Below are 57,671 nucleotides of genomic sequence, written 5' to 3'. Positions count from 1 at the left end.
AGGTCTGAATGACCGCGGCAGCACGGCGACCAACCCCCGCCGACCCGATGCCGGAAGCACCGGGGCCGCTGGCGGTCTCCAGCGGCGCCGGCCGGGACCTGCCGCCGGAGCTCGGGCCGGACGCCATCGGCGTGCTGGAGGGGCGCACCTTCATGTTCTCCGACGCCCGCGGAGACGTGCCGAGAGGCTCCATCGGTGGCCTGGTGCACGACGACACTCGGTTCCTCAGCCAGTGGGAGCTGTCGATCGACGACGCACCGCTGCTGGTGCTGTCGTCGGGAACCGTCGATGCCTATTCGGCGGCGTTCTTCCTGGCCAACTCCGATCTGGCCCACCTGCCCGCCAACCGGGTGGGCGTGCGACGGCAGCGCTTCGTCGGCGACGGCCTCTACGAACGCGTCGAGCTGCGATACTTCGGCGTCGAGCCGGTGTCCATCCGGCTGCGCCTGGCTGTCACGACGGATTTCGCGGACCTGTTCGAGATCAAGGAGTCAGGCCGGGACCGCACCGCGGACATCACCCGCCGGCACGAACCGGACGGCGCGGCGCTCGAGTTCCGATACTGCAACGGCAGCTACGCGGCCTCGGTACGCGTCGAGGCCGACCCGCCGGCCGACGTGATCGATGGCGACGCCCTCGTGTGGGATGTGCGCCTCGAGCGGGGACAGCAGTGGGGCTGTGAGCTGCGCGTTCCGCTGCGCTGCGGCGACCAACGCTTCCGGCCCACGGTGCGCGGGTTCGACGAGGCGTTCGATCACGGACCGGAGGACCCGTCGACCCGTTGGGCGGCGGAGAAGCCGCACCTGCACGCGGACGTGGACCTGCTCCGCGACGTCTACCACCAGTCCGCGATCGATCTCGTGTCCATGCGCCTGGAAAAGACCATCGCAGGCGAACCGGTGATTCTCATCGCCGCGGGCCTGCCGTGGTTCCTCACCGCCTTCGGTCGCGACACGGTGATCACCGGCTACCAGTGCATGCCCTGCGGTCCCGATGTCGCCCGCGGGGCCCTGGCCGTGCTGGCCGCCCACCAGGCGACAACCTTCGACGACTTCACCGATCGGGAACCGGGCAAGATCTTCCACGAGTACCGCACGGGTGAGCTCACCCAGCTCGGCCTCAAACCCTACCGCCCGTACTACGGCGGGGCGGACACCACGGCGCTGTGGCTGATCCTGCTGTCCGAGCACTGGCGGTGGACCGGCGACGACGAGTTCACGTGCCGGTTGCGGGGCAACGCCGAAGCCGCGCTGCGATGGATCGACGAGTACGGCGATCGGGACGGCGACGGATACGTCGAATATGCCACCCGCTCCGCCCAGGGTCTCGGCAACCAGTGCTGGCGAGACTCGCCCGACGGCGTGCAGTTCGCTGACGGCGCCATTCCGGTGCTTCCCATCGCCACCTGCGAGACGCAGGGCTACACCTACGACGCGAAGCTGCGCCTGGCCGAACTCGCCGACGGCCCGTGGCGGGATCCGGACCTGGCCCAGCGGCTGCGCGGTGAGGCGGCCCGGCTGCGTGAGCAGTTCAACCAGGACTACTGGATCCCTGAGCGGGGCGGCTACTACGCCGTCGGCCTCGACGGCGACAAGCGCCCCATCGACTCTCTGACCTCCAACATGGGCCACCTGCTCTGGAGCGGGATCGTGCCCGACGATCGCGCGGCACTCGTCGCGCGACACCTGATGTCCGAGGAGATGTTCTCGGGATGGGGGGTACGAACGCTCTCCACAGCCGATGTTGGATACAACCCCATCGGCTACCACGTCGGCACCGTCTGGCCACACGACAACTCGATCATCGCCGCCGGGCTGGCCCGGTACGGCTATCGCGGCGAGGCCAACCGGATCGCCATGGCGATGCTGGAGGCGTCCCGCCAATCCGGACACCGGCTTCCCGAGGCGTTCTCCGGCTACGACCGGTCATTCGGCCGGCAGCCCGTGCCGTACCCGACCGCCTGCAACCCCCAGGCCTGGGCCAGCGGGGCTCCCCTACAGTTCCTGCGCACGATGCTCGGCCTCGAACCGCGGGAGGGCAGACTCGTCGCCGACGCTCACGTCCCTGAGGAACTCGGACGGATCCGCCTGCACCACGTACCGGCGCTCGGGCGACGGTGGAACGTCGAAGCCGCGGGCTCCGAGTGCACGGTCTCGCCCGCCGACTAGTACTCCAGCCGCACTTCCGTCGGCGGTGTTTGCGCAGCTAGGACCGCAGATGCGGATTAGGCACCAGAGTACATGACCGTCCATCGTAGACTTCCGCACTTGTGGCGGTAGGTGATCTTTCGGGGTGGGCGGCGGGTCTGGATGACCTGATGGCGCGGATCGCTGGCCGGTTTCGGCGGGTGGAGCCACGCCGGCGGGCCCGGGCGTATGTGCTGGGCCTGTTGTCGCCGCTGGCTGGCAAGAATGGCTGGACCTTGGCCGAGGCGGCCGGGGAGAACACCCCTGACGGCATGCAGCGGTTGCTCAACAGGTCGGCGTGGGACGCCGACGCGGTCCGCGACGACCTACGCGGCTACGTCGCAGAGCATCTCGGCGACGCCGACGCCGTTTTGATCATCGATGAGACGGGGTTCCTGAAGAAGGGAACGAAGTCCGCCGGGGTCCAACGTCAGTACTACTCTGGGACCGCCGGCCGGACCGAGAACTGCCAGCTCGGGGTGTTCCTGGCGTATTCGTCCGGGCACGGGCGCACCTTGGTCGACCGGGAGCTGTATCTGCCGCAGGGCTGGTGCGCCGATGACGCTCGGCGGACCGAAGCCGCGGTACCCGCCAGGGTGCGGTTCGCGACCAAGCCGGCACTGGGGTTGCAGATGCTGCGCCGCGCACTGGACGCGGGACTGCCGGCCCGGTGGGTGACCGCCGACGAGGCCTACGGCAAGGACAGCAAGTTTCGGCTGTGGCTGCAGGGCCGGCGTATGGGCTATGTCCCGGCCGTGGCCTGCAACCAGAAGATCCCGACCGGCGGCGGCAGCGCCCGCGCCGACGAACTGGCCGCCGCCGCCCCTGCCCCGGCCTGGAAGCGGCGCAGCTGCGGCGCCGGCGCCAAGGGACCCCGTCTGTTCGACTGGGCCGTCGCCACCCTGCCCGACACCGGCACCGCCGACCACGGGTTCACCCGCTGGCTGCTCATCCGCCGGTCGATCACCGACCCAACCGAGCACGCCTACTACCTGTGCTACGGACCGGCCGACACCGACGACGAGGAACTCATCCGCGTGGCCGGCACGCGGTGGGCCGTCGAGGAGTGCTTGTGCGCCACGAGGCGCCTTGTCGTATCCCCAACGCAGTTGGGAGAAACTCGAAGGGAGGTTTCTGGGTCTGAATGGCTTACCCGAAGCCGAAAGGTGATCGGGGACAAGACAGGGCCCCGGCAAAGTCGTGGCGGTGTCCGACTTGAGTGGACTGGGCGTGTTGCGTGGCCGGAGTGGAGCAGCAGCGGAGTGCAGGCCGCGCGCCCTGGCGGCGGCGCGTGCGGCCCGTTTCGGGCCGCCTTGAACCCGTACAGAAAGTTTGCACAACTTGCCGGCGGACAGCCGGCGGCCGGCCGGGATTCTGTGTGGATCGGACCGGGGGGTAGCTGCCCGCGACCTGTCACGATGGTGCGCCTGGTGGCGACGGTGGTTCGGCTGGATGTGCTCGAGCGCGAGTGGCGTCGGAGATGGCGACCCCGGCGAGGACTGCGGTGGCGGCGAGGGCGACCAGCAGCGGCGGCAGGAGGAGCATCGCCGGTGTCAGGGCGGCCAGCACGACCAGGCCGATCGGCCGATCCCGGGATACGCGGGCGAAGACCGCGTACTCGAAGCCGGCACGCCCGGCGAGGAAGAGCGCGGGTCCGCCGAGGATGACGGCGATCCAGGCCGGTTGCGTATGTCCGAACGGGTGGGTGATGACGAGTTCGTCGCCGACGGCGGTGACGACGATGCCGGCCACCATGACGATGTGGGCGTATGACGTCGATCCGGCAAGGCGGGCCGGGTCGGGGGCCGCTTTGATGGCTGCGGCCGCCAGTTCCCCGGCGCGGTAGATGTAGATCCGCCACAGCAGCACGGTGGTGGCGATCGCCACGAGGAACGCAGCGGTCCGGTCGGGCGTGAAGGCGGTGCCGCGAAGCGCCAGTCCGGTGACCAGGATCAACTCGCCGAGCGCGATGATGTAGAACTGCCGGTAGCGCTCGGACAGGTGTTCGGCCACGGTCGGCAAATCCGACGGGGGCGTGCGGCCGATCCCCGGCGTGGGGTAGTAAAGCGCGTATGCGGCGTAGTCCAGGGCCACCGCGAGTGTCCACAGCGCCACACGCGCCGTCCCATGCGAGAGCGCCCCGGCGATCCACGGCACCGCGACCACGCCGTACCAGAACAGTATCCGCCCGGAGGTGCGCCGCGGTGCGTGGCCCCGCAGGGCGATCACAAGGAAGATGTTGGTGCCGATGAAGAGGGCGACGAATACCCCTGCGAAGACCAGGCCTTGCCTGCCGAACGCGTCGGGCAGCGCGATCGCGATCACCAGGCTGCCCACCAAAGTCGCGATGACCAGCAGCTGTATCGCCGGTTGTTGCGGGTCGAACCTGTCGGTTATCCACGCCGTGTTGAACCAGACCCGCCACACTGTCAGCAGCAGCAACAGCGTCTGGAAGGCGCCGCTCCAGGTGAGATCCTGGATCAGCGCGTGCGAGAGTTGGGCGAGCGCGAAGACAAACGCCAGGTCGAAGAACAGTTCCAGGTACGTTGCCATCTGCGGATCCCCAGGCATGCGCAGCAGCTCGCCCGCCCTGCTCGTCGTCATCGGCTCGCCCGTTCTGTCGGCTTCGTGGCAGCGTTGAAGCAGTCGTACCACGCTGCCGCGCCTCCCGGTGCCGACAAGACGATGCCCAGGGTTCTCGCAACGAGTGACGAGCTGACGCGGCGTGGCGGGTGGGCCAAGCAGTTTGGGTGAGTCTGAATCGAGAGTCATGCCCGCTCAGGGCCCCGGTAAAGTCGTCAGGTGATGCCGAGTAGGGCCAGGGGCCGGGTGCTGTCGCGGGCGTGATGTCGGTTGGCGGCGGCGATGTTGGCGATTCCGGCGGTGCGGAGGGCGCCGATGGCGGCGTTGCGTAGGGCGGCCATGACCTCGGGCCCGGTTCCGGTGCGAATCTGGCAGCGGTCTTCGTCGTAGGTGACGTCCCGCACCCAGTGGATCTTGTTTTCGATGGACCAGTGGCCGCGAATCCACGTGGCCAGTTGCGCCGGTTTCGCTTGGTGCACGCGCAGGTCGGTGATGGCGTAGACGGTCTCGGTGGTGAAGCGTTTCGGCTGGTCCAGGCGACGTCTGCGGCGGCGGATCTGCAGTGCTTGGGCGGCGTGTGGGAAGTCGATGCCGGTGGAGAGGGTCAGGACCTTCAAGGTGCGGATCTCGCGGCGGCCGTGCCCGCGGTCGGTGTCGCGGGTGGCGTCCGGGACGGCCCGCCAGGGCAGGCCAGCGAGCTGGCTGTGCAGGCTCGGCTGGTTGCCCTTGACGGTCAGGATCCAGTGCGCGCCGCGTTCGGCGAGGTAGTCGACGTGCTCACGCTGGCAGTGCAGCGCGTCGGCGGTGATCACGGTGTCGCGCAGGTCGCCGATCTGGTCGAGCAGCGGCTGGAACCGGGTGATCTCATTGGTCTTGCCGTCGACGTCGGTACTGGCCAGGATCACGCCGACCGCCTGATCGCAGGCGGCCATCACATGCCGGGCCGCGGCGTCGGTGGTGCGCGAGCCGCGTAGGGTTTTGCCGTCGACCGCGATCGCTCGCCGGGACGTCGACGTGCCGGCAGCAGCCCGGCCGGTAAGCCAGACGCTGACCGCCGCGGTCAGTAGCTGCGGGTCTATGGCCTGCAACAGCCGACGGATCATCGCCTCGGACGGGCGTCGGTCCGAGGCCATGCCCAGCGCGAGCGCGGTCGCCGCCGGCACGTCGGCGATCCACTCAGCGATCGCGGTGTACGACCGGTTGCCTGCCACCACCGCACACACCGCAGCGCTCACCACGACCGTCAGCCGGTGCCGGACGCCTCGCCGGGCCCGCGGGTCAGGCAGATCGGCCAGCGCTGCGAGCAGTCCGCCAGCGGCTTCGGACACGGCCAGTGCCGGTGCACGCGACACCGACGAGATCAGCGATGATAGCAGGGCGGGCATGACTCACTTCGGCGATCAACACGGCGTAGGAACCTTGATGATCTTCTGAATGGGTCATGCCCGTCTTGCTGCCATCAACAACGGCGCTTCTGCTCCAGTCCACTCAAGTCGGACACCGCCACGACTTTGCCGGGGCCCTGGGGGACAAGAGCATGCCAGGAAACCAGTGGCCGGGCCCAGGCGTTAGGGGCGGTGCGCTGGGAGACCCGCGTGATATGGCGAAAGCTGGATTGCCTGAAGCCCAATCTCCAGTCGATGTAACTTCCCATCCACCGGAAAGGCGTCTGAAACCGGTGCCGCGTTCTGCAGCGGTGATGAAGCATAGCCGCGGCAACCTTCGGAACGCGAAGCGATGCCCAGCGAGGGCATTCAAGGAGATGAGTGGGCCGCCTACGTCACGCTCGGACGTACGACAAGGACGAACGTGGGATCGCCTACGGGGCGCGAGTCCTATGGCGACGCAGGTCCCGTAGTAGTCGCAGGAGTCACGCCCTGCCAGGGAGGACGGGAAAGCCGTCCGCATGGGCGAAGGGGACCAGGTGATCGGATGCCAAAGATCGGGAGGTATGCGAAATGCAGAATGCCGAAACGGTACTGGGTGTCCTCCGTGAGCGCGGCAGGAAGGGTCTGCCGCTGACAGAACTGTATCGACAGTTGTTCAACCCGCAGTTGTATCTGCTGGCCTACGGACGCATCTACGCCAACCACGGCGCGATGACTCCGGGAGTCACGCAGGAAACCGTGGACGGCATGTCGCTGGACAAGATCGGACGCATCATCGATGCGATGCGCCACGAGCGTTACCGGTTCAGCCCAGCCAAGCGGGTATACATCCCGAAGAAGAACGGCAAAATGCGCCCGCTCGGCTTGCCGACCTGGTCGGACAAGCTGGTAGGCGAGGTGGTGCGGCTGCTGTTGGAGTCGTACTACGAACCGTCGTTCTCCGACCGTTCCCACGGATTCCGTCCCGGCCGGGGCTGTCACACCGCGTTGCGGGAGGTGGCGAACACCTGGTCCGGGACGGCATGGTTCATCGAGGGTGACATCTCCGACTGCTTCGGGTCCCTTGACCACCAGGTCATGCTCGACGCGCTGGCGGAGAATATCCACGACAACCGCTTCCTGCGGCTGCTGCGCAACATGCTGCAAGCCGGATACCTGGAGGACTGGACTTGGAACGCCACGCTCAGCGGCGCGCCGCAGGGCGGGGTCGCTTCCCCGATCTTGTCCAACATCTACCTGCACCGGCTGGACCGCTTCGTCGAGACGGTGCTGATTCCGCACTACACCCGAGGGAGACGACGGGCCCGGAACCCGGCCTACCTCCAGGTGGCCAACGAGCTGGCCAAGGCCCGCAGACGCGGCGACCGCGCCCAAGCCAGGACGCTGCGCAAAGTGATGCTGGCTCTGCCCAGCTCGGACCCGAACGACCCGGGCTACCGCCGGCTGCGATACATCCGCTATGCCGACGACCACCTGCTCGGGTTCGCCGGACCCAAGGCCGAAGCCGAGGAGATCAAACAGCGGCTGACCCAGTTCCTGCGTGACGACCTCAAGCTGGAACTGAACCACGCCAAGACGCTGATCACCCACGCCCGCACCGGCGCGGCGAGATTCCTCGGCTACGACGTCACCGTCCAGCACAATGACCGCAAGCTGACCCGTGGCCGACGCAACGTCAACGGTCAGGTGGCTCTGCGGGTGCCCCGGTCGGTGATCCAGGCCAAGTACGCCCGATACCTCCAGCGCGGCCAACCCGCGCGCCGCACCCCGATCATGAACCGTGACGACTACACCATCGTCGCGACCTACGGGGCTGAGTATCGGGGCATCGTCCAGTACTACCTGCTCGCCGGAGACGTCCAACGACTTCACCGGCTGCGGTGGGTCATGCTGTCCTCTCTGCTACGGACCCTGGCCTCCAAGCACCACTCGACGCCGACGAGGATGGCCCGCAAACACCAGGCCAAAATCATCACGCCGAGCGGGCCACGGGTCTGCTTCGAGGCGACCCTGCACCGCGAAGGCAGGAAACCACTGGTCGCCAGGTTCGGCGGCATCCCTCTACAGCGGCAGAAAACAGCGGTCATCGACGACCGCCAACCGGACGGGCTGCATCACCCTCGAAAAGAGCTGATCACCCGCCAGATGTTCGGCCGCGCCGGCCTCGACCTACTTCGCAAACGCGTCCTGCTTGCACACTGAGACCTCCTCACACAACCGGCGACAGAGCCAAGATCCGCGATGGGAAGGTCGCCAACCGACCTATCTACCTGGCCCTGGCCGTCACGGTCGAGGGCACCCGGGACATCCTCGGCCTGTGGGCCGGCGACGGCGGCGAGGGCGCCAAGTTCTGGCTGCAGGTCTTGACCGAGCTGAAGAACCGCGGCGTCGCCGACGCGTGCATGGTGGTCTGCGACGGGCTCAAAGGCCTACCCGACGCCATCGGCGAGGTGTGGCCCGAAGCGGTCGTGCAGACGTGCGTCATCCACCTGCTCCGAGCCAGCTTCCGCTACGCGGGCCGGCAGCACTGGGACGCCATCGCCAAGGCCCTCAAGCCCGTCTACACCGCGCCGACCGAGTCGGCGGCCCGAGCCCGGTTCGCCGAGTTCGTCGAGGCCTGGGGCGACAGGTATCCGGGCTCTACGAACTTAGCGGGGGTCCGCCGGTCCGGTATCTGTCGTGTGTGGACCCCCGACATGAGGGTGCCCGTGTCCCTCGATGATCATGCGTGTTGTCTAGGCAAGCCGATCACAACAGAAGAGCCACGGGCATGGTTGACGATACTTCCCGGCTGCTGGGCCTAGACGGCCTGGCTGTCGTAGGAGTAGAAGACGGGCCGGACGGGCCCATTGTTCAGGTAGTCACCGCTGACCAGAACGCCCGCAACTGCCCGGAGTGCGGAACCAGGTCACGGCGGTCGAAGGGGCGGCGGGTGACCCGCCCACGGGACCTGCCGGTGGGCGGCAGACGCCCGCAGCTGGTATGGACCAAGCGGCGGTGGCGATGTGACCAGCCCGAGTGCCGACGCCGGTCGTTCACCGAGGCGATACGGCAGGTGCCGGCGCGGCACCGGTTGACGACCCGGCTGCGGGCCGCCGCAGGCGCGGCGGTGGCCGACGGCGGCCGAACGATCATGCAATCAGCGCGCGATCACGACGTGTCGTGGCCGGTGGCCGCGTCAGCGTTCACCACTCACGCCAAGGCGGTGCTGCCGTCCGAGCCTGGGCCGGTGTGGGCGTTGGGTATCGACGAGATCCGCCGAGGCCGTCCCCAGTTCGAGTGGGACGAGACCACCAACACGTGGCGCACCAGGGTCGACCGGTGGCACGTCGGGTTCGTGGACCTCACGGGCGGCCAGGGTCTACTCGGGCAGGTCGAAGGCCGCACTGCCCAGGCGGTCATCGACTGGCTGGCCGACCGTGATCCGGCTTGGCGAGCGCAGATCCGCTACGTCGCGATCGACATGTCCACGATTTTCAAGTCCGCGGTGAGGCGGGCGCTGCCGCACGCCATCCTGGTCGTAGACCACTTCCACCTCGTTCAACTGGCCAACCAGACCGTCACCGAGGTCCGCCGTCGCGTCACCGTGCAGCAACGTGGCCGACGCGGCCGCAAAGGCAACCGGGAATGGGAACTGCGCAACCGGCTCACCCGCTCCGCCGCACGGATGCGCGGCGAGCACGTCGACGCCCTGGTCGATGACCTGTCCGCCTTACCGACGCCGATCAGCGCCCCGATCCTGGCCGCGTGGAACGCCAAGGAAGACCTCCTCGACCTGCTCGCCACCGCCCGCACCCACCCCGACCGCGAACAGATCTGCCGACTGTTGTATCGGTTCTACCGCCGTTGCGCCGAAGCCGACGTGCCCGAGCTCGAGCGCCTCGCCACCACTGCCGAAGTGTGGTGGCCGCAGATTCTCGCGTTCCTGCACGCCGGCATTACCAACGCCGGCTCCGAAGGCACCAACCGAGTGATCAAAACCGTCGCCCGCGACGCCTACGGCTTCCGCAACCCCAACAACCAGCGCTTACGCACCCGCTGCACCACGACTCGGAAAGCACGCGGACACCTCAACGCCCGCTAAGTTCAAGCCAGAGCCCCAATCGGGCGGGCGCGAACCTCACTGAGGTCATCACCGTCGAGGCGCCGCTTGACGTACCTGTGGAACTATTCGGATGGGATCGTCCGGGTGGCTTGGATGGCGCGGCGCAGTCGACCGTCGGCAGCCAACTCCCCGAACATGTAGATCTCCGTGGTGATGGTGCCGCCGTTACGAAGCTCCGCGATGAGCCGGTACCGGGCGGCGACCTGGTCGCCGTCCACCAGCGCCTGCTCCACCTCGACACGGAGACCAGCGGCCCGTTTGCGGGCCGGACGGATGTGATCCAGCAGCCGCTTCCGGTCCAGCAGCACGCCGTCGTTGACCAGCTCATAGTCCGGCGTGTGGTAGCGGTCCAGCACGGTCGCCGGCTCCTCGTCGCCCAGCCCTGCCTCCTGCGGATAGCGGATTAGATAGCTGGTCAGATCGGTACGGGGCGTCATTTGATCTCCCTGAAACGACTTATCTTTGACAGGGTGTCTACGATAATGCTAGGCGGTAGATTAGACAACATGTCAGAGATAACAGGTGGTCGGCGCCGACGGCGGCGTTCGGACGCCGAGCGCAGCGCCACCGCTGTACTCGACGCCGCCGTCCAGGTGCTCGGTCGGCATCCGGACGCGAAGGTGGAACAGGTCGCCGCCGAAGCTGGCGTCACCCGCCAAACCGTGTACGCCCACTACCCGTCCCGGCCGCTGCTGGTGGCCGCGGTCATCGACCGCATCACCGCCGAAGCCGTCGCCGCCCTCGACGCCGCTGACGTTGACAGCGGCACCGTCACCGAGGCGCTGCTGCGCTGGCTGGACGTCACCTGGCGGCTGTTCGACCGGTACCCGCTGCTCCGGCACCCCTCGGTGACCGCGATTGAGCAGGCGGACTCCGACCTCCAGCATGCCGCAGTCATCGAGCGCCTGGAACGGCTGATCAGGCGTGGCCAGGCCACCGGCGAGTTCGACGACACCCTCAGCCCGGCCTGGTTGGTCTCCGCGACCATCGCGCTCGGACATGCAGCCGGCGGCGAGGTCGCCGCCGGCCGCATGACCACCGAGCAGACGGCGGCAGCGCTGCGCCACAGCATCCCGCGCCTCTACGGCGCCCGCGAGCCCTGATCAGCGACGGTTTCCCCCCACTCCCGAATCCACTCGATGTTGATCCATGCACCCAGCCCGCCAGCACACGAATCCCAGTGCCGTGGTCGACGGGCCACGCATCGGGGTGGCCGCGGGCTCACCCTAAGGTCTGCCACGACGGTTACCGAGGCCCGCAACAGATAGCCGTAGAACTTCGCTGACCCCCGCTAACTTCGCAGAGCCGGTATCCGGCGATCGTCCGGTTGTGGGAGCAAGCCTGGGCGGAGTTCGTGCCGTTCCTCGCGTTCGATGCCGAGATCCGCACCGTCGTCTGCTCCACCAACGCCATCGAGAGCGTCAACGCCCGCATCCGCCGCGCCGTCCGAGCCCGCGGCCACTTCCCGAACGAGACCGCCGCGCTCAAGTGCGTCTACCTCGCGATCATGAGCCTCGACCCGACCGGACAGGGCCGCCGGCGCTGGACCATGCGCTGGAAACCCGCCCTCAACGCCTTCGACATCGCCTTCGAAGGACGCCTTTCCGCAGGCCGGAGGTAATCGTCAGCAACCCGAGTTACACCGTTCGTTTGACAGACCCGCAACAATCGGAAAGTGCCGGCTGCCGGCGATGTGGGCACTAGCGGATGTTGGCGGTGTGGCCGAGGGAGTAGCGACCGGGCTGGGGCCAGATGGTCAATCCGTGTGGACCGGCGCCGACGGGGATGCGAGCGAGGAGTTTCCCGTCGCGGGTACGGATGACGTACACCTCGTCGTGGTAGCGGCCGGACAGCCACAGGGTGGTGCCGTCCGCGGAGAGGCCGCCCATGTCCGGGCTCCCTCCGCCCGGGATCCGCCAGGTGGTGGTCGGCTTCAGGGTGGCCAGGTCGAGCACCATGATGCTGCCGGCGTCGCGGTTGGTGATGTAGGCGAGCTTGCTGTCGCGGCTGAAGTAGATGCCGTGCGCGCCCCTGCCGGTGGGGATGAAGCCGGTCTGGCGGGTGGCGTGAGCGTCGAAGACGTACACCCCGTGGGCGTGCATGTCGGCGACCAGGAAGTGTTGTCCGTTCGGGGTGAGTCGGGTGTCCTGCGGCATCCCGTCGGGCGTCTCGGTCAGGGTGAACTCGCGCAGCTTGTCGAGGCTGAGGGTGTCCAGCACGAGCATCCGGTTGGCGAACTCGCAGCTGAACAGCATGATCTTGCCGTCGGCGGAGTAGTCCATGTGGTTGATGCCCTCGCACTCGGGAAACCGCACCGACCGCACGCGCTGCCACGTGCCCAGGTCGTAGAAGTCCAGCCGCTGGTACGCCTCGGCCACCACGATGGCCTGCTTGCCGTCTGGGGTGAAGTAGAGGTTGTAGACGTCCTCCAGCAGCCGGAACTTGCCGGGCTTGCCGGTGCGGGGGTCGATCGGGACGAGGCCTCCGTCCGGGATCTGGCTGGAGGCCACGTACAGCGTCCGCAGGTCGTACGACGGCACGACGTGCTGCGGCTCGGGTCCACCCGGGAAGGTGTCGATCACCTTGTACGTCTTCGGGTCGATCACCGATACGTCATTGCTCTTCGTGTTTGGCACGTACACGAGGGCACGGTCGTCGCGGACCTGCTCGGCCAGCATGTTCGGGCCCGCCGCCGCGTACACGTCTCCCGGTCGTGGATAGGTCGGCATTCCGGCGACCAGCGGGCCGAACGGCGACTCGCCTGGCGGCGGCGGCGACGTCGGCGGCTGCTGCCGATCCCCTTCGGCGGCAGTGCACGCGGAAGCGGAAAGGAACAGCACGGCGAGAGCAATGATCCGCTGCGACATCATCACCCCGGCAGGTTACGGGCAAATCGCCCTAATAGGCACTCTTTGCGCGAATTGGTTGCGGCTGACGATGTTGGTACATCGATGTGCCCCATTAGGATGGAGAGAGTGACGCTGACGCATAGACAGATCTTCGAGCGGTACGTGTACGCCGGCCCCATCAGCCGCAACCCGGACGCGGTCGCTGAGCTGTTCACCGAGGATGGGGTCTTCGAGGCGCCACTGGTACCTGAAGGGCATCCACTGCCGCGCCGCCTGGACGGCCGTGAGGCCATCCGGGCCGGTATCGGCGCCTACCACAGAGATCCGGCCTACGAGGGCACGGTGAACGTCGAGCGGTCCAGGTACGTGCTGCACGATACGACGGATCCCGAGGTGTTCATCGCCGAGATCGATACGGTTTTCGATGCACCGGAAGGAGGCAGCGCGGCAATGTTACTGGTGCAAGTGTTCCGCCTCCGTGAGGGAAAGATCGCTATGCTGCGCGACTATTTCGCGGTTCCATCCACGTAGGCCGACACAGCCGGCAGGCCATGGCGGCGGAACCACCGTCCTCATTCATGGAAGGGTTGTCTCGGGGACATCGCGCAGTCCGGCAACGGGTGGTTTGGCTGATCATGACGTGGGCTGAGCATCCGACGGGATCCGCCGTAACGCATCGTTGCTCGGCTTGGTCAGCAGCTTGTTGTTGGAGTAGCGGCGAATGTTGAAGCCCAGGATTGCAGCAGGTCGGCCGCCCATCGTGATCATGCAGTTGGGGTTCAACTCGGGCCGGGGAGCGGGCCCTGCTTGCGTAGTTGTGCGAAATGGGCTTCGGGTGGGGGTTCGGGGTCATGGTCGGAGGGGCGTGGTCCTTCGGGGCCGTCGGGTGAGAACCGCAGCAGGGTTTCGATGCGGGTGACCCGCATTCGCCGGCGGAGCACGGTTGTTTCGTTCGCGCGGCTGTCGTCGAGTTCGTCGGCGGCCTGCTGGTAGGCCGTGATCTGGTCGTCGGTGAGCTGATTGAGGCGGGGCTCAAGGTAGCGGAAGTCGAAGGCGATCGTGTCGCGGGCCTCCTGCGGGGTGGCGACCGCGCGGCTGAACGGCTGCCACGCCCCGCCCACGCGCTCGGCGGCGGCGTACCGGGTCGGCAGGACAACACCGTTGGGATGGGTGCGGACGGCGGCGACGCTGTCGCGGTAGACGTCGGCCGGGACCTGGGCGCGGGGGTAGTGCGCGGTCAGTAGGTCCACCTTCAACACGACCTCGCCGACACCGGTGGGCGCGGCCGGGTCGGCGATCACATCGCCGTCGAGCAGGCTGTCCCGCTCGTCAGGTCGCTGCGGGTCGCGGTCGCTGGGTCGGGGTGGTTCCGGTCCGTCGGGGCCGAACCGAGCGAAGGTATCCGCCCGGACGATCCGGTGCCGGCAGCCGGCCACCGTGATCTCGTCGACCTTCTCCCAGCCCAGCAGCCGCACCAGATCGGTCAGCTCCGCGGCCAGTGCCGGGTCGGTGGTCTCGGCGAGCCGTTCCCGCAGCCGGTGGGCGAGGGTGTCCCGAGCCGCCTGCGGGGTGTCGTCGACCAGGGCCCGCACCGCCCACCTGCCGCCACCGAGGTCGACGGCGTGCCCGAACACCGGCGCCCCCACCCGAATGTTCGGGTACGCGGCGGCGCGCCGTATGGCGTCGTCTTCGGTGACCGCGCCGACCGGATCGTCGCGCAGCTCCACCCGCAACACCGCCGCCAGGGACTCCTCATCGTCACTCACGGGGAGCATTCTGTGACGAGGATGGGTCTGCTGTCAGCCCGGCACGCCATCGAATCGATGGCCGTTCACCCTGCTGCCGCGCTGACACGGGCAGACGACGGGTGTCTTGGCCGTCCCACATCTCCACCACGAGTTCTTCCCGCTCCTCGGCGTGCCCGGGGCGCGTTCTCATCTATGTCGTCGCGAGCGCACCGGATTGATGAGGTGTCGGCGGAAACCGGGGGATGCGGTCCGCCAGGAGATTGATACGGCGCATGGCGCTTCCGTCAAATTGTCAGCTGGCCGGGCCGTCTATGAGTCGGCGTAGCGCGTGCCCCGTGGTGGGGAATGCGAGGCGGAGTGTGTGTGCGGTGAGCCGCACTGCCCACCAGGTGACGGCGATGAGGTAGCCGACGATGAGTGCGCTGCTGGTGTCGTTGGTGAAGACGATGGCGTAGCCGATCGCGAGGCCGGGTGCGGTGATGACGCGGATGGTGCGGCTTCGGCTGGCGGTCAGCGCGGTGGCGATGCCGAGGAGGGCCGCTCCGGCGCTGCCGATGAGGCCCGGCATGCCGGTCCAGTCGACCGGTGGGGTGATCGTGAGTGCGGCCCGCATGAGGTAGATGCCGATGGTGGAGATGACGGCGTGCAGGACTGCGGGCCGGGTGTGGCTGAGCCAGGTGGGCAGGTTGGCGGCGGGGATGCGGGGTGCGATGGCGGCGATGACGGCGGCGCAGGCGGCCAGTGGTAGTGCGGAGCCGAGGGTCCATTTCAGGTAGGGGCTGTAATCGAACCCGACGGAGGTGCCGGTGGCGAGTCCGTAGAGGGCCGCGGCGACGGTGCCGCCGACGGCGGCGGCGAGGTATCCGCGTCGGATGAGGCTGCCGGTCGCGGGTTCGGGTGCTGATGTGGTGGGTGTTCCGGCGAGCCAGGTGGTGGGGGCGAGGTGCGCTACGGCTAGCGCGGTGAGCATGGCGAGCGCACCCGCGGCGCCCAGCTGAGGTAGGGAGGTGCGAACACCGATGATCCGAAACTCGACGGTCGTGATGTCGGCGGTGAAGACTGCTTGCAACAGCAGGGCGAGCGAGCAGGCGCTGAGCACGGTGGCGCTGGTCAGGTCCCGGACGCGGAGTCGCACGCGCGGCAGGTGGGTGTGTGCGACGGTACGTGTTTGATGCTGCGGTGCGGTGAGGGCGAGGGCGCCGTCAGCCAGGGCGTGGGACTGGCCGGTGAGGGTGGCCGGGGTGAGGCCGGTCGCGGTGTCCAACCGATCCGCCAGTCCGGGCACCGGTTCGATTTGGTGAAGGATGACGCCGGCGAGGTGCTGGTGGTCGATGTCGGCGGCGTCGAGGATGTCACGGACCGCCTCGTGAACCGCGTCGAGAAGGGGCTGCGCGGCGACCGCGACATCGTCGCGGGTGATCACGGCGGGTTTGCGGGGCGCAGGGAGCAGAACTGGCGCGCGGTCCTGCGCGACGAGGAGTTGTCTGGCCTGGCGGACGGATTCCAGCAGGACTCGGCCGTCCCGCGTGGATTGGGTTATCCCGGCGCGGAGCGGGTCGTCGTCGGTGGTGGCCGCGTCAACGAGATGCTGGGCGAGAGCCTGGTTCAGGTCGCCCGGTGGGTCGATCGATCGTGTCGCCAGCTCGCGGTACCCGTCGCCGCTGGACTGAAGGACGGTCAGGGTGACCGGGTGACGGTCGGCCTGGCAGATCAGCAGGCAGGAGCCGTCCAGGGCGGTGAGCCCATGAGCTTGGGCGTGGGCGGCGAGGGCTGCTGGTGCGGTGACCATGGCGGGGGCGGGTAGACCGGCGCGGGACGCCGCTTCGGTGAGCTGGTCGCGTCGGCGTGGTCCCCAGCTGGACGGGATGGTCATGGTGAGCGCGACGATCGGCTCACCGACCTGACTGGCGGCCTGACCGGTGACGTGCCGCAGCAGCGTGGCGAGCAGGTCGACAGTGTCGAGGGGCTGCTCGCTCGCTGTGGTGCCGAGCAGGTCCAGCGGGTCAGGTACAAACTGGTGGCCGGCTGGCGACGCGGTCGCTGCGGGCACGCCGAGGAAGAGGGTGCCCTCTGGGTCGAGGGCGACGCCGCGCGGCATGACGGGGTGACCGTCGAGCATGACGGGGATCCGGGCGCCGTGGTGACCAACCGTGGCGGCGATGGCCGACGAGGTGAGGTCTATCGACAGTCGTGCGCCCCCGCTTGGCATGTGCGGCAGTCTCACCCGACCCGGCATTGGGCCGTCAACCATCATCCCGCAGGGTGATTCTTTGTGCGCGCATGGTGAGAATCCTTCTCCACGGGATGGTCATCGACATGCATCCTCGTGTATGCGGGAGAAGGCCAGCGTCGGGCGAAGGGGGAGGGCACGGTGCCGCAGGAGTCCCCAGACAGAACTCGCCGGATGGCCGAGTACGGCACGCGTCCCACCGTCTACACCCCACGCGAGGCGGCACCGCGCCACCGGCCAGCGCGGTCGGCAGTGGTGGCCCGAGTCATCCGCGCAGCCCTCGGCACGGCGGTGTTCCTGGTTGGGGTGCCCCTGCTGCTGTGGGTCGTCGGTGGCGATCCGCTCCGGCGGCTACCGTCGTGGTCGCAGGTCACCGTCTGGTTCGACCAGCCGAGTGGACGCTTCACCCCGACCGTCCTCGCAGGCATAGCCGTCTGGGCGCTGTGGCTGCTCTGGGCCGTGTTCGCCCTGCTCCTGGCCACCGAACTGGTCGCGGTGGTGACCCGCTGGCGGATCCCGGCACTGCGGCTTCCGGCACCGCTGCACCGGCTCGTGTTCGGCCTGGCCGGAACCGCCGCGATCGCCGTCACCTCCGCCGGCTCGCTCAACACAGGAAACGACGCGGGCAGTTCGCCGGCCGTCGTCGCCTCGGCTGACGGCGCCGGCGTCATCCCTCGGCAAGCCGTCGCACGTGGTCCCGCGCTGATCCAGGTCGCCGACACCCGCTACCTCTACACCGTCGAGCGACACGACACCCTGTCCACGATCGCCAAGGAGTGGCTCGGCGACGCGAACCGCTGGCCCGAGATCTGCCGCCTGAACAAGCACCGCCACTTCCCCCGAATCGGCGGCACCCTGCGCGACTGCGACCTCATCTACCCCGGCTGGGACCTGCGGCTCCCCGCCGACGCTCGCCCACCGGAGAGCGCCGCACCGGCGACGCCGCCCGCTCCGCCGACACCACCACCCGCGACCGCGTCCCCTTCGGTATCGCCGAGTTCCACCCCAGACTCGCCGAGCCGCACCGTGCCGCCCGCCACACCTGATCAGGAAGCAGCAGCAATCCCCAGCGGCACGTCGAAAGCCCCGAGCGCCGCGGAGTCCACCTCGCCTACCACCTCCACCCCCACCGCGTCGGCGTCGCCTTCCGCCGCGCCGGATGTGACTGGCATGCACAGCCCGACCGCGGCGACCGACGAGCACGGCGTGCAGCTATCGCCGTCCGACTGGCTGCCCTGGTCACTCGCCGCCGCGATCAGCGCTGCCGCCGCGCTGGTCTGGGCACAACGCCGCCGCCGATACACCGGCGAGCCCGACGCCGACGCACCCACGCAGCCGTCACCGCCGGTGCTCCACCTGCGCCGCGCCGTCGCCCGCAACCCCGAACTGGCCAATCCGGACAGCCACGAGCCGCCCGCACTCGTGCCCGACCTTGCACCGCTGCCGACCGGCGGAGCCGGCATCGTCGGAGACGGCGCGCACGCCGCCGCCCGTGCCACCCTCGTCGCGGTCCTGGCATCCGGGGGCCCGCACCAGCCCCACGCCCGCGGAGAAGTCATCATCGACGCCGCCACCCTGGAAACACTGCTCGGACCAGACGCGCGAGCCCTGAACCCGTGGCCACGGCTGCACGTCCTCGACAGCGTCGATGACGCGCTCGCCGTGATCGAGGCCAGACTCCTGCACCGCAGCCGCATCCTCGACGAGCACGCCCTCACGGATCTGGACACCCTGCGGCAGCAGGCCCCCGAGGAGGAACCGCTGCCACCGGCCATGCTCATCACCCGGACCCCACCCGCGGGCGCCCGCATGCGGGCCAAGGTCGCTCTCGCCCTCGGCGGTGACCTGCACGTGTCCGCACTCCTGCTCGGGGAATGGGCCCACGGCGCCATCATCGAGGTCGCCCCGGACGGCCACACCACCCTCGTGTGCGGGCAGGCGACCGAACTGGTGCCACCGCGCATGCCCGTACTCGAGCGGGACACGGCGATCCAGATCCTCACGACCCTGCGGGAGGCGCAGACCGGTGAACCGCCCGCCGTTGCGTCACCCGCTGTACCGGTCACGGTCGTCCCCCTGCACGCCAGCCGAACCGACACCGAGCCCGCCGACCAGCCTGCCCCGCTCACCACGCCACCTGCTGCTACGAGCACCGGTAAGGCTCAGCTACGGGTGCTCGGACAGCCGCGGATCGACAACATCACCCAACCCGGCCGGCCGCTGCGCGCCAAAGCCCTCGAACTCGCCGTGTTCCTCGCCTGCCACCCCGACGGAGCCACCACCCGCGACATCGGCGAATACCTCGAACCCGACGCCCGCATCAGCCAAGCCGACCAACGCGTCCACACCAACGCCAGCAACCTGCGACACGTCCTCGGCCGCGCCGGCACCGCGGACACGAAGAACGCCTACGTCATCAAGACCGCCGGACGCTACCGACTCGACCCAGCAACCGTCGACGTCGACGTCTGGGCGCTACGCGACCTCCTACGCACGGCCACCATCGCCACCGGACCACGCCGCCGCGAACTGCTCACCGCCGCCTGCGACCTCTACACCGCGCCACTGGCAGACGGCCAGGACTACGAATGGCTCCAGCCCCACCGCGAGACCGTCCGCCGCTGGAGCACCGAAGCCCACCTCCTGCTCGCCGACGACCTACTCCACTCTGACCCGCACGCCGCATCGGACCTGCTCGACAAGGCAATAGGCTTCGACCGCTACAACGAAGCCCTCTACACCCGCGCCATGCACGCCCGCCACGCCCTCGGCGACGCCAACGGCATCCGCACCCTCCTGCGCGCCCTGACCAAAGCCCTGACCGACCTCGACACCGAACCCCAGGAAGAGACCATCGCCCTGGCCACCGAGCTCCAAGGCAGCCTGGCAGAGAAGTGAGCACCATCGACACCGGCGCAGAGCCGGGCTGTGCAAGCGCTCCGCCGGTCCCTAACGGTCGACCGGCCAGAGAGGGATGAATGTTCCGCATCCGCTTCCGGCGATGAGCGGGCATCGATCCCGTCGGTTCCCGGACCGGCCATGGTCGGGGCAATCCTCGCAGTCGAGGCGGTCATGTCGTGGATGTTCGGGCCCGATCGGCGGATCCCCGCTTCAGGGATTCTCAGCGATTCGGAGCGGGTACCCGGGCGGGCCCGGCCCCGCCCGTGGACTCGACGTCGGTGTCGCCTGCGGCGTCGATGCCGGCCGGGCCTTGGGGGAGGACCCGGTCCAGCCACCCCGGCAGCCACCAGTTGGCCCGGCCGAGGAGCGTCATGGTCGCCGGTACCAGCACCATGCGCACGACCGTGGCGTCGATGAAGATCGCGGTGGCCAGGCCGAACCCGAACATCTTGGTCGACGGGTCCTCGGCGACGGCGAAGGACAGGAACACCGCCACCATGATGAGGGCGGCCGACGTGATGACCCGGGCGGTGCCCGAGACGCCCCGCACAATCGCCGTGCCGTTATCGCCGGTGCGTAGATACTCCTCACGTACGCGCGACAGGAGGAACACCTCGTAGTCCATCGACAAACCGAACAGGATCGCGAACAGGAACATCGGTAGGAACGACACGATCGGTACCGCCGCCTCCAGCCCGATCAGCGCACCGCCCCAGCCCCACTGGAACACCGCGACCATGATGCCGTAGGCCGCGCCGATGCTCAGCAGGTTCAGCAGCACCGCCTTCAGCGGTACGAGCACCGACCGGAAGACCAGCATCAGCAGCACGAACGACAGCGCCAGCACGGCGGCGACGAAGATCGGCAGGCGTTGGCTGGTCCGCCGGCCCACATCGGACAAGCTCGCCGCAGCGCCGCCGACGTGAGCCCTCGCCGGGCCCTGCCCGACCACGGAAGGTAGAACGTCGGCCCGAAGCCGGGCGACGGTATCGGCCGTGGCCCGCTCCTGCGGGCCGGTGGTCGGGAACACCACGAGGGTCGCGATCCCGGTGGCCTGATCGACCAGCGCCGGCGCAACCGACGCGATGCCCGGGTCCGCCGCGACCGCTCCGACGAGCCGGTCCAACACCACCCCCGTATCGCCGGCGAGGTCCACGGCGATGATGAGGGGACCGTTGGTGCCCGGGCCGAACCCCTCGGCGACGAGGTCGTACGCGCGGCGCTCGGTGCGGCTGTCCGGCAGCGTGCCGTCGTCGGGCAGGCCGACACGCAGGCCGAGCACGGGCAGCGTCGCAGCCAGCAGCAGCCCGGCCGCGCCGACCGCGTACGGCACCGGGTGCCGGTTGACGTGCCCGATCCAGCGCTGCCACCCGGACGCGGGGACCGCGCCCGCCGCCGTGACCCGCCGCCGTCCGAGCCGGCCCAGCCTCCCGACCCAGGAGGCCCGGCCGAACCAACCGACCCGGGCGAGGCGCGGGCCGGCGGCGCCGAGGAAGGCCGGCAGCAGCGTCACCGACGCGACCACCATGATCAGGACGACGATCGAGACCGCGAGCCCGCCCACCGTCATGAACGGCACGTTCGCGACCGCCATGCCGAGGATCGACACGACGACGGTGCCGCCGGCGAAGACCACGGGTCGCCCGGCCGTGGCCACCGCTCGCCCGGCCGCCTCGTGAGGCTCGACCCCGCGCGCGAGGTACTCCCGGTGCCGGGCGAGCACGAAAAGGGCGTAGTCGATGCCCACCCCGAGACCGACCATGCTGCCGAGGACCGGTGCGAAGGTGGGGATCTCCGTCATCCCCGCGAGTACCGTCATCGTGGCAACCCCGACGGTCAGCCCGAAGACCGCCATGGCGATCGGCAGCGCGGCGGCGACGAGCGAGCCGAACGCGAAGAACAGGATCGCGGCCGCGGCGAGGATGCCGATCAGCTCGCTGGCGCCGCCGCCGGGGTCGGAGAAGACGTAGAAGAGGTCCCCGCCCATCTCGATGCGCAGTGGCATCTCGCCGCGCAGCCGGTCGACGAGGTCGACGAGGGCGTCGACGTCCTCGGTCGACAGCTGGCTCTGGTCGGGGTACTGCACCCGGACGACGGCGATCCGCCCGTCGGCCGAGACCAGGCCGCCGCGGACGGCGGCGTCCGCGCCGAGGTCGAGCGCCCCCGCCGGGTCGCTCGTGCCGAGCACGTGCGGGAGTCGCCTCACCTCGGCCTGCAGCCGTGCGAGCGCGGTGCGCGCGACGCCGTGGTCGAAGAACGTCGCCCCGCCGTCGGCGGGGGTGACGACCACCTGGGCGGTCATCCCCTCCTGGCCGGTGCCGGCCCGCTGGATCAGCTCCGCGGCCCGTTGGGAGTCCAGCCCGGGAACGGTCATCGAATCGGCGGTCCGCCCGCCGAAGGCGATCGCGGCGGCGACCGCAAGCGCGGCGGCGAGCAGCCACGCCGCGACCACTCGCCATGGATGGCGGGCGGCGCTCCCGCCCAGACGGGAGAGGGCTTTCGAGAGCATCGGGTCCTCCAACCACCTCGTCGGCCGTCTCCACGCGGCCGTCGATGACGAGGTTCGTCGCGGCGGCGCTTCCGGACATCGGCTCGCAAGCCACGGATCCGCCCGTCCCCAGACGGAGCGACGCTCCGTTCTTTTGGCCGATGTGCGGCGCGGCGCGCTCCCTAGGCTGAAACCGTGCTGCGAGACGACCTGCGAGCCCTGTGGACCGAACCACGGCCGCCCGGCGCGCCGGGCCGGGTGTGGCGGGACTGGGCGCTGCTCGCTGCTGGCCTGGGCGGTGTGGTGCTGGAGGCCGCGCTGCGGGAGGACGTCGTGTGGCGGCCGGTGGCTGTGGTGTTCGCTGTCTGGCTGTGCGTGCTGCCCCTGTGGCGCCGGACCCACCCGCTGGCAATGGTCGCGCTCGGGTTCGGCGCGATGATTCTGCTCCAGGTGGCCTCGCTGGTGGCCGCCCCGCGGGAGCCGGTCGGCCTGTACACCGGCGTGGTCGTGCTCGTGCTGGTGTATGCGCTGCCCCGGTGGGGATCGGGACGGGAGGTCGTGCTGGGAGGTCTGGTGATCCTCGCGGCCTTCGCGCTGTCGGTCGTCACGGACGACACCCCGGCCGTCGACCAGGTCGTGGGCTTCGCGTTCCTGCTCCTGCCCGCGGTGATCGGGGCGTCCGTGCGGTTCCGGGAGACGGCTCGCGAGCGGCAACTGGAGCGGGTGCGCTCCCGCGAGCGCGAGCGACTCGCCCGGGAACTGCACGACACGGTGGCCCACCACGTCTCGGCCATGGTGATCCGCGCCCAGGCTGGCCGGGTGGTCGCGGGCACGGACCCGGCCGCCGCCGTCGAGGCGCTGGAGGGGGTCGAGGAGGAGGGGGCGCGCACGCTGGAGGAAATGCGTGCCATGGTCGCTACGCTGCGCGACGGCGGGGCCGGCGCCGAGCTGGCACCGCCGGCTGGCGTCGCCGACCTGAAGCGGCTGGTGCGCGCCCCGGGTGGTCGTCTCCGGGTCGACCTGGGGCTCGCCGGCGAGCTGGACGCGCTGCCGCCGGCCGTGGACGCGGCGGTCTATCGCATCGTGCAGGAGTCGGTGACCAACGCCATGCGGCACGCGGTCGACGCGACCGAGGTCGTCGTCCGGGTCACCGGAGAACCGCAGCGGGTACGGGTGACGGTGCGGGACGACGGCGTGCGGGCCGGCCGAGGTCGCGACGGGTACGGCCTTGCCGGGTTGCGTGAGCGGGCTGCCCTGCTGGGCGGACAGCTACGGGCCGGTCCGGGCGCCGACCAGGGCTGGCGTGTCGAGGCCGAGCTGCCACGGCGGAGGGAGGATAGCGGTGTCCATCCGCGTGCTCATCGCTGACGACCAGGCGATCATCCGTACCGGGCTGCGGATCATGTTGGACGCCCAGCCCGATGTGGAGGTGGTCGGCGAAGCGGCCGACGGGCAGCAAGCGGTGCGCCTGGCCCGCGACCTGCGACCCGACGTCTGCCTGTTCGACATCCGGATGCCCCTGCTCGACGGGCTGGAGGCCACCCGGCTGGTTGCCGGTCCGGGCGTCGCCGACCCGATGGTCGTGGTCGTGATCACCACCTTCGATCTCGACGAGTACGTCTACGGCGCCCTGCGCGCGGGAGCCCGCGGGTTCCTGCTCAAGGACGCCGGGCCGGAGCTGCTGGTGCAGGCCGTGCGGTCAGCCGCGGACGGTGAGGCGCTCATCGCGCCGAGCGTCACCGTGCGCCTGCTGCGGGCGTTCGCGGACGTACCGGCCGGGCGGCCCGCTACGCAGCCGATCTCCCCGGTCACCGCCCGCGAGGAGGAGGTGCTGCTTGCCGTCGCCCGAGGGCTGACCAACACCGAGATCGCCGATGCCCTGCACATCAGCCTGAGCACCGTGAAGACGCACCTGGCGAGCCTGATGGCCAAGCTCGGCGCCCGCAACCGGGTGGAGATCGCGATGTGGGCCTACGAGACCCGCCGGATCATCCCGGGAACCTGAGCCCCGGGTACCGGGGAATTCTCGGCGGCCGTTTCGGGCCGAGGTGCACGAACGAGTGTTGCGCCGATACCGGCAGTGGAGCCCAGGCCGGTGACCCTGCGGTTGGGCGAGCAGTCGGGACGCTGACCGAGAGGTGATCGGATCCGGCTCCCGGCCTGGGACGAGCGTGGGTCGTCGGCCGATCAGCCGCCCCGCAACGTCTCCGACGCGCCGGGTATGGATTCCAGGACCACCACCGCGGTCTCGGACGACCGCAGCGCCGCGTAGGCGTCCAGCTTCGCGTCGATCTCGCGCCAGCGGGCCCACAGCCGCGACCGCTCGCCACCCGTCGCGGCGCGACCACGCACCCGCCGCCGCCCGTCGACCAGCTCGACGGTCGCCTCCGTTCCGCCTCACAGCGGCGCGGCCGGCGAGCAGGACGCGTCCTTGCCACAGGAGGAGACCACCGTCCGCCCATGCCCATGCGATCCAAGGCGCGTGGTTGGGTCTGTCGACACCCCCACCAGGTTCAGCTCAAGGGGTGTGTGTCGCCTGTACGAAGGTGACCCGGCCGAATCTGTGGTCGGTGTGCGCGACCTCTCGGGCGTCGCGGAACCCGGCGTCGGTCAGGAGTGTGACGATGCCATTGCCGTGGTTGCGGGTCACGACCGGGCTGTGCGCCACCCGGGAACGCATGAGGCGGGTCAGGTGCCGGAGGGCGTGGACAGGGCTGTGGCCATGGCGGTGTGTTGGGTGCCCGACGTCCTCGACGTTGGATGCTGGGCCGCCGAAGTCGACGATCGTGACCGTTCCTCCCGGCCGTAGAGCACGCAGCGCGTCGCGCGCGAACGCGATCCGACCGTCGTCATCGACGTGGTGCAAAGCCAACGACGAGACCACATGGTCGAGCGAGGCGTCCTCGGCGGGGATCCGGTCGGCATATCCCTGAACGAGGGTGAGAGCGAGGCTGCGGCGGCGCGCCTTGTGTGCTGCCCTGTGCAGGGCGTCTCGGTCGGGGTCGAGGCCGGTCACCCGCGCGCTCGGCTGGGCTGCGAGCACGGCGAACGACAGGTTTCCCGTGCCGCAGCCGACGTCGACCACCGTCTGGCCGGGCTGGATTCCGGCGAGCTCGACCGCACGTTCGTGCAGTGCGCGGACGCCGGCCACCCGGGTGAGGACGTCGTAGAACGGGAGAAGCCAGGGCTTTCCCGCGCCTGGCAGGAACGGGCGGTCCCGATCCTGCGGAGTTCGCTGGTCGAGGATGCGTACGTGGGTCGAAGCTGCCATGGATGCCTCCTGTGCACGCGGTGGCCGGCTTGCGTCGATGGCCTGTGACGGACCGGTATCGCCACCTCCAAGTCTTGGATATTCTGCGGGTACCACGCAGGATTTAACGTGGGAGCCATGGGATATTCTTCGGTCAGTGACTTGCCGCCGTCGAGGCTGCGCACGGTATGGCCCGACGGGACGCCGGTCTATCGCTACCGTGAGCGCCCCGGCCTGCCTGCTGTCTCGGTGACCCGCTTCGACACCGAAGCCGCCCACCCCAGCCTCCCGCCGGAGCACCGGCACGCCCACGACTTCCTCGTCCTGGTCTACGTCGAGGAGGGCATGGGCTCGTTCACCGTCGACGGCGCCGAACGGTCGCTGCGCGCTGGCGAGGTCCACGCTGTATCGCCCGGGCAGGTCATCGGCGTAGCGGCCGCGGCCGAACTCGCCCGCGGCCGCGCGTGGTCGGTCGCGTTCACACCGGACGCCGTCCCCGCCCTGTCCTCGGTCACCCCACTGGCCTGGGCGCACCATCCCCTCCTCGCCCTGTTCGCCTCCACCGCGGGGCACGGTCGGATCGCAGAGCCCGACCAGGCGAACTGGTCGGCGTGGCTAGCGGACCTGGCCGAGGAACTCGCCGACCCAGGCCGTCTCGGTGCCCACGAGGCCGTCGCCGCATTGCTCACCCGGCTCCTGGTCGCAGCCGCGCGACTGGCACCCAGCGCTCCGGCCACGCCGGACCCACTCGTCGAGCGGGTCTTCGCCGAGATCGAGGCGACGTTCCGCGAACCGGTCTCCGCCGCCGATGTCGCCCGCACGCTCGGCTACACCCCGGGGCACCTCACGACCGTGCTCCGCCGGCGCACCGGCCGCCCCCTGCTTGAATGGATCACCGAACGGCGCATGATCGAGGTCCGGCGAATGCTGCGCGAGACCGACCTGTCGCTCGACGCCGTGGCCGCCCGAACCGGCCTGCGCGACGCCACCTACCTCGTCCGCCGCTTCCGCCAGCGCTACGGCATTACCCCGCAGCGATGGCGCCGCACCCAGCGAGCATGGTCATGACAGTGGCTCATCCGCACATGCCGCCGATCGTGCGCGCCGACAATCTGCGAGGTGTCTGGGCCTGGTGCGGGCAAGTGCGGACGCGGTGCGAGACGTCGGCCGAGCCGGCGGGCTGTCGGCCGCCGAAGCTGCAGGTTCGGCGGCCGGGGTCTAGCTCGGGCCGCGGCCAACGCCACGTCAACCCACGGGGTGAGAGCAGATCAAGGTCGCTCGCCGTGGCCGTTCGCGTTACGGGGCAGTTGTCGTGGCGCGAACGAGCGCAGTCCGGGATAGCCTTGGCGTATATGGCTACCTATCGCAGTGCCTCAGTGCTCCTCTCGTCGGACGGCACCAGGATCCCCGGCACCGCCGCGCTCTTCGCCGAGCCCGCCCGCAAGGGTGGGACCCCGCCGTGGGCAGGCGACTTCCGACCCGCCAACAACGCCGGCAATGGCCCCAAGGACGCGGTCGGGAAGACCTTTACGTTGGAGCTGCCCGACGGCAGCACCGGCAAGGTCGTGGTCCAGAGCCTCAAGAGCGGGAAGGGAGGCGTCGTGCTGGCGTTGATGGGCGAGGACGCACCCCCCTTCTGACCAGGAGATTGATCGCCGCCGACGCCACCGGCTGGAGACAGCCGGTATCCGACCCTGTCGATGTCAATGCGCTCGGATAGTTGCCGGGCGCATTGCCTCACCCGTGGCTGGTCGTCGACCAAGGTCAGGTAGCCGCGATCCGCGCGGCACGCAGCGTGACGGCTGGAGCTGCCGCTCGCTATCCGGAACTGCCGAGATGAGGGCACCTGATCAAGGGCCACTGATTCACTGCGCCGCAGCCAGCCAGCGAAGCGGTCGATGTGCAGGAGGTGTTCGGTGAGTCGCGGAGTTCGACCAAGTCGTCGGCGGCGTGCGCCGCCCGCTACATCCAGCGGCCGTCCTCGGCGTTCGGGAGGAGCAGCTTGTGCTTCGCGTAGCCGGGCAGGGCGGACCCGTGGCCGACGAGGCCGGTCTCGCCGCCGGCGACGAACGCGAGGGACCAGCCGGTGACGAAGGCAAGGGTCCCGCTGCCAATCGCGGTCGACAGCACGACGGGACTACTCGGGTCGAGTGCGACCAGGCCGAACAGCGGGATTGCGGCGATCAGGCAGGCAATGGTCGCGATCCAGCGGCGGGTACGCCTTCGCCGGGTCGCCGCGAGGCTGTACACGGAGTAGGTCAGCGTCTTCGCGCACACCGGGCATTCGACGGAGCGGCGACGGGCCGGTTCGCCGTCCTCGGGCCGTTCGACCACCCAGGTCCGGCCGACGTAGTCCCAGGCAACGGTGCCGTACGACACCGAGCGACCCACGAAGTTCTGGCGATGGGCAAGGAACGTGCGCTGCTCACGCTCGATCGCCAGCGCCACGCTGTGACCTCCGAAACCGCACTTTTCATCCCATGTGTACCCGCATCCTGGCCGGAACCCCGCCCGAGGTCAAGCCGCGCCTGCCGCATCGCTTCTCAACTGCTTTCGCGTGCGCACGCCTACTGCCGGTAGCAGAGCAATCGGTGTGCAGCCATTCGATCGGATCGAACCGTGTCGGCTGTCGAGCTGATCGCGGCCGCTGGCCGCCGGCGCCGGCGCCGGTATGAGAGACACCACTGCCTTCGCGGCACGCGACGCGTACAGCGAAGTGAAAGCCGCACTCGGGCGCCGACTCACCAGGCCGGCCGACGCGACGCGGGCACTGGAGGCCGACACCGCCGAGCCAGGCGGGTGGCAGGCCCGATCGAGCGGGGACCTGGCCGACACTCCGTCGCCGATCGCGCGCGGCACCGACCGCAAGGACCGCTTGATCAGATGCACGCTCATGCCGCGATCAGCTCATCTTCTAGGGCTCCGTGCGCTTGACGGGCGGTCAGGCACGGGCACGACGGCGAATGGTGGGCGGCGAAGTCGGAGACCGCTGCCATACTCCGGCGTCATGAGTGTTGCCGAGTTCTGGAACGTAGTGGCGAAGGCACGGGAGTCTGCGGCCGACCTCTCGGACGCCGAGGAAATCGCCGAACAGACACTGCGGCTGCTGACTGCCCTGCCGGCCGACAGGATCGCGGAACTGGCGCAGCCCCTGTGGGATCTGCGTGCGCAGTCATACGGGTGGGACCTGTGGCAGGCGGCCTATCTAATCAACGGCGGTTGCTCCGACGACGGCTTCGAGTACTTCCGCGGCTGGCTGCTCACACAGGGGCGGGAGACCTTCGAACGCGCTGTGGCAGACCCCGATACGCTCGCCGACCTGCCGGTGGTCCAACGCGTCGCGGTCGACGGCGGGTTCGATCTCGAATGCGAATCCATGTATGGCGTTGTATGGGACGCATACGCGGTCGTAACAGGGAGCATGGAGCTGCCCAGTGCGGTCACCGGTAGATACCCGGAGCTCGGCCAGGGCTGGGACTTCGAGGACGACGGCGAGGTCCGCCGGCGTCTGCCGAGGCTCGCCGCGCTCTTCATGGATTAGTCGCGTCAAGCGGATCTGCCACGGAGCGCCGTCATGCCGATGACCGGATGCAGGGGATTCAACCGGACGGCTGGTCAACGGTTGGTCGTGCCGGTCTAGGCTCGCGCGGTGAACGTGAATGAGTTCTGGGCGCTGGTCGAGGCATCCGCTTACCCCGGAGCGACGCGGAGCGAGCGCGAAACCTTCCTACATGACCGGCTGCGGCATGCCGCCCGGTCGGACCTGTTGGACTTCGTCCAGCACCTGTCTGCGACTCGGGAGCCGGCCAACACCTTCCGGTTGTGGCGCGCCGCCGACATTCTCATGGGCGGGCACTGCGGTACGGACTCCTTTCACTACTTCCAGATGTGGCTCGTCGGGCTCGGCCGGGACGCGTACAGCGCCGCGATCGCCGACCCTGACAGCCTCGGCGCGGTGCCGGAGGTACACCGACTGGCTACCTTGCCGAAGCCGTGGCAGGACGACGACTACCCGGATTGGGAGTCGCTGGAGTACGTGGCCTGCGAGGTCAGCGAAGCCCGCTCCGACATTGCTGGAGATGTCCGCGACGTGGTGAGTGAGGAGCGCGGAGTCCACCTGCGGTTCGACCCGAACCCGGACGATGTCGAGTGGCTCCACTTGGACTCCGCCGAGGTGACACGCCGGTACCCGCGCCTGTGGGCGCTGTTCAGCGGGGGCCGAACCGGTGAGCTTGCACTATGAATGGACGCTAGCGCTTCGCCTTCGACCCGATGCGCCCGAGTCGTTTCTGGCCGAGCTGCGCTTTCACCTCGGGCTGACCGACCAGCTGCCCGACGACCCGGTCCTGGAGTACGACTGGCCGTGTCTGGTCGCCGACTCCGACGATTCACTGCCCGGCGGTGGTATCCGGTCGTTGGTTGTCCAGCAGCCGTACGTGGACCGACCGGGCTCGCTGGGGCTGTTCGTACGGACATTCGTTCTCGACGACGGCATGTACGAGCTGATGCAGACCGTGCCGACCTGGCTAGCACCCTGGTCGCTCACGCAGGGCTGGATCGGCGACGCCCGCGAAGAACTCGGCCTGCACCCGTGGCTCTACTTCTACGTCCAGAACGGCTACGCCTACATCGCGGAACCAGGAAAGATGATCAAGCCGTTGAACGACGGCGCGCCGCCCTTCACGCTGCGCCAGACCACCGACTTCCCCGAACCCCCGGACGGAGCCGCGCCGCATCTGCTGGCCACCCGACGCACCTGATCCAGGACCATGGCAATGCACGACGAGGACGGACGCCGAGAACTGCGCTGGTGGCCCAGCCACCCGGCCAGCCTTCCGCGAAACACACTCATCTGTCGCTTCGGGTGGGGCTGGCGATCATCGCCGTTGGTGACGCACGGTGATGTATGGCTGCCTTTCCTGCTCCCGCTCCCAGTGTCGTACCGGCCAATCAGCTCGTTTTGCGTGCCGCGGTGTCGGCCTTCCTGGGCCGCTACCGTGGGCAAACTCGCGTCCATACCGAGTCCGACCTGCGAGTCTTCCTCCGTTGGTGCACCGACCAAGGCCTTGATCCGCTCGCCGCAGCGCGAGTGGACGTCGAGCGGTACGTGCGCTGGCTGCAAGACGTCCGCCGGTACCAGCCCTCGACGGTCTCGCGGCGCCTGTCGGTGGTGGTCGGGTTCTATCGGGTCTGCGTCATCGACGCCATCCTGGAGCACTCGCCTGCCGACTACGTCCGCCGGCCCATGGTGCCAGCCGAGTCGCCAACCCTCGGACTGGGTCACCTGCAGTTCGAGGCCCTGATCACCACCGCCCGGCTGTCGGCCAACCCGAACGACTTCGCCTTGGTCGCGCTCTTGGGCCTGCTCGGCTTGCGGATCTTCGAAGCCTGCGGGTCGAACATCGCCGACCTGGGTGAGGAACACGGCCACCGGGTCCTGCGCGTGCGCGGCAAGGGCGGCAAGGTCGTGCTCGTCCCGCTGCCACCCGCGGTAGCCCGAGCCATCGACCGGGCCATCGATGAGCGCACCAGCGGGCCGATCCTGCGCAACACCCTCGGCGTGCGGATGGACCGGCACGCCGCCACCCGCCGACTCAAGCACGTCGCCCAGGCTGCGGGAATCCGAATGCCGAGGATGCACCCCCACATGCTGCGCCACACGTTCGTGACGACCATGCTCGACGCCGGCGTCAGCCTGCGCGACGTGCAGATCGCCGCCCGCCACGCCGATCCGCGAACCACCATGCGCTACGACCGGGCCCGCAAGAACCTCGACCGGCACCCCAACTACATTCTGGCTGCGTACATGGCTTCCGCGACATAGCCAGCGCTCGCGGCTTTGCCGATGAGCGGACCGCCCGGTCGGACTCACTCTTGGGGGCCGTCTCCCGTTCGCGCCAAGCGCTCGCGACTCAGATACCGAACCGGCTTGCCGAGCGACTCCGCGTAGGCAATCTCCCGTCGGGTTGACTCACCTAAGTAGCCGCCCGGATCCACGATGTACACCTCGTCCGCCATGCGAATCTTTTGGAAGTGCACGCCGCCAAGCCGCCCCTTCAGGTCCGAGCTGTCGACTGTCCAGTCGTAGTCTGGCAGATCGGGGAGGCTGAACATTCCGAGGCTGATCACGACGCAACCTTCCATCGTGAGCCGCTGGTTGACCTCCGCGAACTCAGCCTCAAACTTGGTCGAGCCGCAGAGCGTGATGACCTTCGCCTCACCCTCGGCCGACTGCGGCGCCTGCTGGTCCTCATGAGGTTCATGATCGGTGAACGGGCAGGACAAGTCTATCGCCACTCCCTGGACGTCCGCTCATGCCGCTGGTCGCGCTGTCGCTGGTGGAGCGCGGCTAGCAGCGGGTCTATGGTGGCCGGGTGCTTGACCTGAGCAGGCTAGACCTGGAGGAGATCGCCACCGCGCTCGAGGACCAGACCGACTACGAGCACCGATGGCTGATCAACCCGCAGACCGGCGAGATCGTGGTCTGGACGATGGACGGCGGCATCGACGGACAAACGCCCGTCGACCTTGAGGACCTCGACCTGGTCGGCATCGACCCGTTGCCCTCCTACGTCTGGTACCAGGACATGGCCGACTTCGCTCAGAGGATCAGTGACGCGGTGGCCGGCCGCCGACTCGCGCGAGCGATCCAGGGCAAGGGCGCCTTCCGCCGGTTCAAGAACGAGTTGCACGAGGAGTATCCGCACCTGCTGCCGGCGTGGTACGCCTTCCGCGACGTGCGCGCAAAGCGGCGGGCGGTTGAATGGCTGGTCGACAACTCGCTGGTCGACGACGAAACGGGCGAGCGATTCGTGGCCGAGCACCGAGATCCCGACCTTCCATGAGCTGGCGCCCGGGCCACGCGACTTCCTGTACGACGAACGCACGCATCTGCCGCCGACCGCGCGCGTTCGGTGCGGCCCTGTCGTGCCGAATTGCGGATGATTTGGCAGCGCAGACCCGGCACCCTCGTCCGCCACGTCCAAGGCGAGGTGAGAGCCTCGCTCAATGATTCATCGCCACCAGGAAGACACTCCGGGGCGTCGCTCGACGCCTGAAGTGCGCATCGTGCATCTGAACGGCCCGACGTTCTACGCCCTCGCCAGGGGTGACCTGGCAGCGGCGAACGCGGCCAGCCCTGTTCCTCTCTCAGCCTACTTTGCCGGCCCTGACTGGCGAGGTGTGTGGCAGATGCGCAGTAGACAGGTCGAGGAAGACCCGGCCAGCGCGGCGTGGGTCACCGGCGTCATCTGGGACGAACAGCGGCATCTGGCGGTGGGTCGGGCCGGCTACCACGGGCCCCCGGACGCAGCGGGGATGGCGGAGATCGGTTACGCCGTTGACCCGGCGCACCGGCGACGTGGTTACGCCCGTGCGGCGCTGGAAGCCCTGCTGCAGCGTGCCAGCGATGAGCCGCAGGTTCGTACGGTTCGGGTCACCATCAGCCCCGACAACCTGGCCTCCTATGAGCTGGCGTCACAGTACGGCTTTCGCGAGGTCGGGCAGCAGTGGGACGACGAGGACGGCTTGGAGATCGTTTATGAGCTTGCCGTAGGTCGGCTGTAGGCGTCCTTGACCTTCCGCTCATGCCGCGTAGCAGGCGGAGCGGGCCGCCAGCGATCGTCACGATCTGTTCGTCGCCACGGCCGGCTGCGTCCCACAGGCCGGCGCGTGCTCGTGCCGATGAACGAGTGCTGGCGGGCGAACGTTAACCGACCGTCGCGGTGAGCCCTTCGCCGCCACGGCCGTCTGCGATAAGCGCTTCGATTCTCGCCGCCACCGCTGGTAAACCGCCATCGCCGAGACGTCGACCGGCTCGCAGTTCGACGAGGTGGCGGACGACCGTCAAGTGTTCGGTGAGGTCTGCGGGGCCTGCAGGGTAGGTCGCCTGCTGCATCTCCGAGACCGTGTCGGAAACCGCCGCAACCACGTGGCCGAGTTGCTTACTCGCCGTTCTGGAGAACTCCACCATGTCGACACCAGCCGCGCGTGCCGTTTCAAGAGCCCGGAGCAGGCCGAGTTGGGCGTCGTACCACACACCGAAAAGCGCGAGGTCCCATACCGCGGCCGCCTCCGGCGCGTCACCGACGAAGCGCGGCGTGCTCAGCACCTCGAGGATGGATCTGTGTTGCTCGAACGCGTGCCGGGATCCGCTGTACAAGATGGTCGCGGTATCGGTGCCGATAAGCTGGGGGAGGTTTGAACCCCCGCGTCAATGTATTGCGCGCCTCGGCTGGTGACCCGCTGGGCGATCAGCCGTGCCTCGCTGGGGGTTCCCGTGTACATCCCGACAAGTGTCCGCCCAGACAGGTTCACGTCGATCTGGATGAGGCACTGCTCTACCGCTTGGTAGTCCTTGAGGGTCAGGAAGACCAGGGTGCTTGCCGACACGGCTTCCCAGACCGACCGCGCTGGCAGTGCTCCCTCGACCAGCAGTTCCTTTGCGCGACTTTCGGTACGGTTCCATACCGAAACTTCGTACCCACTTGCCAGGAGCCGACGTGCCACAGCACTGCCGACGGCGCCCGTACCGATGACCGCGACCCTGGGTACTGACTGCTTGACCTTCGCCATGGCGAGATCTTTGAACCTCAACCTAGCTTGAGGTCAAGTCCACGGCATCATCGCAACGCGTTGTCATGCCGCCGACCGGGCGTCACGTTGTGTGACCGACGTGCGGTCGCGCTCGCCGCGCCATCTTGCCGATGTGCGAGCACGCTCGCCGCGATGGGCGCTGCCGCTCCACTGGGTGCTCAGTGGTTGTGGGGATCCGACCAGGCCCGGGGATTGGGCTTCGCCCCGCGCCCGATCCCCGGGTGACCGTCACGGCGTCCTAGTCAGGTCGATGCGCAGACCCGCGTCGTCAACCGCGGCCACGCAAGTCTTGCTCTGACAACGAGGTCGACGAAGCCCTTCGCGGCCTGCAGTCGGAACACGTCCTCGTCCGCCGACACGCCGTGGACGTCCTCGGCGAGCGCCAACTCGCCAGCGTCAGCCTCGTCGAGCTCACCGCCAGGATCCGCGCCGCCGACACCCAGAAGCACGTCCCCGCGCCGGCCGCGCCCAGCCAGCAGCCACCAGCCAGACCCCTCCCAGCGGCCATAACACGTCGCGGCGGACAGGCAGAGCCGGACGAGGCCGATCACACCGGCCAGAGCGACAAGCGGGGCTCTGCCACCGACCACGTTGGTTCCGGTTCCAGGCGCCGGCCAACAGTAAGCCGGTGGAGCGCGGGGCGCGTGGGAACGCTGTCATGACAACCCTTCCGGAAAACGTGGGACGGGACGGAAACTCGGCCGTCCGTGCGCCACCCGGCGGGCCGATGTCGACCGGCGTTGCGCCACGCCGAGTCGTGAGAACACCTCTCTGCCCCGTCTAGCCGTTGGTGACCGTCTATGTCAAGGGCGACGGCGGCGGCCGCGAGCACACGGCAGAGCATTGACATAAATGGAACGGTTTGTTTACCGTTCCGTTCGAGAGAACGCTCGCAGCGTTGAATCACCCCGGGCGCCGGACGCGCCACGTACCGGCCCCGGACGGCCGCGGCAGTCGTCACAGCGCCGCACCAATCACCCGCCTGGCAGTACCTTCGGTCGACCTTGCCCCCGAGGAGCAGTCATGACGGCGCGACCCGTCCCGGCCCCGCGCTGGGCGGCCCACGATCTCCCTAACCATCGGCTGAATGGAGGTGCCTCATGAGAAGACGGACGCTGATCGCGGCGGCCGGTGTCGCCGCCGCGGCACCGGTCATCGCTTCACAAGGCGCGCAAGCGGACGTGTCGGCGCTGGGAACCTGGCAGTTGCGCTGGGCGCCCGAGGCGAGCCAGCACGGGCTGGGCGCGTTCGAAGGTGTCGAGGACGACCGGGCGGACTCGCACCCGGCCGGGCAGCCGCACATCTTCGTGGAAGGCAACAACTATCGCTTCAACATGCACATGATCGACCGCGACAGCATGACCGACCGGCAGCGCCAAGAGGTCAAGGGCATGCGGTGGAACGGCGGCTACCTCAACCTGCTGAGGGGGGAGCGGTGGCGGCTGACCCACGAGATGTACATCCCCACCTCGCTCAAGGCGACCACCACGTTCACGCACATCATGCAGACCAAGGCGCCGGGCACGGGGACATCGCCGATGCTCGTGATGTCGCTGCGCCGCCATGGGTCGGTACCGAGGATCGAGTTCAAGGCGACCTCCGGTGACGTGCTCGTCGGCGCGGTCGACCTGAGCCCGTTGCACAACAGGTGGATCGACGTCGAGGTGGAGATGCTCATCGGCGACGCCGGCCAGGTGCGCTGGGTGTTGCGCGACGGTACGACAACGCTCATCGACGTGACGCGCAACGTCGACACGTGGCTGGAAGACCGCGTGCGTCCAAAGTGGGGAATCTACCGCTCGCTCGGCGACACGTCGGGCTCGTTGCAGGACTGCTACCTGCTCATCCGCAACATGCGCGCGTACAGGTGGGACGCGAGCGCCCCCGCGCCACGGGTGTACCAGGCCGAGGACGCGCTGATCAGCCAGGGTGTCGTGGAGTCCAATCACGAGGGATATACCGGTACCGGGTTCGTCAACACCGACAACGTTGCCGGCTGTTATGTCGAGTTCACGGTCACCGGGCCGGCGACGTCGTGCGCGATCCGGTACGCGAATGGGAGCACCACGAACCGGCCCATGACCATGTCTACCTCCGGCGCTTCGGTGAACTTCCCGCCCACGGGCGCGTGGTCCACATGGAGCACGGTGACGGTACCGGTGTCGCTGGGCAGCGGCACGCACAAGATCAGGCTCACGGCGTCGACGTCCAATGGGGGGCCCAATCTGGACAAGATCACCTTGAGCGGCTAGAAGCCACCTCTTCCCATATTTACGACGGTCGATTATCGTCATCAGAATAGTTAGTCAGTTTTCCTAACCTAATAGGGAAGGAGCCGTCATGAAGAAAAAGGCATGGCAGAAGCCGCAGGTCACCGCGGTGGAGTGCCGTCCTGAGGTGACCGCCTACTCCGGTGACATCGGGCGCCCCCTGCTCGTCGCGAGCAAGTAACGTCATGAACGCGCTCACCCGCGAGGCTTTCGTCGGTGCCCTCTTCGCCCTGCGCGAGAGGTACTGGGACCGGCACCCCTTCAACATCAGGCTCCAGGGTGGAGGGTGTACCCCGGACGAGGTGCGGACATGGGTGGCCAACCGCTGGTACTACCAGTCGCTCCTGTCCCAGAAGAACGCGGCGATCATCGCCAACTGCCCGCTTCCGCATGTGCGGGCGAAGTGGGTGCAGCGCCTGGCCTTCCAGGACGAGGGCGGGCTGGATGACTGGCTCGTCCTCGTCAAGGCCGTCGGGCTGGACCACGCCCTGGAACCGTTGCCGGGGGTGCGGTTCGCCGTAGACGCCTACGTGCGCTTCTGCAAAGACAACACATGGGTGATCGGCGCCGCGGCCGCGCTGACCGAGCTGTTCGCCCCGGACCACATGGCCGCGCGGGTGGTCGCGTGGCGGCAGCACTATCCGTGGCTCGACGAGCAGGGCTACGCGTACTTCGAGCACCGGATTCCGGTGGTGCGGGCGGACTCGCAGTACACGCTCCAACTGGTCGCCGACCACTGCCACACGCGCAGCGACCAGGAGGCGGCCATCGCTGCGCTCGCGTTCAAGTGCGACGTGCTGTGGGCCATGGCTGACGCCATCGAGCACGCGGGGTGCCGGCGATGACCGCGCTGGGGCTCAAGGCGGGCGTACGGTTCGTCTTCGACCAGGCGCGGCAGCAGCACGTGTTGCTGGAGCCGGAGGGCGTGCGGTTGCTCAACGAGACCGCCGCGGCCGTGGTCGCGGCCGGCGGCGACATCCTGGTATTGCAACAACAGTTCGACGGCGTAGACGTGACTGATATCGAGGCGCTCGTAGGAGGGATGGGCGTTCTCGAGCCCGGGGGCGCGGAGGTGGTAGCCGAGGTCGCCCCCGCGACCCCCGGGAACCGCGCCGAGCCGGTCCCGTTCGGACTGCTCGCCGAGCTGACCTACCGGTGCCCGCTACGCTGCCCGTACTGCTCCAACCCGGTCGACCTGCGCCGGTCCGAACTGGACACCGGATCGTGGCTTCGGGTGCTCGACGAGGCACGCGAGCTGGGTGTGCTGCAACTGCACCTGTCCGGCGGGGAGCCGCTGGCGCGCCGCGACCTGGTCGACATCGTGCGGTACGCCAGGGGGTTGGCGCTGTACACCAACCTCATCACCAGCGGCATCGGGCTGACCGAGCAACGGCTGGCCGCGCTGCGGGAGGCCGGTCTAGAACACGTCCAGCTGTCCCTCCAGGACTCCGAAGGGGACAGCGCCGACCGCATTGCCGGAATCAAGGCGCACGACCGGAAACTGGCCGTGGCCGCGATGGCCCGCGAGGCCGGGCTGCCACTGTCGATCAATGTCGTGCTGCACCGGCACAACATCGCGCGCGTGGGCGAGATCGCTCGGCTGGCGGCGGCGATGGGCGCACAACGCCTGGAGCTGGCGCACACTCAGTACTACGGGTGGGGCCTGCTCAACCGGGCCGCCCTGCTCCCCACGCGGGAGCAGGTGGCGATGGCCGACGCCGCCGTGGCCGAGTTCCTCGCCTCGCCTCACGAGGGGATCGACGTCGTCTACGTGCGGCCCGACTACCACGACGGCGTACCCAAGCCGTGCATGAACGGGTGGGGCAGCCGGCAGCTCGTCGTCGCCCCGTCCGGCGAGGTCATGCCGTGCCCGGCCGCCTCCGCGATCACCGGCCTGGAACTGCCGAGCGTGCTCGAGAATTCCCTGGTCGACATCTGGTACCACTCGACGGCCTTCAACACCTTCCGGGGCGTCGACTGGATGCGCGAGCCGTGCCGCAACTGCCCGCGTAAGCAAATCGACTTTGGCGGCTGTCGCTGCCAGGCGTACCAGCTCACCGGCGATGCCGCAGCAACCGACCCGGCGTGCGCGCTCTCGCCGCACCACGACCTGGTGACGTCACTCGTCGGCGCGGCACCGGGAGTCCCGTTCGTGCCGAGGCGGGCGAGATGAGGGTCCGGGTGCTCGGTACCGCCGCGGGAGGTGGTTGGCCGCAGTGGAACTGTGCGTGTGACCAGTGCGGACACGCCCGCGCCCACGGCCTCACCCGGACCCAGGACTGCGTGGCCGTCAGCGGCGACGGCTCGTCGTGGTACCTGCTGAACGCCTCACCCGATCTGCGTACCCAGCTGCTCGCGGCAGCCGAGCTGGCGCCCGGCCCTGGACGACGCGAGACGCCGCTGCGCGGTGTACTGCTCACCGACGCCGAGCTCGACCACGTCCTAGGCCTGTTCCTGTTACGTGAAGCGGCGAAGCTCGACGTCTACGCGACATCGACCGTCCTTCGCGCGCTGGACACCGCGCTGCCCGTGCGCCGGATCGCCGACCCCTATGGGCAGGGGTGGCGCTGGCATGCCGTCGACGGGCCGTTCGAGCTCGACGGCGGCCTAATCGTGCACCCGTTTTCCCTCGGCGCGAAGAAGCCCCGCTACGCCGAAGACGGTGACGGCAGCGAATGGGTCGCCGGGTACCGGATAGGGGATGTGGTCTACGCGCCGTGCTTTGGCGAGTGGACCGAGGCGCTCGACGCGGCACTGGTCGGTGCCCGGGTCGCGCTGATCGACGGCACCTTCCTCACGCCCGACGAGATGCCCGCCGTCCCAGGACACCTGTCCGTCGTGGACTCACTGCCGCACCTGGCACGCCACCCGAGCGTGCGGTTCCTGTACACGCACCTCAACAACACCAACCCCCTCCTGTCGGCGTCGCGGGGCATCCCGCTCGCAGCAGAGATCGAGTCACTATGAGAACCGCGCTGACGGTGTCCGTCGCGGCCGCATTGGTCGTGGCGGCGCTGGTCGCACCTGCGGCGAACGCCGCACCCACCCGCTACGAAGCCGAAAACGCCCAATGCGACGGCACCATCGACACCAACTGGGCTGGCTTTTCCGGTACCACTGCGCTCTCGGGGGCCTCGTTCCCGGGTACCGACGCGTGGACCACGTGGGCCACGAAGGTTTTCACCGCCAGGTCAACTCGGGCAGCACGGGCGACTCGTGCAGCGGGATCTCCCAGCAGCAGTACGACTTCACGAAAATCGTCGCCCAGTACAAGGGATGAGGAGGATCATGAAACGACAACGCAGAATCATCGCGTTATTCGCGTCGATGACGCTTGCCCTTGTCGCGCCAGCCGGTGCCGCGCAGGCGGCGCCGACCCGATACGAGGCGGAGACCGCCCCGGCGACGTGTGACGGCACCGTCGACTCCAACTGGGCCGGCTTCTCCGGCACCGGTTTCTGTAACGGCGCCAACGCCGTCGGCGCGGCCGCACAGTTCACCGTCAACGCGGCCAATGCCGGCACGGCGACGCTGCAGATCCGTTATGCCAACGGCGCGACATCGGACCGCGCCACCGACATCATCGTCAATGGCACCATCGTGCAGGCGGCGGCGTCGTTCCCGGGTACGGGTGCATGGACGACCTGGGCCACCAAAACGTTGACGGCACAGGTGAACTCCGGCAGCAACACCATCCGGCTGAGCGCGACCACCGCAAACGGCCCGCCCAATGTGGACTACCTCGACTTCGAGGTGGCCGCGCCGCCTAACTACACCGACTACCAGGCGGAGAACTGCACGATCCAGCAGGGCGTGGTGGAATCGAACTGGGCCGGGTTCACCGGTACCGGTTTCGTCAACGGTGACAACATCGTCGGCAGCGGCATCACCTGCTCCGTCAACAACGCGGGCGCGGCCCGGTCCTACAGTGTCGAGGTCCGTTTCGCCAACGGCACGACCACGGTGCGGCCGATGGATCTGATCGTCAACAACACCTTGGCGACGACGATGCAGTTCCACGGTACCGGCGCGTGGGACACGTGGGCGACGCTGACCGTCAACGTCAACCTCAACACCGGCAGCAACACGCTCCGGCTGGCCGCGACGACCTCCACCGGTGGACCCAACCTCGACCGCCTGCGCGTGGCCGCGCCCGTCGACACGCAGCGGCCCACCGCCCCCGGGCAGCCGAGCTGCTCCAACATCGGCGAGACGTCGATGACACTCAACTGGCCGCCGTCCAGCGACAACGTGGGTGTCGTCGCGTACGACATCTTCCACCTGGGCACGCAGATCGCCACGGCGCCGTCGCCGCCGGCCCCGCCATACAACCTGACCAGTCTGCAACCGAACTTCACCTACCAGATCTCCGTGTTCGCGCGCGACGCGGCGGGCAACGTCTCCGACACGAGCCCCGAGGTCACCTGCAAGACGCAGGCGATCAACGACGCCAACCCGCCCACCGCTCCGACCAACCTGACCCACTCCAGCGTCACCCAGACGTCGGTGAACCTCAGCTGGGGCGCGTCGTCTGACGACCGTGGCGTGACCGCGTACGAGGTGCTCAACGCGAGCAGTGCCGTCATCCACACCGTCACCGGCAACCCACCGGCCACATCGACGGCGGTGCCCGGTCTGACCTGCGACACGGGGTACGCGCTGCGGGTGCGGGCCAAGGACGCGGCGGGCAACGTAAGCGGGACAAGCAACTCCGTGTCGTTCACGACCAGCGCGTGCAGCCGCGGCACGCCACAGGCACCGACGGTCATCGGACCGTCCAACTGGGACGTCCCTTGGGACATATCGTGGTTCCCGGACGGATCCGCAGCCCTGATCACCGAACGCGACACGTTCCGGGTCTACAAGCTCACCGCGAGCGGCACGAAGGCGCTCGTCGGGTCGGTACCCAACAGCATGACCACCGACGGCGAGGGTGGCCTCATGGGCGTCGCGCTGTCGCCGACCTGGAACGGGACCACTGACCAGGACGTGTTCTTCATGCACACCGCGTCCGAGGGCAATCGGGTGGCAAAGATGAGTTTTAACGGCTCGTCGCTGTCGGGGTACACGACCATCGTGTCCGGCATCCGCAAGAATCGCTATCACAACGGCGGCCGGATCAAGTTCGGCCCGGACGGTTACCTGTATGTGACGACCGGAGATGCGCAGCAGACCAACCTGGCGCCGGATCTGAACTCGCTCAACGGCAAGATCCTGCGGGTCACCAAGACCGGCGCGGCCGCACCTGGGAACCCGTTCGGCACAAGGGTTTACAGCTACGGCCACCGCAACCCGCAGGGCGTGGCGTGGGACTCGGCCGGGCGGCTGTGGTCCTCCGAGCTGGGCAACGCCTCGGCGGACGAGCTCAACCTGATCCTGCCTGGGCGCAACTACGGTTGGCCCACGTGTGAAGGCACCTGCTCCGTGTCCGGAATGGAAAACCCGAAGAAGGTCTTTTCGGTCAGCACCTGCTCACCCAGCGGTATCGCGATCGTGAATGACACCGTGTACATGGCCGCGTTGCGCGGGCAACGGCTGTGGCGCATCGAGCTCACCGGCACCACCGCCGGTGCCACCTCGACGTACTTCGTCGGCACCTACGGCCGGCTGCGCGCCGTCGAGAAGGTACCGGGACAGAGCGCCATCTGGTTCGGCACCACGAACTCCGACAACAACGGCAACGGCAGCCCCGACGCCATCCGCCGCTCAAACATCCAATAACGACACCTGCGGCCGCCCCCTGGATGGGGGCGGCCGCCTAACCCCACACACAGGAGTCCATCTATGAAATGGAAGAAAGGCGCCGCGCTGCTCGCGATCGGCACCCTGCTCGCCGCCGCCACGCACAGCCTGGCGCAGGCCGCCCCCACCCGGTATGAAGCCGAGAACGTCCCGGCCGCGCTGCCCGAGGTTACCGACTACCAAGCGGAGAACTGCACCCCCTCGCAGGGTGTCGTCGAGTCGAACCACGCCGGCTTCACCGGTACCGGTTTCGTCAATTACGACAACGTGGGCGGGTCGTATGTGGAGTGCTCGATCAGTGCCGCCACCGCCGGGCAGGTGCAGCTGACCTTCCGCCACGCCAACGGCTCCACCGCGAACCGGCCAATGTCGGTGTCGATCAACGGTACCGTCGTCAACGCCAACCTCGCCTTCAACCCCACCGGCGCGTGGACGACGTGGGCCGAGGTCTCGATCACAGTCTCGTTGAACGCGGGCGGGAACGCGATCCGGGCGACCGCGACCACCGCTAGCGGCGGGCCCAATCTGGACCGGGTCCGCGTCGGCGGGAGCCCGTCACCACCGCCCGGGGCCACTCCGGTCGACATCAACGGTCAGTTGCGCGTGTGCGGCACGAAGCTGTGCAACAAGTACAACCAGCCGATCCAGTTGCGCGGCATGTCCACGCATGGCCTGCAGTGGTACCACGACTGCCTCAACACGTCCTCGTTGGACGCCCTCGCCAATGACTGGAAAGCCGACGTGATACGGATTTCCATGTACATCCAGGAGGGCGGCTACGAAACCAACCCGCGGCTGTTCACGGACCGGGTGCACAGCCTCATCAATATGGCGACCGCGCGCGGAATGTACGCCATTGTCGACTGGCACATGCTCACTCCGGGCGACCCGTGGTACAACCTGGATCGGGCCAAGACCTTCTTCGCCGAGATCGCGAGCACGCACAAGAACAAGGTGAACGTCCTGTACGAGGTGGCCAACGAGCCCAACGGCGTGGGCTGGTCACGGATCAAGTCCTATCACGAGCAGATCGTCCCGGTGATCCGGGCGCAGGACGCTGACAGCGTGATCCTGCTCGGTACCCGGGCCTGGTCGTCTTTGGGCGTGTCGGACGGCTCGAACGAGACCGAGGTCATCAACAACCCGGTCAACGCCACGAACGTCATGTACACCTTCCACTTCTACGCGGCCTCGCACGGCAGCACGTACCTGAACACGCTGTCGCGCGCGGCCGACCGCATCCCGATGTTCGTCACCGAGTTTGGCACCCAGGAGGCCTCAGGCGACGGCGGAAACAACTTCACGATGTCGCAGCAGTACATCGATCTGATGACGAGCAAGAAGATCAGCTGGGTGAACTGGAACTTCTCCGACGACTTCCGCACGGGAGCCGTGTTCACGGACGGGACGTGCCCGGGCGGACCGTTCGCGGGTACCACCAGATTGAAGTCAGCGGGAGTGTGGGTGCGTGACCGCATCCGGACGGCCGACAACTTCCCCACCACCTGAAGCAGAATCCGCTGGGTACGCCGCTGTGGTCGCTGTCAAGCGGCCACAGCGGCTGCTTTGGTAACGCGAAGAGCTGCCTACCGCCCGGCGGCCGTGCCGTCCAGCTCAAGGCGGACGGCGCTTTCACGCAACGTGGAGTGGGCACGCGGATCGGCACGGAGCCCGTCCAAAGCCGACAACCCCGCGCCCAGCACCGGCGGCTGGGTGAGCAGGGACACCACGGCGTGTGGCGAGTGGGCCAGGATGCCTCGCACCACGGCCTGATGCAGCAGCGGATGCCGCGCGCGCAGCACGCCACCTCCCAGCACCACGGCGTAGCGGGAGCGCCGCAGGTCGAGGCGGTGGGCGGCCACGGTGACGAGTTCGACGATCTCCTTGGCCTGGCGCTCGACCACCCGGCGCGCGACGTCGTCACCCGCGGCCGCCACCTCGAACAACAGCGCGCTGAGGCCGTCCAGGTGCTCTCTTGGGATGGCACCGAGATGCACGCCCGCGACGACCTCGGCGACTGTGCCCACACCACAGTGCCTCGCGACCGCGGCGGAGAGCGCCGTCGCCAGACCGCGGCCGTCTTCGCCTCGCGCCGCGTGCCACAAAGCGAGCGCCGCGAGGTGCTGGCCACCGCCCCAGTCGCCGGAGAGCATCCCCAGCGCGGGAAAGCGCGCGACGCGTCCATCCGCGGTGCGCCCGACGCAGTTGATGCCGGCACCACACACGGCCGCCACCGCATCCGGTTCGTCGGTACCGGCGCGCAGGAGCGCGAACGTGTCGTTGTCGACGCGATACGCCCTCGCCCAGCCGGCCGATGCGACCGCCTGGCTGACCGCGTCGGCCTCTTCCGGCAGGTCAACCCCGGCGAGGAACACCTCTACCCGTTCCAGCGGCGCGTCGCCGATCCCCGACTGCCGCCGCGTCCGCTCGATCAGCCTGTCAAGCAGCCGCATCGCGGGCTCGACGCCAAGTGTCTGGGGCGAAGACCCCGGACCGCGTACGAACCCGAGCACGTTGCCATCGATGTCCCCGATGATGACGTCGGTTTTGGAGTTGCCGCCGTCAACGGCTGCCCAGTAGGTCATCGCGCCCTCGCAAGGTATGCGGCGTTGGCGGCGATGAGCTTGTCAGCCAGTTGCTCGGCCAGATGGTGCTGCCCGACGAGCGGGTGCGCCAGCAGCGCTAGGTAAACCCGGTCCCGGCCGCCGCGCAACGCCGCATCCAATGCCAATTCCTCGTAGCCGTGGACCGCGCCGATAAGTCCCGCATACGGCGGCCCGACCGGCGCGGTCGGCAGGGGCGTAGGCCCGCGCTTACCGACACGGCACGTCACCTCGATCACGGCATCGTCGGGCAGGAACGGGAAGTGGCCATCGTTGCGCACGTTGACCGCGTGGATCCCGCCGTCATCGCGTAGCAGCGAGGAGATGAGCCCGACGGCGGCTTCGGAGTAGAACGCGCCGCCGCGCTGGCTGAGCAGCGTCGGCTTCTCCGCCAGGCCCGGATTCTTATACATCTCCAGCAGCTCGGCCTCGATCTTCGCGACCTTTTCGCCGCGGGTCGGCTCCGATCGCTGCACAGCGACGACTTCATCGTGGGCGTAGAAGTAGCGCAGATAGTACGAGGGCGCACTGCCCAGACGCCGCAGAAGCGACAGCGGCAACTGCACGCGCGAAGCGGCGGCGGCGAGCAGTGAAGGCAACCTGTCCACACCGTCCACATAGGCGGCTCGCTCCCACGTGAGGTGGTTGAGCCCGATGTGGTCGAGTACGACCGCTGAGGGCTCCACCCCGAGCAGTGAAGCGAAGTGCCGCTGGAACCCGACGGCCACGTTGCACAGCCCAACCGCCCGGTGTCCGGCATCGAGAAGCGCCCGCGTGACGATACCCACCGGATTGGTGAAGTTGACAATCCATGCGCCCGGCGGGGCCTTCGCGGCCACGTCGAGCACGACCGGCACCGTCCGCAGCGCCTTGGCCAGGCCGCCCGCGCCCGTGGTCTCCTGGCCGACGCAACCACACTCCAACGGGAAGGTCTCGTCGCTGATCCGGGCGGTCTGGCCACCCACCCGAAGCTGGATGATCACGATACCGGCCCCGTCGAGACCCTCGTCTAGATCGGTGGTCCACCTCACCGAGGGCAGCATGCGCTTGGCGAACGGTCCCACGATCGACAGTCGCTCCGCGTCGGGATCGATCAGCACGACCTCGGTCACGTCCTTGAAAGCGCCGAAGCCGTCGATGAGTTCGGGGGTATAGGTGGATCCTCCGCCCACGACCGAGATCTTCATTTCGCCTAGCCTTTTATTCCGGTGAGCGTGACGCCCTGCACGAATGCCTTCTGGGCGAAGAAGAACAAAACGATGACGGGTGCCATGGTGATCATCGTGGCGGCGCTGACCAACTCCCACTCCACGTGGTGCGCGTACTTGAACGACGCGATGCCGAGAGAGACCGTCCAATTCGACTGGTTCTCGCTGGTGTAGAGAAGCGGGCCGTAGTAGTCGTTCCAGGCGTAGAAGAACTGGAACATCGCCGCGGCCGCGATCCCGGGCCGGGCCATCGGGATCACTATCCGCCACAGCGTGCCCCACTCGCCCGACCCGTCGACGCGCGCCGCGTCCAGGTACTCGTCGGGGATGGTGACCAGGAACTGCCGCAACAGGAAGATGGAGAACGCGTCCCCGGCGAGCATCGGCAGGATGAGCGGCCACAGCGACCCGGTCAGCCCAGCGTTGGCCCAGAACAGGTACAGCGGAACGGTGCTGACCTGGGGCGGCAGCATCATCATGCAGATGATCAGCAGCATGGTCGCGGTGCGCCCGCGCCAGCGCAGCTTCGCGAGGCCGTATGCGGCGGGGACGCTCGCGATGAGCATGAACAAGGTCGCGAGTGCAGCGTAAGCGAATGTGTTGAGCAGGTACCGCAGCAGCGGCGCCTTGTCGAACACCGTCGCGTAGTTCGACGGATGCCACGACCGCGGCCAGAGTTCGGAAGTCAGCGTCTGATCGCTGGACATGAACGACGTCAGCGCAAGAAAGGCGATGGGTGCGAGGAAGATCAGCGACAGCGCGATGGTGAGGCTGTGCCGGGCGACGAACATCAGTCTCATGACACGAACGTCCTAAAGCGGCGGAGCAGCAGAAGAGTTGCGCCGAACGAGACCGTGAAGAGCACGACGGCCAGCACGCTCGCGTACCCGAGCAGCCCGCGTGGACCGAATCCGGCCACGTAAAGGTAGAGGGAGTACGTGAAGGTGGATCCGTTCGGGTATCCGAAGGTGTTGGCGATGCCGCCCCCGCCGGTGACCGTCCCGCTCGCCACGCTCGAGGCCACTGCGGCCTGGGTGAAGTATTGGAGGATACCGATCACGCCGGTGATCGCGGCGAACTGCAGCACCGGCGACAGATGCGGCAGCGTCACGAAGCGAAACCGTTGCCACGTGTTGGCTCCGTCAAGCGCCGCGGCCTCGTGCTGTTCGCTTGGCACGTCGAGCAGGGCGGCGATGAAGATGACCATTAGGTCGCCAATCCCCCACAGCGCGAGCAGTACCAGCGACGGCTTCGACCACAGCGGATCGTTGAACCACAGTGGCGCATCGGCGACGCCCAGCTTGGTGAGGATCGTGTTGACCGGACCGGTACCGGGCTTGAGCAGCAACACGAACGCGATGGTCGCGGCGACCGGCGGGGCGAGCGCCGGCACGTAGAACAGCGTCCGGTACACACTGCGGCCGCGCTTGGCTTGATTGAGTAGCAATGCGGTGAGCAGTGCCCCTACGATCCGAGCCGGTACCATGACGACCACGAGCCATAGCGTGTTTTTCGCAGCCCTGACAACGTTCTCGTCCTCGAGCAGGACTCGCCAGTTATCCAGTCCCACCCAGACCGGCGGCTGGGTCAGGTTCACCACGTGGATGCGGTGAAAGGAAAGCCACACCGACGCCACCAGCGGGTACACGAGAAAGAGGCCCAGCCCGGCAAACGCGGGGAGCACGAAGCCGAGCGGGACCAGTTTCTTACGCATGAGCATGCCTAACCGGCCAGCTTGATGAGGTTGTTGACCTGCGCGTCGACCTTCGCCAGGCCGGCCGCCAGATCCGTTTGCGCTCCTGATTGGTACTGCTGCAGGAAGGTGGACAACTCATCCTGGTAGGCGGGACCGACCGCGCTCGGCGGCGTCGTGGTGGTGCCCGGGTGGGCGAGGATATCGAGGAAGACCTTAAACTCGGCGTCCACCATGAGATCCTTGCTCGCCAGCGCGTCGGTGGTGGTCGGCAGGTTGCGGATGCCGTTGCTGAGCTTGACGATCGCGCCGGTGTCTCTCGTCAGATACTTCACCAGTGCCCACGCGGCTTCGGCATTTTTCGTGGTACGGGAGACGCCGATGACGCTTCCGGCCACGTAGCCCGCGCCGTAGCGGCTCGGGTCGTTTATGGGAAGCGGCGCAACCCCAAATTGGACATCCTTTTCCTGGTCGCGCAGGAACGCCAGCCGCCACTCGCCGTCAATGTTCATGGCGAGCTGTCCTTTTTGGAAGGCGTTGTCCGCCGACCACTCATCGCCCAGGCTCGCCCGGAACGCCTCGAGCTTGTCATAGCCGTACCAGTCGACAAGCTCCTTCTGCCACGTGATGAGCTCCAGCCATTTCGGGTCGGAGCCGATGTTCGAGGTACCGTCCGGCTTGAGCCATGTCGCACCGGTGAGCGGGGCCAGGTGTGCCGGCGAGTTCTCGTAGAAACCAAACAGGGGCAGGAAACCGACGCGCTCCAGCGTGCCGTCGGGCTTCTTCTTCGTGAGCTTCTTCGCCAGTTCGCTTAGTTCAGTGAGTGTTTTGGGAGGTGACGTGACACCGGCCTCAGCGAAGATCGCCTTGTTGTAGTACAGACCGTAGGCGTCGGCCAGGAACGGCATCGCGCAGCGCTTGCCGCGAAACTCCGTGTAGGACTTGACGACCGCCGGGAACTTCCCAAGGTCGACCTTGTCGCGCTGGATGTATGGGGTTAGATCGTTCCAGGCGCCGGTGTTGCAGAACGAGCCGACGATGTCGGTCGAGTAGCTGATCGCGACATCCGGTCCCTGCCCGGCGCCGATCGCCTGCGTCATCTTCGCGTCGTCCTGGCCGCCCTTGGCCACCAGGTTCACCTTCGGGTGCTTCTTGCGGAAATCGTCGAGGATCTCGTTGAGCGCCTGCTCCTCGCGATCGGTAAAGAAGTGCCACAGCTCCAGATCGCCGGAGGCTTCCACGCCGGGCTGTGCCACCGGTTTGTCGTTTGCGGCGGGGGTGCACGCGGTGGCCAGCAGCACCAATAGGGCGGCGGCCGTTACACCTTTCAAGCGCATTAACGGCTCCCTTGTCATGTGAAGGGTGTGAGGATGCGGTTGGTGCTAAGCCGTGTTCTGGGCGTGCCGTAGGGAGTTCACCAGCGAGTCACGCACCGTCCTGAGCCCAGCGTCCAGTGCCCCAAGCAGGGCCGCATCGTCGGTCAACGCGGTCATCGCGACCGGGGTACGCAACGGTGTGGCGTCGTAAAACGCCTCCGCTACCAGATCCCGCAGCACGTCGCCTCCCGCCTGGGCTACTTCGCCCGCAAGCACGATGAGCGGCGGGTCGAGGATGGCGGACACGGCCGCGAGTGCCAGTGCGATGCGGCTGGCGAGCTCCCGCAGGAACGCCGAGGCCGGTTCGCCCACATGCGACACCGCCGCGGCCACGGCGGCCTCGGGTGTCTCGGCCGTGTAGCCGTGCTCGGCGGCGAGCGCGAGCACGGCCGGTCCTCCGACCAGATCCTGCAGGTCGCGACCTGACTGCCCCACTGGGACATAGCCCAGTTCACCCGCTCCGCCGGACACGCCGCGCAGCAGGGAGTTTCCGAGATCGATCGCGCAGCCGAGGCCCGCGCCGAACCACAGGAGCGCGAAGCCGCCCGAGCCCAGGGCGACGCCACGGTGTCGCTCGGCGATCGCCGCCAGATCCACGTCGTTGTCAGCCCCGACGCTGGTACCCAGCTGCCGCGCCAGGGCGCTGACCAGCCCGGGCCGGCCCCATCCCGGGACATCGATGTGCCGGATCGTGTCCGTGCCCGTGTCGTACGATCCGGGCACCGCCAACTGCACGTGCGTGATGGAGCTCGGCTCCAGCCCGGCGCGCCCGCATAGGTCGGCGACTGTCGTGGAGACCGCCGTTATCGGGTCACCCGTGTCGACGTCGTATTCGTCGCGGGCGAGCACCGTACCCGCCAGATCGGCAACAGCGGCCGCGACGGCGGGGTGGGCGGTTTCCGTGATGTCCCTGATGCTCAGCGCCACGACGTGTGCCGCCGCCGGGTTGATCGCGTACACCTCGGCGTTGGGGCCAGGGCCACCACTGGTGTGGCCGATCACCCGGGCCAGCCCCACGTCGGTCAGCGCTCGCAGCACCTCCGAGGTGGTGGGCTTGGAAAGGCCGGTGATCCGGCGTAGTTCTGCCCGGGTCAGCGTGCCCCGGTCCAGGAGCAGCGCAAGCGTCGCGCTCTCGTTTATCGCGCGCAGCAATTTGGACGAGCCGGCAAGCCGGGTCACGCGAACCTCCGACCGATAGGTAACCTGACTTACTATTGTTGCCCCGAATTGACGATGTCAAGAGTTTGAGACCACCAGGGATCGGGCAGCGGGTCCCAGGGGCGACAGTGCGCGGCGGGGCTACGGCAGCGTGGCACGCCAGCGGGCGAGGTCAGCCCGGGTGGCGAGCGTGTCGGGGTGGTCGACGCTCAATACCCGGAGCCGGTCGGCCAGCAGCCCCTCCAGCTCCTTGACCGCCCCGTTCGGGTCTCCCGCCGCGCCCCGCCACTGGGCCAGGAGTTGGCGCGTGGTCATTGCGTCCGGGTTGTCTGGTGCCTGTACCAGCAGCCAGTCGGCCAGCAGTTCCTCAAACGCCGCGACGGCCCCCGCCGGGTCGCCGGCTTCGCCGCGCCAATGTGCGAGGCTCTGGCGCATCGCCAGGACCCGACGGTGGTGTGGACCAAGCAGCGGTGTCTGCTCCGCGATCAGCGTCTCCAGTTCGGCGACGGCAGCGGCGGCATCCCCGTCCTTGCCGCGCCAGTGCGCGAGCTGGACCCGTACCCGCAGTTTGAGCTGTTCGGCCCGACGGGTGGGCAGGCGTCTCGCGTCCACCAGCAGCTGTTCGTACACGGCCACCGCATCGGCGGTTTCCCCCAGATCACCGCGTACGTGGGCCAGTTGGTGCCAGTTGTACAGGGTGAACTCGTCGTATCGGCCGAAGGCAGCCACGCAGTCCGCCACCAGATCCGCCAACTCCGCGGCGGCCTCGGTCAGCCGCCCTGCCTTGTACCACGCGGTGGCCAGGTTGTGTCGTATCCGGAGGCGGTCGTGCCAGCCGCAGCCGACCATCCGCAACGCGTCGGCGTACACCGCCTCTATCTCGGCCACCGCGGCGGCCTGATCCCCGGCCCGGCCCAGGGCCGCGGAGAGCCACTGGCGGAGGGACAGGATGTGGACCGAATCGGGTCCGAGACGGCGCCGCGCCTCGGCCACCAGCCAGGTCAGATACTCAGCCGCCGCTCGTTCCTGGCCGACGTCCAACAAGACCTGCGCGGCGGCCACGAGGACGACATGCGGTCCTTTCGGGCCTTTCCACAGGACCTCCGGAGCGGTCTCGGTCAGTGCCCGGGTGCTGGCGTAGAACGCCTGCGCCACCTCCGGCACCTGCGGGGCACTCTCCCATGCCTCCGTGAGGGCGTCGGCAGCGACCCGCACCACCTGAGCCAGCTCCTGAGGAGACACGCCCTCCCGGGTCGCCCGTTGGACCAGCGCGTGCACCCGGAAGGTACCCGCGTGGTCCGCCGGATCGTGCGCGGCGAGGCTGAGCAGGTGCAAGCGGCGCATCGTGCCGCGGACGGCCGCCACGGTGACCGGCGGGCCGAACTTCCGAATCCACCGCTCCGTCAGCCGCCGGCCGACTCGGAGCGCCAGTCGGCCGAGGGTGGTGGCATTCCCGGCCCGGCTGTGGAAAGACAGATGTCGGCGCATATGTTCCACGCCGCCGCGGAATCCGTTGTTCGCCATGCGCTTCGCGGTCAGCCAGCCGGTCACCTCCGGGTTGTACAGCACCGCCTCGGGAATGCCGTTCGAGTCGAGGACGCTGGCCAGGCGCAGCAACGGTTCGGCGAGTCCGGGGTGCGGGGCCCGGTCGGCCAGCTCAACCGAAAGCGACCAGGTGGCGGCGAGAGCCCGGTCGTGGTCGTCCGGCAGTGCCCCCGGCCGCAGGTCATCCAGGCGGAGTTCGCGGTCCGCCAGCAGCGCCCGGTAGGCGGTGCAGCTCACCTCCTGGTCGAGCAGGTACGCGGCGGCCTGGGCGAGGGCCAGGGGTAGGTGGCCGAGGGCGTCGGCCAGCGCGGCCGGGTCATCGGCCAGATCCGGCCGGGCGGTGAGCCGTTGGGTGAGGTACGCGACGGACTGCGCTGGGGTGAACAAGCCGACGTCAACCAGCGTCCGACCGGCACCGGCGAGGCCGTCGTCCCGGCACCAGGTGGTGACGACGGTACGGCCGTTGTCCGTCAGCGGTGGCCAGAGCTGGTGCAGGTCCGCCGGGTCGGCGAGGTTGTCCAATACCACTAGCCAGCGCCGGTGGGTCGCGGCCAGCCAGGCAAGCAGCTGGCTGGCCGCCTGGTCCTGGTCCGTTCCGTCGACCCCGAGGACTTCGGCGGCTACCTGCGCGTACCCGGCCAGGATCGCGTGGCGGGACGAGGCGGTCACCCAGACGAGCAGGTCGATCTTTCCGTCCGCCCAGGCCCGCTCGGCGAGCGCGGCGGCGAGCTGGGTCTTGCCCACCCCGCCGAGCCCGGACAGCACCAGGGTCGGGCCGTCGGGCAGGGGGCGGTCCTGGTAGCAGTCGGCGCGCAGGGGTACCACGCCGACCCGGTGCGGCCATTCGACGACCAGCCGCGCGGTGACGTGAACGGGGCCGTGGAACGTACCAGCAAGGCCCAGGTTGAGATCGAGGCCCGGGCCGGCGGGTCTGCCGGGGACGATCGACCCTAGGCCGTCCCCGGCGAGGAAGGGGGGAGCGGTGCGTGGAATGTCACCGGCGCGCGGAACTCGCCTACCGCCCCGTTGTTGGTGCCGACGACGAACGTGGTGCTCGCCCCGGCCCGCGTCAGCTCCAGGAGCCGGTGGGCCGCGTCGAGTACCTGCTCGTCCGCGACAGCGCCGGACCCAAGAAGGTCCTCGCTGAGCCTTTCGGCGAGGACGGCCGGGTCGGCCTCGGTATCCAGCGCCTTCAGGGTCATACCAGCATTCGGTCCGGCCAGCAGGGCGGAAAGCCGCCCCCGCAGTGCACCATACGCATCGCGGATCGCCTCACTGGTCGTACCCGTGATCCCGGCGGCCGCCCCGGCGGCCAGGGCAGCCGTGATCAGCTCGATACCCTCCACTACCGTCCCACCCTCCGTCGAGAACGCCTTATTCTCACGGTTCGGCGTTGATCCGCGCTCGTTCTGCTGCGCCGGCGACACTGCCGGATCTCCGACAGCTGTAGCTAGGGGAGAGAACCAGGTAGCGCATGTCGTGGAAGAGCTGCCAGGGAGTGCGGCCCGTCGGCTACCCGGGTGACGGGTACGCCGAGCTGGGCCACTGTCCTCGAGCCACCGGTACAGGTCGGGGTCTTGCTGTGCGGACGTCGGCGACTCCGCCGCGAGTTCGGGAATTCTGAGGGTTGCCGTGGGCGAAGCCGCGGGTGTGACCGGTCTCAGGCGCGGAATGAAGCGTTGGGTTCGCTGGATCCCGTGTTCGAGAGTTGCGCCCCGTGTTCTGCTGTGAGGCTTCGATGGGCTTGCACCGCGCTCCTTTCCTGGGCGTGCAAAGCGCCTCTGCCGCCGGCAGAGGCGCTGGTATCTCGGTTGTGAGGGCATGTGTGTGGGGGTCCTGCTGGTCGGAGCGGCGAGATCAGGCTCGCCGCGTGGTGGCTATCCCTTCGCCCCGAACGGCTCATCGCCCAAGAGGCTGGGCATCAGCCGCGGAGCGATCGCCGGCCGCGTCAAGATCGGCATTCCGCTGAACCGCAGAACTCACAGGGACTTCTCGTTCGTCCTGCTATGAGCCGCCGCCGTGGGCCTGAGCCGGGGCGAGAGGCAAGGTGGCCTTGCCCCGGACTGCATCACGCGGCGGTCCGCGCGCGGTCGCTCATGACCGGGCGCGAACGAAGGTCAGGGCCGGCCCGATACCGGCGACGAGGGTGAACGCCCCGACTCCATCGTCGACCCTGACGGGGTCGGGCCACGGATCGGGGATTGAGACTGACTGGCAGGCTCCGTTGATCGAGTAGTCGGAATTCACCTCATCAACGCCGTCAGAGTGACGGTCTGTCACAGGCCGAGACCTGCGCCGTCCGTGCCGAGTATCCGCATCTGTCGATGAGCGTGTGTCGATCTCTCGACCCCTTCGTCGCTCTGCAACGGCTGAGAAGACGCGATGTGGGGATTCCCTCGCCGGCTGGATTCTTAGGCCGACGTGGTGACGGGCCGGTGGGTGAGCACTGGCGACGTTGGCGGGAAGGTGTCTGGGGTGGGCGATAGCGTCACCGCCATGACCGTGCTCGACCGCCGCGCCCTCAACCGGTCGCTTCTGGCCCGCCAGCTCCTGCTGCAGCGGCACGACATGCCGGTCGCCGATGCACTCGAGCACCTGGTGGGGTTGCAGGCGCAGGAGCCCCTGGAGCCGTACGTCGGGTTGTGGAGCCGGCTGGCCGGCTTCCAGCCGCCGGCGCTGGCCGAGCTGCTGCTGGGCCGCCGGGCGGTCCGCACGCTGCTGATGCGCCGCACCCTCCACCTGGTGACCGCGCGCGACTGCCTTGCGCTGCGGCCCGTGCACCACTCCATGCTGGTCTCACGCATGTGGTCGACGCTGCGCCGGGTGCTGCCCGGCGTCGACCTCGACGAGCTGGCGAGACTGGGCCGGCCGCTGTTCGAGGAGCGGCCGCGCATGCTGACCGAGGCGGCCCGCGCAGTCGCCGACCGCTGGCCGGGGGTGGAGCCGCGCTCGCTGGGTGACGCGCTCAGCACGCTCGTGCCGCTCGTGCAGGTGCCACCCCGCGGTGTCTGGGGCGAGCGCGGCGCCGCGTACAACACCACGATCGAGGCATGGTTGGGCCGCCCGCTGGAGCCGGAGTCGCCGGCCACCGTCGACGCGCTGGTCCTGCGCTACCTCGCCGCCTACGGCCCGGCGGCCAGCGCTGACATCCGCGCCTGGTCGGGGCTGAGCGGGCTGCGGGAGTCCGTCCAGCGGTTGCGACCGTGGTTGCGGACGTTCCGCGACGAGCGCGGCCGCGAGCTGCTCGACGTGCCCGACGGCGCGTTGCCCGACCCGGAGACCCCGGCGCCGCCGCGCTTCCTGCCGGCGTTCGACAACGCGGTGCTCGGCTACGACGACCGCAGCCGCGTCATCGACACCGAGCATCGCGGGCTGAGCGTCACGGGTGCCCGCTTCCTGCTGGTCGACGGCCGGGTGGCGGGCACCTGGGCGGTCACGGTCGACGACGGCGCGGCGACGTTGCGGATCACGCCGCTGCGCGCGCTCACGACGGGCGAGCGCGACGCCGTCGTCGCCGAGGGCGAGAGCCTGCTGACCATGTTCCAGCCCGAGCCACGGCACGCCAACCACGTCTCGATCACGACGGACGCTTGACGCAGGTGTAGGCGCCGTAGCAGGGGTGCGAGAACTCCACGCCCACGACGTCGAAGCCGGCCATCCGCACCCGGCGGCTCATCCGACCACGAGTGCCGATGCAGGGCCGCCCCCCGACGCTCGGCCACGTCGCCGGCGTACATCGGCAACGGTGCTGCCGGTCCGAACCTCCGGCCGGGGATCACAACAGCGTCAGCCACACCGGAGGACCTACCGAGCTTGACCGTCCGAGGCGGTCGCGACCAGCCTGGCCGCCACGTCCTCGCCGTCACCATAGCCGCTGGCCGTTCGCAACAAGCCGCGGTTTCGGTAGTAGGCCCGCAACGGCTCAACCTGCTCCTGGTAGCTCTTTTGCTAGTGCGAGTACGAGAGCAGGAGTTCCTGACGTCGATCAGCTTGCTCAGCGTTCAGTTCGATCTGCCGCCCTACCCGGCGGCGAACGGCGAGGCCGAGTTCCGCCTCCGTCAGGACGAGTTCGATCACCGCGTCGGGTACATGACGGATCGGCGGCACGCCCGTTCCGTGGCCGGCGGTGTCGAGGAGCGCACCCCGAGCAAGTCAGGCCGCTGGCCCTGCCGGCTGCGCTCCCGCCTTGTGCAGCGCCGTGTGCGCACGGAACCGAATCCGAGCACACCTGTCGCGCTCATCCTCCGAGGTCACATCAGTACAAGCGCAGTGGGATGCCAACCACTGCAGATCCTCCCGGCTCAGCCACAGCGCAACGCGGCCAAGCTGCGCCTCGCGGTCCGGGTCGGTCGGCTCAGGCGGCTTTGGCATGCCCATGACCATAGGCCAGCACCACCGCGGTCAAACGCGCAGCGCACCATCTTTGCAGGGGCCGGTTCGGCGGCGTGCCCGTTCCGTGGCCAGCGCTCGGGGAGTGCAACGGGACGTGCCATTAGCGTGCCATTGGGCCAGGACAGCAGGGGCCAGCCGAGGCCACCAGAGGCCCCCGAGACCAGGCGGCCGGTTACCGGCAGCACCGCAGACGGTCGGATATCGACAATTCCCAAGCTGACAGTCGACCCATGGTCCGCGTGCCCGTTGCGTGCCCGATCGGATGGGGGACGACGGTCAACGGCGGTCAGCTTCTGGACGTGGCAGGCAACGTGGCGACGCAGGTCAAGCCAGGTCCTCGCCGTACGACTTTCGGTCGTGTCCACACTTCCTATACCGCGTGACGTCGTCGGTGAGCGGCCCTGCCGGGCAGGTTGATAGAACAGGCGGCGTGGAGATCACCCAATTGCGCCGAGCCCTGGACGACGTCTTCGACCAGGCCGTGGTGTACCACGCCTTCACCAACTACATGCGCGACTACGAGGTGATCGTCTACGTTACGGCCGCCCCAAGCACCGGTATTCAGCCGACGCACCTCCGATACCTCTTCAAGTTCTGCATCGAGGCCGAGACGCGCACCGCCTTGAGCCCACAGATCTGGCGCGAGTCGTTGGACGAACGGCTGACGGACCCGGAGACCGGGCCGGATCTCGATGGCTACGTGTGGGCCGTGAGGTGGCAACCGCTCTATCCCGGGGCGGAACTGATCACCGACTCGCGGCGTACGCAGGACTGGGCAGAACGAGTCGGGATCGACTTCCACGAGGTCCGCATCGAGATGAACGTCCACAACCTCACCCTGATCTTCAGCGAACTGGAGGTAACGGAGCTTCCCATCGGCTACACGCCCTATGTGGTTGCCGAGGACGACTAGCGAGATCTTGGGCAGGGTAGGTGACCCCAGCTGAACCCAGCGAAGCGCAACGGCCGCCATCAAGAGAACACCGGCGCAGAGGTGCTGCCGAGGCGAGCGGGGCAGAAGCCGAGCTTGGACGCGCTGTCAACGGCAGCGATGAACGCCTCAGGCCACGGGTGTACGGCGTGGGGTGCTGCCTCTGTCAGAGTTCCCGCGGCCAGCGCGCCCGTCTGTTCCTGAACCTGGCTGCGCCAGCTCTCGGTGGGTCGGGCGATCATGGGGCTCAGGGTAGGTTCAAGAGCAGGCCGGCACTGCAACTGTATGAGGCGTGGGTAGGAGCTGGGCCTGCCCAAATTCAGCACTCGAACCAGGCCTCGATGTATAGCTAGTACTCCAGCCGGGGATTGTGATCACGGTTCGATGAGGGCTTGTCGGGCGTAGTGGCTGGTCATGGCTCGGGCTTGGT

Annotated in this window: 47 protein-coding genes and 3 pseudogenes; 27 read left to right on the top strand and 23 right to left on the bottom strand. The window is 68.5% G+C overall.

What is annotated here, in order from left to right; translation table 11 throughout:
* Nucleotides 1-8 precede the first annotated feature (8 nt).
* Nucleotides 9-2,168: an amylo-alpha-1,6-glucosidase gene (locus ACTMS0_RS26895; RefSeq protein WP_441158062.1), complete on the top strand. Its 2,160-nt coding sequence runs from the start codon at nt 9-11 to the stop codon at nt 2,166-2,168.
* A gap of 149 nt (nt 2,169-2,317) precedes the next feature.
* A pseudogene (locus ACTMS0_RS26890) lies at nt 2,318-3,199 on the top strand (IS701 family transposase); the annotation flags it as partial.
* A 400-nt stretch (nt 3,200-3,599) separates the two neighbouring features.
* Here the strand turns inward: ACTMS0_RS26890 and ACTMS0_RS26885 are convergent.
* Nucleotides 3,600-4,739 carry a low temperature requirement protein A gene (locus ACTMS0_RS26885; RefSeq protein ID WP_441158061.1) on the bottom strand — a complete coding sequence of 380 codons (1,140 nt, stop codon included), beginning with the start codon at nt 4,737-4,739 and terminating at the stop codon, nt 3,600-3,602.
* A 245-nt stretch (nt 4,740-4,984) separates the two neighbouring features.
* Entirely contained in the window at nt 4,985-6,154 is a 1,170-nt protein-coding gene (locus tag ACTMS0_RS26880; RefSeq protein WP_441158060.1) for an ISAs1 family transposase, read from the bottom strand.
* Nucleotides 6,155-6,727: 573 nt separating this feature from the next.
* Here ACTMS0_RS26880 and ACTMS0_RS26875 point away from each other — a divergent pair.
* The 3 genes and pseudogenes from ACTMS0_RS26875 (at nt 6,728) to ACTMS0_RS26865 (ending at nt 10,241) form a co-directional block, all read left to right on the top strand.
* Nucleotides 6,728-8,359 carry a reverse transcriptase domain-containing protein gene (locus ACTMS0_RS26875; RefSeq protein WP_441158059.1) on the top strand — a complete coding sequence of 544 codons (1,632 nt, stop codon included), beginning with the start codon at nt 6,728-6,730 and terminating at the stop codon, nt 8,357-8,359.
* Between the two features lie 29 nt (nt 8,360-8,388).
* Nucleotides 8,389-8,790 (top strand): annotated as a pseudogene (locus tag ACTMS0_RS26870) (transposase); the annotation flags it as partial.
* Nucleotides 8,791-8,927: 137 nt separating this feature from the next.
* Nucleotides 8,928-10,241 (top strand): ISL3 family transposase, encoded by a 1,314-nt coding sequence (locus ACTMS0_RS26865; RefSeq protein WP_441158058.1) that lies wholly within the window; start codon nt 8,928-8,930, stop codon nt 10,239-10,241.
* 83 nt (nt 10,242-10,324) lie between these two features.
* Here the strand turns inward: ACTMS0_RS26865 and ACTMS0_RS26860 are convergent, their stop codons facing one another.
* Nucleotides 10,325-10,699 (bottom strand): nuclear transport factor 2 family protein, encoded by a 375-nt coding sequence (locus tag ACTMS0_RS26860; protein ID WP_441158057.1) that lies wholly within the window; start codon nt 10,697-10,699, stop codon nt 10,325-10,327.
* Nucleotides 10,700-10,768: 69 nt separating this feature from the next.
* Here ACTMS0_RS26860 and ACTMS0_RS26855 point away from each other — a divergent pair, with 69 nt between their 5' ends.
* Both ACTMS0_RS26855 and ACTMS0_RS26850 read left to right on the top strand, forming a co-directional pair.
* A complete protein-coding gene (locus ACTMS0_RS26855; protein WP_441158056.1) occupies nt 10,769-11,365 on the top strand; it encodes a TetR/AcrR family transcriptional regulator in 597 nt (198 codons plus the stop codon).
* A gap of 203 nt (nt 11,366-11,568) precedes the next feature.
* Nucleotides 11,569-11,883: pseudogene (locus ACTMS0_RS26850) on the top strand (transposase); the annotation flags it as partial.
* 79 nt (nt 11,884-11,962) lie between these two features.
* Here the strand turns inward: ACTMS0_RS26850 and ACTMS0_RS26845 are convergent.
* Nucleotides 11,963-13,132: a YncE family protein gene (locus tag ACTMS0_RS26845; RefSeq protein WP_441158090.1), complete on the bottom strand. Its 1,170-nt coding sequence runs from the start codon at nt 13,130-13,132 to the stop codon at nt 11,963-11,965.
* A gap of 105 nt (nt 13,133-13,237) precedes the next feature.
* Here ACTMS0_RS26845 and ACTMS0_RS26840 point away from each other — a divergent pair, with 105 nt between their 5' ends.
* Nucleotides 13,238-13,642 (top strand): nuclear transport factor 2 family protein, encoded by a 405-nt coding sequence (locus tag ACTMS0_RS26840; RefSeq protein ID WP_441158055.1) that lies wholly within the window; start codon nt 13,238-13,240, stop codon nt 13,640-13,642.
* A gap of 248 nt (nt 13,643-13,890) precedes the next feature.
* Here ACTMS0_RS26840 and ACTMS0_RS26835 read toward each other — a convergent pair whose 3' ends face one another.
* Nucleotides 13,891-14,886 (bottom strand): DUF5954 family protein, encoded by a 996-nt coding sequence (locus tag ACTMS0_RS26835; RefSeq protein WP_441158054.1) that lies wholly within the window; start codon nt 14,884-14,886, stop codon nt 13,891-13,893.
* 265 nt (nt 14,887-15,151) lie between these two features.
* Nucleotides 15,152-17,068, bottom strand: a complete 1,917-nt coding sequence (locus ACTMS0_RS26830; RefSeq protein WP_441158053.1) for an Hsp70 family protein — start codon at nt 17,066-17,068, stop codon at nt 15,152-15,154.
* A 276-nt stretch (nt 17,069-17,344) separates the two neighbouring features.
* Here ACTMS0_RS26830 and ACTMS0_RS26825 point away from each other — a divergent pair, with 276 nt between their 5' ends.
* Nucleotides 17,345-19,987, top strand: a complete 2,643-nt coding sequence (locus tag ACTMS0_RS26825) for a BTAD domain-containing putative transcriptional regulator (protein ID WP_441158052.1) — start codon at nt 17,345-17,347, stop codon at nt 19,985-19,987.
* Nucleotides 19,988-20,210: 223 nt separating this feature from the next.
* Here the strand turns inward: ACTMS0_RS26825 and ACTMS0_RS26820 are convergent, their stop codons facing one another.
* On the bottom strand, nt 20,211-22,499 hold the full coding sequence (locus ACTMS0_RS26820) for an MMPL family transporter (RefSeq protein WP_441158051.1): 2,289 nt from the start codon (nt 22,497-22,499) through the stop codon (nt 20,211-20,213).
* A gap of 174 nt (nt 22,500-22,673) precedes the next feature.
* On the opposite strand from ACTMS0_RS26820, the gene ACTMS0_RS26815 reads away from it, so the two are divergent.
* Both ACTMS0_RS26815 and ACTMS0_RS26810 read left to right on the top strand, forming a co-directional pair.
* Nucleotides 22,674-23,846, top strand: coding sequence for a sensor histidine kinase (locus ACTMS0_RS26815; protein WP_441158050.1), 1,173 nt, complete (start codon nt 22,674-22,676; stop codon nt 23,844-23,846).
* A complete protein-coding gene (locus ACTMS0_RS26810) occupies nt 23,821-24,483 on the top strand; it encodes a response regulator (protein WP_441158048.1) in 663 nt (220 codons plus the stop codon). Before ACTMS0_RS26815 ends, ACTMS0_RS26810 begins: the two co-directional genes overlap by 26 nt.
* Before the next feature lie 182 nt (nt 24,484-24,665).
* Here ACTMS0_RS26810 and ACTMS0_RS26805 read toward each other — a convergent pair whose 3' ends face one another.
* Nucleotides 24,666-24,830 (bottom strand): hypothetical protein, encoded by a 165-nt coding sequence (locus ACTMS0_RS26805; protein ID WP_441158046.1) that lies wholly within the window; start codon nt 24,828-24,830, stop codon nt 24,666-24,668.
* A 166-nt stretch (nt 24,831-24,996) separates the two neighbouring features.
* Nucleotides 24,997-25,629, bottom strand: a complete 633-nt coding sequence (locus ACTMS0_RS26800) for a class I SAM-dependent methyltransferase (RefSeq protein ID WP_441158044.1) — start codon at nt 25,627-25,629, stop codon at nt 24,997-24,999.
* Between the two features lie 348 nt (nt 25,630-25,977).
* Here ACTMS0_RS26800 and ACTMS0_RS26795 point away from each other — a divergent pair, with 348 nt between their 5' ends.
* Nucleotides 25,978-26,796, top strand: coding sequence for an AraC family transcriptional regulator (locus ACTMS0_RS26795; protein ID WP_441158043.1), 819 nt, complete (start codon nt 25,978-25,980; stop codon nt 26,794-26,796).
* A gap of 308 nt (nt 26,797-27,104) precedes the next feature.
* Nucleotides 27,105-27,368, top strand: a complete 264-nt coding sequence (locus ACTMS0_RS26790; protein WP_441158042.1) for a hypothetical protein — start codon at nt 27,105-27,107, stop codon at nt 27,366-27,368.
* A 322-nt stretch (nt 27,369-27,690) separates the two neighbouring features.
* Here the strand turns inward: ACTMS0_RS26790 and ACTMS0_RS26785 are convergent, their stop codons facing one another.
* Nucleotides 27,691-28,176, bottom strand: a complete 486-nt coding sequence (locus ACTMS0_RS26785; RefSeq protein WP_441158041.1) for a hypothetical protein — start codon at nt 28,174-28,176, stop codon at nt 27,691-27,693.
* A 559-nt stretch (nt 28,177-28,735) separates the two neighbouring features.
* Here ACTMS0_RS26785 and ACTMS0_RS26780 point away from each other — a divergent pair.
* From ACTMS0_RS26780 to ACTMS0_RS26765, 4 genes are all read left to right on the top strand, one after another.
* Nucleotides 28,736-29,269, top strand: a complete 534-nt coding sequence (locus ACTMS0_RS26780; RefSeq protein WP_441158040.1) for a DUF4240 domain-containing protein — start codon at nt 28,736-28,738, stop codon at nt 29,267-29,269.
* A 108-nt stretch (nt 29,270-29,377) separates the two neighbouring features.
* The gene (locus tag ACTMS0_RS26775; protein ID WP_441158039.1) at nt 29,378-29,971 is read left to right on the top strand and encodes a DUF4240 domain-containing protein; all 594 of its coding nucleotides are present in this window, start codon (nt 29,378-29,380) and stop codon (nt 29,969-29,971) included.
* Entirely contained in the window at nt 29,955-30,488 is a 534-nt protein-coding gene (locus tag ACTMS0_RS26770; protein ID WP_441158038.1) for a hypothetical protein, read from the top strand. The genes ACTMS0_RS26775 and ACTMS0_RS26770 overlap by 17 nt, the downstream gene beginning before the upstream one ends.
* 212 nt (nt 30,489-30,700) lie before the next feature.
* Entirely contained in the window at nt 30,701-31,552 is an 852-nt protein-coding gene (locus ACTMS0_RS26765; RefSeq protein ID WP_441158037.1) for a tyrosine-type recombinase/integrase, read from the top strand.
* A gap of 44 nt (nt 31,553-31,596) precedes the next feature.
* Here the strand turns inward: ACTMS0_RS26765 and ACTMS0_RS26760 are convergent, their stop codons facing one another.
* A complete protein-coding gene (locus ACTMS0_RS26760; protein WP_441158036.1) occupies nt 31,597-32,025 on the bottom strand; it encodes a hypothetical protein in 429 nt (142 codons plus the stop codon).
* 77 nt (nt 32,026-32,102) lie between these two features.
* Between ACTMS0_RS26760 and ACTMS0_RS26755 the strand changes: the two genes are divergently transcribed.
* Nucleotides 32,103-32,573, top strand: a complete 471-nt coding sequence (locus ACTMS0_RS26755; RefSeq protein ID WP_441158035.1) for a UPF0158 family protein — start codon at nt 32,103-32,105, stop codon at nt 32,571-32,573.
* 163 nt (nt 32,574-32,736) lie between these two features.
* The gene (locus ACTMS0_RS26750) at nt 32,737-33,294 is read left to right on the top strand and encodes a GNAT family N-acetyltransferase (RefSeq protein WP_441158034.1); all 558 of its coding nucleotides are present in this window, start codon (nt 32,737-32,739) and stop codon (nt 33,292-33,294) included.
* A 142-nt stretch (nt 33,295-33,436) separates the two neighbouring features.
* Here the strand turns inward: ACTMS0_RS26750 and ACTMS0_RS26745 are convergent, their stop codons facing one another.
* The 3 genes from ACTMS0_RS26745 to ACTMS0_RS26735 form a co-directional block, all read right to left on the bottom strand.
* On the bottom strand, nt 33,437-33,889 hold the full coding sequence (locus ACTMS0_RS26745) for a hypothetical protein (protein WP_441158033.1): 453 nt from the start codon (nt 33,887-33,889) through the stop codon (nt 33,437-33,439).
* Complete coding sequence (locus ACTMS0_RS26740) at nt 33,832-34,302, bottom strand: NAD(P)-binding domain-containing protein (RefSeq protein WP_441158032.1); 471 nt, start codon at nt 34,300-34,302, stop codon at nt 33,832-33,834. Before ACTMS0_RS26740 ends, ACTMS0_RS26745 begins: the two co-directional genes overlap by 58 nt.
* 263 nt (nt 34,303-34,565) lie before the next feature.
* Entirely contained in the window at nt 34,566-34,874 is a 309-nt protein-coding gene (locus ACTMS0_RS26735; protein WP_441158031.1) for a hypothetical protein, read from the bottom strand.
* Between the two features lie 549 nt (nt 34,875-35,423).
* Between ACTMS0_RS26735 and ACTMS0_RS26730 the strand changes: the two genes are divergently transcribed.
* The 6 genes from ACTMS0_RS26730 (at nt 35,424) to ACTMS0_RS26705 (ending at nt 43,844) form a co-directional block, all read left to right on the top strand.
* On the top strand, nt 35,424-36,575 hold the full coding sequence (locus ACTMS0_RS26730; protein ID WP_441158030.1) for a carbohydrate-binding protein: 1,152 nt from the start codon (nt 35,424-35,426) through the stop codon (nt 36,573-36,575).
* Between the two features lie 203 nt (nt 36,576-36,778).
* Nucleotides 36,779-37,438, top strand: coding sequence for a pyrroloquinoline-quinone synthase PqqC (locus tag ACTMS0_RS26725; RefSeq protein ID WP_441158029.1), 660 nt, complete (start codon nt 36,779-36,781; stop codon nt 37,436-37,438).
* On the top strand, nt 37,435-38,766 hold the full coding sequence (pqqE, locus tag ACTMS0_RS26720; protein ID WP_441158028.1) for a pyrroloquinoline quinone biosynthesis protein PqqE: 1,332 nt from the start codon (nt 37,435-37,437) through the stop codon (nt 38,764-38,766). The genes ACTMS0_RS26725 and pqqE overlap by 4 nt, the downstream gene beginning before the upstream one ends.
* Nucleotides 38,763-39,560, top strand: a complete 798-nt coding sequence (pqqB, locus tag ACTMS0_RS26715) for a pyrroloquinoline quinone biosynthesis protein PqqB (RefSeq protein ID WP_441158027.1) — start codon at nt 38,763-38,765, stop codon at nt 39,558-39,560. The genes pqqE and pqqB overlap by 4 nt, the downstream gene beginning before the upstream one ends.
* A gap of 321 nt (nt 39,561-39,881) precedes the next feature.
* Nucleotides 39,882-42,314, top strand: a complete 2,433-nt coding sequence (locus ACTMS0_RS26710; RefSeq protein WP_441158026.1) for a PQQ-dependent sugar dehydrogenase — start codon at nt 39,882-39,884, stop codon at nt 42,312-42,314.
* Nucleotides 42,315-42,377: 63 nt separating this feature from the next.
* Complete coding sequence (locus tag ACTMS0_RS26705; protein ID WP_441158025.1) at nt 42,378-43,844, top strand: cellulase family glycosylhydrolase; 1,467 nt, start codon at nt 42,378-42,380, stop codon at nt 43,842-43,844.
* Nucleotides 43,845-43,921: 77 nt separating this feature from the next.
* On the opposite strand, the gene ACTMS0_RS26700 is transcribed toward ACTMS0_RS26705, so the two are convergent.
* From ACTMS0_RS26700 to ACTMS0_RS26665, 8 genes are all read right to left on the bottom strand, one after another.
* The gene (locus tag ACTMS0_RS26700) at nt 43,922-44,920 is read right to left on the bottom strand and encodes an N-acetylglucosamine kinase (RefSeq protein ID WP_441158024.1); all 999 of its coding nucleotides are present in this window, start codon (nt 44,918-44,920) and stop codon (nt 43,922-43,924) included.
* A complete protein-coding gene (locus ACTMS0_RS26695) occupies nt 44,917-46,125 on the bottom strand; it encodes a 6-phospho-beta-glucosidase (RefSeq protein ID WP_441158023.1) in 1,209 nt (402 codons plus the stop codon). Before ACTMS0_RS26695 ends, ACTMS0_RS26700 begins: the two co-directional genes overlap by 4 nt.
* A gap of 5 nt (nt 46,126-46,130) precedes the next feature.
* Nucleotides 46,131-46,946 carry a carbohydrate ABC transporter permease gene (locus ACTMS0_RS26690; protein WP_441158022.1) on the bottom strand — a complete coding sequence of 272 codons (816 nt, stop codon included), beginning with the start codon at nt 46,944-46,946 and terminating at the stop codon, nt 46,131-46,133.
* Nucleotides 46,943-47,866 carry a carbohydrate ABC transporter permease gene (locus tag ACTMS0_RS26685; protein ID WP_441158021.1) on the bottom strand — a complete coding sequence of 308 codons (924 nt, stop codon included), beginning with the start codon at nt 47,864-47,866 and terminating at the stop codon, nt 46,943-46,945. The genes ACTMS0_RS26690 and ACTMS0_RS26685 overlap by 4 nt, the downstream gene beginning before the upstream one ends.
* A 2-nt stretch (nt 47,867-47,868) precedes the next feature.
* The gene (locus ACTMS0_RS26680) at nt 47,869-49,176 is read right to left on the bottom strand and encodes an ABC transporter substrate-binding protein (RefSeq protein ID WP_441158020.1); all 1,308 of its coding nucleotides are present in this window, start codon (nt 49,174-49,176) and stop codon (nt 47,869-47,871) included.
* Between the two features lie 45 nt (nt 49,177-49,221).
* Nucleotides 49,222-50,394 carry an ROK family transcriptional regulator gene (locus tag ACTMS0_RS26675; protein WP_441158019.1) on the bottom strand — a complete coding sequence of 391 codons (1,173 nt, stop codon included), beginning with the start codon at nt 50,392-50,394 and terminating at the stop codon, nt 49,222-49,224.
* Between the two features lie 120 nt (nt 50,395-50,514).
* Nucleotides 50,515-52,743 carry an NB-ARC domain-containing protein gene (locus ACTMS0_RS26670; RefSeq protein ID WP_441158018.1) on the bottom strand — a complete coding sequence of 743 codons (2,229 nt, stop codon included), beginning with the start codon at nt 52,741-52,743 and terminating at the stop codon, nt 50,515-50,517.
* 125 nt (nt 52,744-52,868) lie between these two features.
* Nucleotides 52,869-53,264, bottom strand: coding sequence for a hypothetical protein (locus tag ACTMS0_RS26665; RefSeq protein WP_441158017.1), 396 nt, complete (start codon nt 53,262-53,264; stop codon nt 52,869-52,871).
* 1,150 nt (nt 53,265-54,414) lie between these two features.
* On the opposite strand from ACTMS0_RS26665, the gene ACTMS0_RS26660 reads away from it, so the two are divergent.
* Complete coding sequence (locus ACTMS0_RS26660; RefSeq protein WP_441158016.1) at nt 54,415-55,512, top strand: winged helix DNA-binding domain-containing protein; 1,098 nt, start codon at nt 54,415-54,417, stop codon at nt 55,510-55,512.
* 354 nt (nt 55,513-55,866) lie between these two features.
* Here ACTMS0_RS26660 and ACTMS0_RS26655 read toward each other — a convergent pair whose 3' ends face one another.
* Nucleotides 55,867-56,025: a hypothetical protein gene (locus ACTMS0_RS26655; protein ID WP_441158015.1), complete on the bottom strand. Its 159-nt coding sequence runs from the start codon at nt 56,023-56,025 to the stop codon at nt 55,867-55,869.
* A 715-nt stretch (nt 56,026-56,740) separates the two neighbouring features.
* Here ACTMS0_RS26655 and ACTMS0_RS26650 point away from each other — a divergent pair.
* Entirely contained in the window at nt 56,741-57,223 is a 483-nt protein-coding gene (locus ACTMS0_RS26650) for a YxiG-like protein (RefSeq protein ID WP_441158014.1), read from the top strand.
* The last annotated feature ends 448 nt before the right edge of the window (nt 57,224-57,671 follow it).

The organism is Micromonospora sp. H33 (genome assembly GCF_052068455.1).
Taxonomy (GTDB): domain Bacteria; phylum Actinomycetota; class Actinomycetes; order Mycobacteriales; family Micromonosporaceae; genus Micromonospora.
This window is presented reverse-complemented; position numbering and strand designations above follow the sequence as displayed.

Excerpts from the sequence above, each read along its gene's own strand:
- ACTMS0_RS26895 (WP_441158062.1), top strand. The coding sequence starts at position 9 with ATGACCGCGGCAGCACGGCGACCAACCCCCGCCGACCCGATGCCGGAA.
- ACTMS0_RS26885 (WP_441158061.1), bottom strand. The coding sequence starts at position 4,739 with ATGGCAACGTACCTGGAACTGTTCTTCGACCTGGCGTTTGTCTTCGCG.
- ACTMS0_RS26880 (WP_441158060.1), bottom strand. The coding sequence starts at position 6,154 with ATGCCCGCCCTGCTATCATCGCTGATCTCGTCGGTGTCGCGTGCACCG.
- ACTMS0_RS26875 (WP_441158059.1), top strand. The coding sequence starts at position 6,728 with ATGCAGAATGCCGAAACGGTACTGGGTGTCCTCCGTGAGCGCGGCAGG.
- ACTMS0_RS26865 (WP_441158058.1), top strand. The coding sequence starts at position 8,928 with ATGGTTGACGATACTTCCCGGCTGCTGGGCCTAGACGGCCTGGCTGTC.
- ACTMS0_RS26860 (WP_441158057.1), bottom strand. The coding sequence starts at position 10,699 with ATGACGCCCCGTACCGATCTGACCAGCTATCTAATCCGCTATCCGCAG.
- ACTMS0_RS26855 (WP_441158056.1), top strand. The coding sequence starts at position 10,769 with ATGTCAGAGATAACAGGTGGTCGGCGCCGACGGCGGCGTTCGGACGCC.
- ACTMS0_RS26845 (WP_441158090.1), bottom strand. The coding sequence starts at position 13,132 with ATGATGTCGCAGCGGATCATTGCTCTCGCCGTGCTGTTCCTTTCCGCT.
- ACTMS0_RS26835 (WP_441158054.1), bottom strand. The coding sequence starts at position 14,886 with ATGCTCCCCGTGAGTGACGATGAGGAGTCCCTGGCGGCGGTGTTGCGG.
- ACTMS0_RS26830 (WP_441158053.1), bottom strand. The coding sequence starts at position 17,068 with ATGCCAAGCGGGGGCGCACGACTGTCGATAGACCTCACCTCGTCGGCC.
- ACTMS0_RS26820 (WP_441158051.1), bottom strand. The coding sequence starts at position 22,499 with ATGCTCTCGAAAGCCCTCTCCCGTCTGGGCGGGAGCGCCGCCCGCCAT.
- ACTMS0_RS26780 (WP_441158040.1), top strand. The coding sequence starts at position 28,736 with ATGAGTGTTGCCGAGTTCTGGAACGTAGTGGCGAAGGCACGGGAGTCT.
- ACTMS0_RS26750 (WP_441158034.1), top strand. The coding sequence starts at position 32,737 with ATGATTCATCGCCACCAGGAAGACACTCCGGGGCGTCGCTCGACGCCT.
- ACTMS0_RS26740 (WP_441158032.1), bottom strand. The coding sequence starts at position 34,302 with ATGGCGAAGGTCAAGCAGTCAGTACCCAGGGTCGCGGTCATCGGTACG.
- ACTMS0_RS26730 (WP_441158030.1), top strand. The coding sequence starts at position 35,424 with ATGAGAAGACGGACGCTGATCGCGGCGGCCGGTGTCGCCGCCGCGGCA.
- ACTMS0_RS26725 (WP_441158029.1), top strand. The coding sequence starts at position 36,779 with ATGAACGCGCTCACCCGCGAGGCTTTCGTCGGTGCCCTCTTCGCCCTG.
- pqqE (WP_441158028.1), top strand. The coding sequence starts at position 37,435 with ATGACCGCGCTGGGGCTCAAGGCGGGCGTACGGTTCGTCTTCGACCAG.
- pqqB (WP_441158027.1), top strand. The coding sequence starts at position 38,763 with ATGAGGGTCCGGGTGCTCGGTACCGCCGCGGGAGGTGGTTGGCCGCAG.
- ACTMS0_RS26710 (WP_441158026.1), top strand. The coding sequence starts at position 39,882 with ATGAAACGACAACGCAGAATCATCGCGTTATTCGCGTCGATGACGCTT.
- ACTMS0_RS26705 (WP_441158025.1), top strand. The coding sequence starts at position 42,378 with ATGAAATGGAAGAAAGGCGCCGCGCTGCTCGCGATCGGCACCCTGCTC.
- ACTMS0_RS26700 (WP_441158024.1), bottom strand. The coding sequence starts at position 44,920 with ATGACCTACTGGGCAGCCGTTGACGGCGGCAACTCCAAAACCGACGTC.
- ACTMS0_RS26695 (WP_441158023.1), bottom strand. The coding sequence starts at position 46,125 with ATGAAGATCTCGGTCGTGGGCGGAGGATCCACCTATACCCCCGAACTC.
- ACTMS0_RS26690 (WP_441158022.1), bottom strand. The coding sequence starts at position 46,946 with ATGAGACTGATGTTCGTCGCCCGGCACAGCCTCACCATCGCGCTGTCG.
- ACTMS0_RS26685 (WP_441158021.1), bottom strand. The coding sequence starts at position 47,866 with ATGCTCATGCGTAAGAAACTGGTCCCGCTCGGCTTCGTGCTCCCCGCG.
- ACTMS0_RS26680 (WP_441158020.1), bottom strand. The coding sequence starts at position 49,176 with ATGCGCTTGAAAGGTGTAACGGCCGCCGCCCTATTGGTGCTGCTGGCC.
- ACTMS0_RS26660 (WP_441158016.1), top strand. The coding sequence starts at position 54,415 with ATGACCGTGCTCGACCGCCGCGCCCTCAACCGGTCGCTTCTGGCCCGC.